The organism is Vibrio sp. 1288, assembly GCF_033344475.1.
The window spans coordinates 115,344-162,242 of the sequence record NZ_JAWPOX010000010.1; the positions used below are offsets into that span (position 1 = coordinate 115,344).

General features: G+C 44.7%; 39 protein-coding genes (1 of these 39 cut by a window edge). 29 read left to right on the plus strand and 10 right to left on the minus strand.

All coding sequences use genetic code 11. The annotated features are described in order from the left end of the window. The 13 genes from R8O11_RS09905 to R8O11_RS09965 all read left to right on the plus strand — a co-directional run. Positions 1-123, plus strand: the 3' end of a protein-coding gene (locus R8O11_RS09905) for a hypothetical protein (RefSeq protein ID WP_005382272.1). 276 nt of this gene lie to the left of the window's left edge; the window shows 123 of its 399 coding nt (coding positions 277-399); the start codon falls outside the window, past its left edge; the stop codon is at positions 121-123. A 27-nt stretch (positions 124-150) separates the two neighbouring features. After that, complete coding sequence (locus R8O11_RS09910) at positions 151-1,218, plus strand: class I SAM-dependent methyltransferase (protein WP_005388297.1); 1,068 nt, start codon at positions 151-153, stop codon at positions 1,216-1,218. 7 nt (positions 1,219-1,225) lie between these two features. Beyond that, positions 1,226-2,470 carry an NAD(P)/FAD-dependent oxidoreductase gene (locus R8O11_RS09915; protein WP_064376288.1) on the plus strand — a complete coding sequence of 415 codons (1,245 nt, stop codon included), beginning with the start codon at positions 1,226-1,228 and terminating at the stop codon, positions 2,468-2,470. 211 nt (positions 2,471-2,681) lie between these two features. After that, complete coding sequence (locus tag R8O11_RS09920; RefSeq protein ID WP_080960101.1) at positions 2,682-3,422, plus strand: transglycosylase SLT domain-containing protein; 741 nt, start codon at positions 2,682-2,684, stop codon at positions 3,420-3,422. Between the two features lie 99 nt (positions 3,423-3,521). Then, on the plus strand, positions 3,522-4,730 hold the full coding sequence (locus R8O11_RS09925; RefSeq protein ID WP_005382264.1) for a DEAD/DEAH box helicase: 1,209 nt from the start codon (positions 3,522-3,524) through the stop codon (positions 4,728-4,730). Positions 4,731-4,980: 250 nt separating this feature from the next. Beyond that, positions 4,981-5,643, plus strand: a complete 663-nt coding sequence (locus R8O11_RS09930) for a potassium channel family protein (protein ID WP_005388291.1) — start codon at positions 4,981-4,983, stop codon at positions 5,641-5,643. After that, positions 5,640-7,007, plus strand: a complete 1,368-nt coding sequence (locus R8O11_RS09935) for a TrkH family potassium uptake protein (RefSeq protein WP_171343114.1) — start codon at positions 5,640-5,642, stop codon at positions 7,005-7,007. Before R8O11_RS09930 ends, R8O11_RS09935 begins: the two co-directional genes overlap by 4 nt. Positions 7,008-7,367: 360 nt before the next feature. Beyond that, a complete protein-coding gene (locus R8O11_RS09940; protein ID WP_182016607.1) occupies positions 7,368-10,352 on the plus strand; it encodes a M6 family metalloprotease domain-containing protein in 2,985 nt (994 codons plus the stop codon). A 172-nt stretch (positions 10,353-10,524) separates the two neighbouring features. Beyond that, the gene (locus R8O11_RS09945) at positions 10,525-11,337 is read left to right on the plus strand and encodes a sugar transporter (protein ID WP_171343112.1); all 813 of its coding nucleotides are present in this window, start codon (positions 10,525-10,527) and stop codon (positions 11,335-11,337) included. 176 nt (positions 11,338-11,513) lie between these two features. Then, positions 11,514-12,983: a protein adenylyltransferase SelO gene (locus R8O11_RS09950; RefSeq protein ID WP_262630303.1), complete on the plus strand. Its 1,470-nt coding sequence runs from the start codon at positions 11,514-11,516 to the stop codon at positions 12,981-12,983. A 212-nt stretch (positions 12,984-13,195) separates the two neighbouring features. Beyond that, positions 13,196-14,194: a TRAP transporter substrate-binding protein gene (locus tag R8O11_RS09955; RefSeq protein WP_318194105.1), complete on the plus strand. Its 999-nt coding sequence runs from the start codon at positions 13,196-13,198 to the stop codon at positions 14,192-14,194. A gap of 70 nt (positions 14,195-14,264) precedes the next feature. After that, positions 14,265-14,939 carry a TRAP transporter small permease gene (locus tag R8O11_RS09960; protein ID WP_213915666.1) on the plus strand — a complete coding sequence of 225 codons (675 nt, stop codon included), beginning with the start codon at positions 14,265-14,267 and terminating at the stop codon, positions 14,937-14,939. A gap of 3 nt (positions 14,940-14,942) precedes the next feature. Next, positions 14,943-16,304, plus strand: coding sequence for a TRAP transporter large permease (locus R8O11_RS09965; RefSeq protein WP_005382255.1), 1,362 nt, complete (start codon positions 14,943-14,945; stop codon positions 16,302-16,304). 33 nt (positions 16,305-16,337) lie between these two features. Here the strand turns inward: R8O11_RS09965 and R8O11_RS09970 are convergent, their stop codons facing one another. From R8O11_RS09970 to R8O11_RS09980, 3 genes are all read right to left on the minus strand, one after another. Next, positions 16,338-16,520, minus strand: a complete 183-nt coding sequence (locus R8O11_RS09970; RefSeq protein ID WP_021034161.1) for a hypothetical protein — start codon at positions 16,518-16,520, stop codon at positions 16,338-16,340. 78 nt (positions 16,521-16,598) lie between these two features. Further along, positions 16,599-17,936 (minus strand): sigma-54-dependent transcriptional regulator, encoded by a 1,338-nt coding sequence (locus R8O11_RS09975; protein ID WP_017819922.1) that lies wholly within the window; start codon positions 17,934-17,936, stop codon positions 16,599-16,601. Between the two features lie 4 nt (positions 17,937-17,940). Continuing rightward, positions 17,941-19,746 (minus strand): sensor histidine kinase, encoded by a 1,806-nt coding sequence (locus R8O11_RS09980; protein WP_269334366.1) that lies wholly within the window; start codon positions 19,744-19,746, stop codon positions 17,941-17,943. A 525-nt stretch (positions 19,747-20,271) separates the two neighbouring features. Here R8O11_RS09980 and tig point away from each other — a divergent pair. The 7 genes from tig (at position 20,272) to R8O11_RS10015 (ending at position 29,209) form a co-directional block, all read left to right on the plus strand. Beyond that, a complete protein-coding gene (gene tig, locus R8O11_RS09985) occupies positions 20,272-21,579 on the plus strand; it encodes a trigger factor (RefSeq protein WP_005382251.1) in 1,308 nt (435 codons plus the stop codon). Between the two features lie 105 nt (positions 21,580-21,684). Then, positions 21,685-22,311 carry an ATP-dependent Clp endopeptidase proteolytic subunit ClpP gene (gene clpP, locus R8O11_RS09990; RefSeq protein ID WP_005382347.1) on the plus strand — a complete coding sequence of 209 codons (627 nt, stop codon included), beginning with the start codon at positions 21,685-21,687 and terminating at the stop codon, positions 22,309-22,311. A 70-nt stretch (positions 22,312-22,381) separates the two neighbouring features. After that, positions 22,382-23,662 (plus strand): ATP-dependent protease ATP-binding subunit ClpX, encoded by a 1,281-nt coding sequence (clpX, locus tag R8O11_RS09995; RefSeq protein WP_318194106.1) that lies wholly within the window; start codon positions 22,382-22,384, stop codon positions 23,660-23,662. Between the two features lie 130 nt (positions 23,663-23,792). Next, positions 23,793-26,144 carry an endopeptidase La gene (gene lon, locus R8O11_RS10000; RefSeq protein WP_005382343.1) on the plus strand — a complete coding sequence of 784 codons (2,352 nt, stop codon included), beginning with the start codon at positions 23,793-23,795 and terminating at the stop codon, positions 26,142-26,144. Positions 26,145-26,335: 191 nt separating this feature from the next. Continuing rightward, positions 26,336-26,608 carry an HU family DNA-binding protein gene (locus tag R8O11_RS10005; protein ID WP_005382341.1) on the plus strand — a complete coding sequence of 91 codons (273 nt, stop codon included), beginning with the start codon at positions 26,336-26,338 and terminating at the stop codon, positions 26,606-26,608. A 201-nt stretch (positions 26,609-26,809) separates the two neighbouring features. Beyond that, on the plus strand, positions 26,810-28,669 hold the full coding sequence (ppiD, locus tag R8O11_RS10010; RefSeq protein ID WP_318194107.1) for a peptidylprolyl isomerase: 1,860 nt from the start codon (positions 26,810-26,812) through the stop codon (positions 28,667-28,669). A gap of 255 nt (positions 28,670-28,924) precedes the next feature. Continuing rightward, positions 28,925-29,209 carry a ComEA family DNA-binding protein gene (locus R8O11_RS10015; protein WP_031777211.1) on the plus strand — a complete coding sequence of 95 codons (285 nt, stop codon included), beginning with the start codon at positions 28,925-28,927 and terminating at the stop codon, positions 29,207-29,209. Between the two features lie 98 nt (positions 29,210-29,307). On the opposite strand, the gene rrtA is transcribed toward R8O11_RS10015, so the two are convergent. Continuing rightward, positions 29,308-29,859: a rhombosortase gene (gene rrtA, locus R8O11_RS10020; RefSeq protein ID WP_005382331.1), complete on the minus strand. Its 552-nt coding sequence runs from the start codon at positions 29,857-29,859 to the stop codon at positions 29,308-29,310. Positions 29,860-29,862: 3 nt separating this feature from the next. Between rrtA and R8O11_RS10025 the strand changes: the two genes are divergently transcribed. Further along, positions 29,863-30,477: a tRNA-uridine aminocarboxypropyltransferase gene (locus tag R8O11_RS10025; RefSeq protein WP_017819919.1), complete on the plus strand. Its 615-nt coding sequence runs from the start codon at positions 29,863-29,865 to the stop codon at positions 30,475-30,477. Positions 30,478-30,483: 6 nt separating this feature from the next. Here the strand turns inward: R8O11_RS10025 and R8O11_RS10030 are convergent, their stop codons facing one another. From R8O11_RS10030 to R8O11_RS10040, 3 genes are all read right to left on the minus strand, one after another. Beyond that, positions 30,484-31,806: an anti-phage deoxyguanosine triphosphatase gene (locus tag R8O11_RS10030; RefSeq protein WP_017819918.1), complete on the minus strand. Its 1,323-nt coding sequence runs from the start codon at positions 31,804-31,806 to the stop codon at positions 30,484-30,486. Between the two features lie 15 nt (positions 31,807-31,821). Beyond that, the gene (gene yfbR, locus R8O11_RS10035; protein ID WP_021707675.1) at positions 31,822-32,406 is read right to left on the minus strand and encodes a 5'-deoxynucleotidase; all 585 of its coding nucleotides are present in this window, start codon (positions 32,404-32,406) and stop codon (positions 31,822-31,824) included. Positions 32,407-32,496: 90 nt separating this feature from the next. Further along, positions 32,497-33,711 (minus strand): pyridoxal phosphate-dependent aminotransferase, encoded by a 1,215-nt coding sequence (locus tag R8O11_RS10040; RefSeq protein ID WP_005384283.1) that lies wholly within the window; start codon positions 33,709-33,711, stop codon positions 32,497-32,499. A 217-nt stretch (positions 33,712-33,928) separates the two neighbouring features. Between R8O11_RS10040 and R8O11_RS10045 the strand changes: the two genes are divergently transcribed. The 7 genes from R8O11_RS10045 to R8O11_RS10075 all read left to right on the plus strand — a co-directional run bounded on the left by R8O11_RS10045 (position 33,929) and on the right by R8O11_RS10075 (position 41,440). Then, positions 33,929-35,236, plus strand: a complete 1,308-nt coding sequence (locus R8O11_RS10045; protein WP_149191945.1) for an isochorismate synthase MenF — start codon at positions 33,929-33,931, stop codon at positions 35,234-35,236. Then, positions 35,233-36,951, plus strand: a complete 1,719-nt coding sequence (gene menD, locus R8O11_RS10050) for a 2-succinyl-5-enolpyruvyl-6-hydroxy-3-cyclohexene-1-carboxylic-acid synthase (protein ID WP_017819992.1) — start codon at positions 35,233-35,235, stop codon at positions 36,949-36,951. The genes R8O11_RS10045 and menD overlap by 4 nt, the downstream gene beginning before the upstream one ends. Then, positions 36,938-37,765, plus strand: a complete 828-nt coding sequence (gene menH, locus R8O11_RS10055; RefSeq protein ID WP_017819993.1) for a 2-succinyl-6-hydroxy-2,4-cyclohexadiene-1-carboxylate synthase — start codon at positions 36,938-36,940, stop codon at positions 37,763-37,765. The genes menD and menH overlap by 14 nt, the downstream gene beginning before the upstream one ends. Next, positions 37,758-38,624: a 1,4-dihydroxy-2-naphthoyl-CoA synthase gene (gene menB, locus R8O11_RS10060; protein WP_038887944.1), complete on the plus strand. Its 867-nt coding sequence runs from the start codon at positions 37,758-37,760 to the stop codon at positions 38,622-38,624. Before menH ends, menB begins: the two co-directional genes overlap by 8 nt. A 125-nt stretch (positions 38,625-38,749) precedes the next feature. Further along, entirely contained in the window at positions 38,750-39,739 is a 990-nt protein-coding gene (gene menC / locus R8O11_RS10065) for an o-succinylbenzoate synthase (RefSeq protein WP_318194108.1), read from the plus strand. Then, positions 39,724-41,151, plus strand: coding sequence for an o-succinylbenzoate--CoA ligase (gene menE, locus R8O11_RS10070; protein WP_138939405.1), 1,428 nt, complete (start codon positions 39,724-39,726; stop codon positions 41,149-41,151). The genes menC and menE overlap by 16 nt, the downstream gene beginning before the upstream one ends. Before the next feature lie 100 nt (positions 41,152-41,251). After that, on the plus strand, positions 41,252-41,440 hold the full coding sequence (locus R8O11_RS10075; RefSeq protein WP_158173745.1) for a hypothetical protein: 189 nt from the start codon (positions 41,252-41,254) through the stop codon (positions 41,438-41,440). Here R8O11_RS10075 and R8O11_RS10080 read toward each other — a convergent pair. The 3 genes from R8O11_RS10080 to R8O11_RS10090 all read right to left on the minus strand — a co-directional run bounded on the left by R8O11_RS10080 (position 41,437) and on the right by R8O11_RS10090 (position 44,960). After that, positions 41,437-42,366 carry a YeiH family protein gene (locus R8O11_RS10080; RefSeq protein ID WP_005384270.1) on the minus strand — a complete coding sequence of 310 codons (930 nt, stop codon included), beginning with the start codon at positions 42,364-42,366 and terminating at the stop codon, positions 41,437-41,439. The two genes, R8O11_RS10075 and R8O11_RS10080, sit on opposite strands and share 4 nt — an antisense overlap. Before the next feature lie 115 nt (positions 42,367-42,481). Beyond that, complete coding sequence (locus R8O11_RS10085) at positions 42,482-44,356, minus strand: MFS transporter (RefSeq protein WP_318194109.1); 1,875 nt, start codon at positions 44,354-44,356, stop codon at positions 42,482-42,484. Positions 44,357-44,369: 13 nt separating this feature from the next. After that, complete coding sequence (locus tag R8O11_RS10090) at positions 44,370-44,960, minus strand: TetR/AcrR family transcriptional regulator (protein ID WP_005382308.1); 591 nt, start codon at positions 44,958-44,960, stop codon at positions 44,370-44,372. A 392-nt stretch (positions 44,961-45,352) separates the two neighbouring features. Between R8O11_RS10090 and R8O11_RS10095 the strand changes: the two genes are divergently transcribed. Further along, positions 45,353-46,225, plus strand: coding sequence for a Tim44 domain-containing protein (locus R8O11_RS10095; RefSeq protein WP_054577992.1), 873 nt, complete (start codon positions 45,353-45,355; stop codon positions 46,223-46,225). Positions 46,226-46,899: the final 674 nt, after the last annotated feature.

Sequence of the window (46,899 nt, forward strand, 5' to 3'; positions counted from 1 at the left end):
AACTCAGTAAATCTCAAAGCAAGTGATGGCAAAATCCACCGCAATTACAATCGTTGGGTAAACAACTTGAATGTTGATATTCAGCGAGCTATTGCATTGTTGGGCAATCAATCTCAACAATAAAACTATTAATTGCAGTTAGGTTTTTCCGTGTTAAATCAAAATAATGACCCTTTTAATGCTTTTGAAGCGAAGACAGAAGCTCAGAAGTTATCTTTTGCACCAATCGTGTTCCAGACCGCCAAAACGCTTCGAGATTTAGGTATTTTAGCCGCTTTAGACAGCGCTGGCGCTCAAGGCATGAGTGCCACAGATATTGCCGAGAAAACGGGAGTATCAGAATATGGTGTTAAAGTACTGTTGGATATGGCGATTAGTGCGCATATTGTTTTATGGGAACGACCTAACTATTCGCTTGCAAACCTTGGTTTTTACCTTCTTCATGATGGTATGACGAATGCAAACATGGATTTTACGGCAGATGTTTGTTACGCCGCGATGATGCATTTGACGGAAGCAATTCAAGAAGGTAAACCGTCTGGTTTGAAAGAGTTGGGCAATTGGGAGACCATCTATCAAGGTCTATCGACGTTACCAGAACAAGCCAAACAGAGCTGGTTTAAGTTCGATCATTTCTATTCGGATCGCTCGTTCCCACTTCTGCTTAAAGAGGTATTTGCAAGCAAGCCAAAGCATCTTGTGGATATTGGCGGAAATACGGGAAAATGGGCGATTCAGTGTTGTAAACATGACCCTGACGTTCAAGTGACGATTGTTGATTTACCACAGCAATTAGAAGTAGCGATGAAGAATGTTTCAGAAAACCAGTTCGTCGAGCGTGTACGTCCATACCCTGCAAACATGCTGGATAAAGCACAAACATTGCCTGGACACGCTGACGTATGGTGGATGAGCCAGTTCTTGGATTGCTTTTCCCCAATTGAGATCCTCAATATCCTTAAAAAAGTTAAAGCCCAGTTAACGAAGGGAGATACTATTTACGTATTGGAGCTGTTTTGGGATGCTCAAAAATACGCGGGAGCTTCCTATAGCCTTAATGCCACTTCTCTTTATTTTACCTGTTTAGCTAACGGTAATAGTCGCTTTTATCGCAGTGATGATTTCTTAGAAATTGTCGAAGCGGCAGGTTTATCTGTCGTTGAAAGAACCGACAATATTGGCCTTGGTCATACCTTATTAAAACTACAAGCAAACTAAATTCAGAATGAAAACAGAGCTCAAGCAAGTTGTTGTCGTAGGAGCGGGGCCATCAGGTTCAACCGTTTCTGCGTTATTAAAATCGCGTGGCATAGATGTTGTTGTCTTAGAAAAAGCGACTTTTCCACGTTTTTCCATAGGAGAAAGCCTACTCCCTGCATGTATGGAAGTTGTTGAACAAGCAGGAATGACTCATGCAGTAAAGCAGTTTGGTTTCCAGTATAAAGATGGTGCTGCATTTCGTCGTAATGGCGTATACACCCAGTTCGACTTTACAAACAAATACACACCAGGACCGGGCACGACGTTTCAGGTTCAACGTGCCAACTTTGATAAAGTATTGGCAGATAGCGCTGAAGAGCAAGGCGTAGAGATTCGTTATCAGCATGAGCTGCTCAACCTAGTGTTTGAAGGGAAAAAGTCTCGATTAGAAGTGCTCGACTCAAATAAGAAGGCTTATCAAATCGAAGCAGATTTTGTGCTGGATGCAAGTGGCTTTGGGCGTGTTTTACCACGCTTGTTGGAGCTAGAAGAACCTTCTTGTCTTCCGCCTAGAAAAGCGATCTTTACCCATATCGAAGATCATATCTCTCCCCAAGAGCCGGAATACGATCGCAACAAAATTTTAATTTCAGTTCATCCTGAAAATCACGACGTATGGTACTGGCTAATCCCATTCTCTAATGGTACCTGTTCGTTTGGTGTGGTGGGTGAGCCAGAATTTTTCGAAAAATACCCAGAAGATAAGATTGCAGCGTTGCAGCAGTTAGCCAATGAAGAGCCGGGTTTGGCTGCTTTATTGCGAAACGCGAATTACCCGAATCCAGCAGGCGAGTTGGGTGGCTATTCTGCTAACGTCAAACGTTTAGCGACAGAGCACTACGCGTTGCTTGGTAATGCTGGTGAGTTTCTTGATCCTGTATTTTCATCGGGTGTCACTATCGCCATGAAATCGGCAGAGTTTGCAGCGGACTGCTTGGTTCGTCAGCTGAATGGTGAAAAGGTTGATTGGCAAGAAGAGTACTCGCAACGCTTAATGGTGGGAGTGAACACATTCCGCACTTATGTGGAAGGCTGGTACAACGGCACGTTGCAAGATGTGATTTTCTATCAAAACCCGAACCCACGTATTAAACAGATGATTAGTGCGATTTTGGCTGGATATGCTTGGGATACGAATAATCCTTACGTAAAACAAAGTGAGCAGCGTTTGTCGACGCTTGCAGAACTGGTTCGGGAAGCTGAACTGTAAGAATATACATTCGCTTATCCGAGAATCAGTAAGCCTAGGTCTTACCAAAAAAATTGGTAAGACCTTTTTAATGCCTCTTTACTTTTACTTCTAGCGTGTTGGAGACACATTGACCACTTACATCGGCGTGTATCGAATTTGAGAATTTTTATGGTGACACTGATCACATCTAGAATTCCTGTTGCTGATATTTATATTAAATTTGTAGGAAATGGATTACATTCTGGGAGTGTTCCCTACATCCGGCTTCGTTGTGAAAACGGTTTATAAGCAACTGTATAAGTTAGTAAAGTTCCAAAAACTACACCAAAAAAAAGACAAGTTTCTTACCAAATCAATTCGCTTGGTGAGTTCGAGCCATCGACTACGCCAAACGCTTCCTCTACTTTCTAAAATTGTCGAAGAACATGACGCATCAACGGTCTCTTCGATTGCAGATCCCGAGAACGCGGTAGCGTGGGGAGGTAAAGTTTCTCCAGAGTTCAAATCTAAAGTCATCCGTATTAGTAAAGAGCTAAAGATCAATCCTAATCATCTTATGGCGTGCATGGCATTTGAAACTGCTGAAACTTTCAGTCCAAGCATCAAAAATGGTTCCGGAAGCGGGGCTACAGGGTTAATTCAATTTATGCCCTCTACCGCAGAGTCATTAGGAGTGAACACAAAGACTCTTGCGAGAATGAGCGCGCTTGAACAACTTGACTATGTGAAAGCGTACTATTGGCCCTATCGAAATAAAATTAATAGCTTAGAAGATGCTTACATGGCCATTCTCTACCCTGCTGCGATTGGTAAACCGCCGTCTTTCGTTTTGTTCAGACAAGGCTCAATTGCCTATCGACAGAATGCAGGTATCGACCGCCACAAAACGGGGAAAATCACGCTTAATGATGTTTCCTACAAAGTGAGGAAAAAATTAGAAAAAGGTTTGCAGCCCAATTTCATGGGCTAAGATTGTGTCATGTTCCTAGTTTTTCGCGCATGAATCCTTCTGTTACTTCACGGGGATTCTGATACACTACGCGCCCATTTCCTCTGTTGAGACCTTTCTATGCCATTTTCTAAGCTTGGTTTAAGCGCATCGATTGCTGATGCAGTAAAAGCGCTAGGTTATGAAAAACCCACTTCTATCCAACAAAAAGCCATTCCAATCGTATTGCGTGGCCGCAATTTAATTGCAGCAGCGCAAACGGGCACAGGTAAAACGGCCAGTTTTGTTCTGCCAATCTTAGAAAAGCTTAGTCGAGGCGAAACGCAACGTAAAAAACGCGCTCGTGCGATTATCCTAACGCCAACACGCGAACTTGCGCTTCAGGTTCATCAAAGTATTGAAGCTTATGGTAAAAACTTACCATTACGCTCAATGGCGATGTTTGGTGGTGTGGATTATGCACCACAAAAACAAGCCTTGATCGAGGGTGTCGATATTGTGGTAAGCACGCCTGGGCGTTTGATTGATCTGTACGGTCAACGCGCGATTCACTTTGATGAAGTGGAAATGCTAGTGCTTGATGAAGCCGACAAAATGTTGGATATGGGATTCATCGATGCGATCGACAAAATCGTCGACTGTATGCCAGAACATGTGCAAAGTTTGCTGTTCTCAGCGACGTTATCTAACCCTGTTCGTGACTTGGCGAAAAATGCGATTATTGATCCTGAAGAGATCACGATTGCAAAGCACAGTGCCTCAAAATCAAATATTAAACAGTGGATCACGACCGTCGATAAAGACATGAAGTCGTCGCTGTTAAGTCACTTGCTTAAAGAAAATGACTGGTCGCAAGTACTGGTATTTATTGAAACTAAACACGGCGCAGCCAAACTGGTAAGCCAACTTGAGAAACGTGGCATTGTGGCAGAAGCATTCCACAGTGGCCGTAATCAGCGTGTTCGCCAGGAATTAATAGAAAAGTTTAAAGCGGGTGAAATCCAGTACTTAGTCGCAACCGGCGTTGCTGCGCGCGGTATTGATATTGATAATCTGCCAGTTGTCATCAACTACGATTTACCTTACCCAGCGGATGAGTATGTACATCGTATTGGTCGTACAGGTCGTGCTGGCGCGAAAGGTGAGGCGATATCACTGGTTTCAAAAGACGACTTTAAGAACCTCTGCATGATTGAAAGTCGTTTAGGGCACTTGCTAGAGCGAGTGGAAATTGAAGGTTTTGCGCCAAGAAAGCCAGTACCAATTTCAATTTTAAATTACGTGCCTAAGAATAAACGTAAACCGCACGATAAGCGCGAATCAAAATAGCCAGTTTATCCCATGATCTAAAAGCCGCATTCTTGCGGCTTTTTGCGTTTTAAGGCATCCAATTATGTAGCCATCGCGACGGTTTCTATTCGGTAATGAGGAAAAAAGTTAATCAGTGTCATACGCTTAACACGTAAAGTGAATCAAGGTGCGTTAAGCTTTTGTCAATTATCTGTCCGCAGGTTTGCACAAGGTAAGGAATGGGCGCAAACTTTTTTGCTTGCTAATGAATGCATAAGATGGGGCACAAATGAAAACAGGTGATAAGCAATTCGCCGTTATTGGTCTTGGCCGATTTGGTTTGGCAGTGTGTAAAGAGTTACAAGATTCAGGCGCTCAAGTTTTAGCCGTTGACATCAACGAAGACAGAGTTAAAGAAGCCGCCAGTTTTGTTAGTCAGGCGGTTGTGGCTAACTGTACTCACGAAGAGACGGTTGCTGAGCTCAAACTTGATGATTACGACATGGTGATGATTGCCATCGGAGCGGATGTCAATGCCAGTATTCTTGCGACATTGATTGCTAAAGAGGCGGGAGTAAAGTCAGTATGGGTTAAAGCCAACGACCGCTTCCAAGCTCGTGTTCTGCAAAAAATTGGCGCAGACCACATTATCATGCCTGAGCGTGACATGGGAATACGTGTCGCGCGTAAAATGCTCGATAAACGGGTTCTTGAGTTCCACCCATTAGGCAGTGGCTTAGCTATGACGGAGTTTGTGATTGGCTCTCGTTGGATGGGTAAGACACTAAGTGATTTGGCTCTGTGCAAAGTCGATGGCGTGCAAGTGCTAGGGTTTAAACGGGGCCCAGAAATTACCAAGGCACCTGACCTTAATACCACACTAGAAATTGGTGACCTAATTATTGTGGTCGGCCCTCAAGATGCGCTCGCAAATAAATTAAAATCGCTATGACGTATTTTCATCAGAAAGGTGTTTTTTACGCACCAGATGGTAAACAAGAGAAAGCGAAAGGCAACGAACCGCGAATTATATTGCTCAGTTTTCTCGGTGTTTTACTGCCTTCTGCGGTATTGCTAACCTTGCCAGTTTTTTCTGTTACGGGCCTGTCGATAACGGATGCTTTGTTTACCGCAACGTCCGCTATTAGTGTGACAGGGCTTGGTGTTGTCGATACTGGGCAACACTTTACGCTTGCGGGTAAAATCTTGCTGATGTTTTTAATGCAAATCGGTGGGTTGGGGCAGATGACTTTGTCGGCGGTCTTACTCTATATGTTCGGCGTGCGTTTGAGTTTGCGTCAACAAGCGCTGGCGAAAGAAGCATTAGGGCAAGATCGGCAAGTCAATCTACACCGACTAGTAAAGCGGATTGTTGTTTTCGCGCTTGTTGCAGAAACGATCGGGTTTATTTTTCTCTCTATCCGCTGGGTCCCTGAAATGGGCTGGCAGACTGGTATGTTTTACGCCTTGTTTCATGCAATTTCTGCATTTAACAACGCTGGGTTCGCGCTGTTTTCTGACAGTATGATGAGCTTTGTGAATGATCCGTTGGTTATCTTTACACTGGCGGGGCTATTCATTTTTGGCGGGCTTGGTTTTACTGTTGTGGGTGACATCTGGCTAAACTGGCGCAAAGGTTTCCACTTTTGGCATCTTCACACCAAAATCATGCTGATTGCGACACCGATATTGCTCTTAGTCGGAACGATGCTGTTTTGGTTACTTGAACGAAGCAACCCAAACACAATGGCGTCTTTACCTGCAGCAGGGCAATGGTTGGCGGCATTCTTTCAATCTGCGAGTGCTCGAACGGCAGGGTTTAATAGTGTTGACTTGGCGCTGTTTACCCAGCCAGCCTTACTGGTCATGATTGTTCTGATGTTAATTGGAGCGGGTTCCACCTCAACGGGGGGCGGTATTAAAGTTTCCACATTTGCTGTTGCGTTTATGGCTACGTGGACCTTTTTACGCCAAAAGAAACATGTGGTTATGTTTAAGCGAACCATAAATTGGCAAACTGTGACTAAGTCACTGGCAATTATCGTTGTGAGCGGAGCCATCCTGACAAGCGCAATGTTTTTATTGATGCTTACCGAGAAGGCCAGCTTTGATAAAGTTATGTTTGAAACCATTTCCGCATTTGCCACAGTGGGGCTCACCGCCGGTTTGACTGCGGAACTTTCTGAACCTGGTAAATACATTATGATCGTGGTGATGATCATTGGTCGTATTGGGCCGCTCACGCTTGCCTACATGTTGGCACGTCCTGAACCTACCTTGGTCAAATACCCAGAAGACGCCGTTCTTACAGGTTAATATAGCGTTAAACAATGGCCGCGCGACCACTACGAGCATTGATTAATAGCAGTGCTCGTACATTTATAGAATATGTGGAATGTTGCCCAGTTTTACCTATAAATTCGTAGAAGTTCATTTCTTCTTCCTTTCGTTTCGATACTATTCATTCACTCAATTTATATTCTCAGAAGCTACGCTCATAACAGCGTTTTGGAATCCGACGCTTTTGTAGTGTGACACCAAACTACGTCGTGTTATCTGAGCGAATTGATACCAGCCTTCGTCAATAGTCACTCAGTCTTACTCTATGCCCATAGGGTTACTTTGTGTTTGTTGTGCTTGGTATGAATGAACGAATCGAAAAGATGGAGTCGTACTTTGAAATTCAACACACTCGCCATGGCTATGCTAACTGCGCTTCTTGCAGGGAAGAGCATGGCAACTACTCCGCCATCGCCGGTTTGGCATACTATTGCGTTGAGCGATGGTAGCTCCAGTGAGGCAATTCTACGTGGAACGGCAGATTTCCACTGGTTTGAAGATAAGCAGGGCAATGCCTTACTTCAGGAAGACGGCGTTTGGTTTTTCGCGCAGATTCAGCGCGAGTCAGACACGCCAATATTGATCTCGACAGGTGTGGTGAAAACGCAGTCGAGTGAGCCACCTGAGTCGGCGAAGTTTCGCCCGGATTTACAAGTTAAACCGCAATTATCTTCTCTAAAAACCATTGAGCCGATGGCACGAAAAAACCTACTGCGTTCGGCGCAAGGTTACCAGGCGATGAGCAGTTCAACGGTGAAGCAGCAGCCCCTATTGGTTGTGCAAGTTTCGTTTGATGACCAAGCAATGGTGCATGATTTTGAGCAACGCGTATTTAATACCAATGGTCAAAGCGTTGTGGATTACTTTGATAAAAACTCTCAAGGTAAATTCAAAGTTGTTCCTGCACTTGAGAGTTACGGCACCGCCAATGACGGTGTGATAGATGTGACTGTGGCACAAAGCCACCCTAACTGTCACTCTAGTTCGACTGATAAGACATGCACCGCCAAGTTGAATGCGGTTTTCACCGAGGCTTATCAAAAACTGGATCCATACTTTAATCTTTCGGCCTACGACAGCAATCAAAATGGTACCGTAGAACCGTCAGAACTCTCTGTCATGTTTATTTTTGCGGGGGGCGATCGTTCAACAGGGGTTCTCAACCGTCCTGCGATTTGGCCGCACAAATTCTCTCACGATGATGTCACACTAGATGGTAAAAAGATCACAGACTATTGTGTGTTCGCTGACTATCAAGTTGATCATCAAGCGACGTTGGGCGTGATCGTACACGAGCTTGGTCACTTAATGCTTGGCTTACCGGATTTGTACGCAAGGAACAGTGATGCCTCGATTGGCTCTTGGGGCGTGATGGGTGGCGGTTCATGGGCGCAGAAACCGGGAGATTCATACGCTGGCGACACTCCGGTGAACATGAGTGCATGGAGCAAACACGCTGCTGGTTTTGTTGTACCAACGGTAACTCATGAAAGTCCAGCGCCTATTTCTGTGAACAACGACGATGTCAAGCTGGTGTATCTCGACCCGTACTTGAAAGAGTTTGGTCCACGTATTTACTTGGAAAATCGCACCTTTAGCGGTTACGACCGAGCATTGGCGGCTGAAGGTATCCTGGCGACGTCGGTTAATGTCCAGAACCGCTTTAATGATGTTGGCGCGATGCAGGTTCAAATCATGCAGGCTGATGGTCTGAATGAGTTAGAAAATGATGGTAGGAGTGACGCTGACGATTTATATCCTAATGGTGGCGATGTCATTTCAGATACATCGACCCCGGGTCTGAGAGCGATCACAGGGTTTGATACTGGGGTTCGTATTTCCAACATTGCCAGCAACACCAACGGTGGTAGTTTTTCTCTTGAACATACAAACGAACCAAATAAATCAGCATGGCTGAACTCTCTTCACCAAGGTTATGTGTACGCGAGTGGGAGTAACACTCTGGCGGTGTCACTGGACTTGAATAGTGATACAGAGCTTGATGGCCTTCAACTTTACGCGCAAAGAGATAGCGCTCAAAGTGACATGACTTATCGAGTTTGGCGATTCCCATTTTCTGGAAACATTGGCTATCGATTAATATTGAATCAAAACAACGCTGAGCTTTTACAGCAAGGTAACTTCCAAAAGTCATCTCGAATTTTATTCCCCCAATCAAGCCAATTGAGTGCGGGTCAGCACTTATTGGTCGTTGAATTGGAAGGCGGTCAATTTGATGCAAACTTTGACTTCGGCCGCTTGCTAAAAACTGAAAAAGCCTCCCTACCTGTAATGTGGACTGGTGATTACAGTGAGATTGGCACGTTTGGTCTAGAAAAAGCCGGGTTCTCTTATATTCCGTTTGCAGCATTATTAAATGTGGATGCGAGCAACTTGGTTGAAGCGAAATCTGATTCGTTACAAACCAATAAAAATACGCCAATCAAACTGAACCTGATGGACAATGATTTCATGGCGGTAGGGTATCAGTTCAATGTGGACATTGTGCAGAAGCCTGAGCACGGCACCATCTCTGGCAACCAGTACCAACCTGAAGCTAACTTCGTTGGTCTGGACACTTTCCAATATCGTTTGTTGTCGGTTGATGGTGCGTACTCATCTTCAATCGTGAATGTGCAGGTGGAAGTGCTTGGCAGCAACGAAGCGCCAGTGGCCGTGATTGATGTTGATAATAAAGACATGACGGTTGGGCAGCGAGTCACGTTGTCTGCGTTAAATAGTACGGATGCTGATGGCGATGTGTTGAGTTATAAATGGGAGCAGTTGGCTGGCACTTCAGTTTCTCTTGGCAATGCAACCAGTGTTAGCACAAGCTTTACGGTGCCTCAAGGTGCAAAAGCGGGTGAGGTTCTGACATTCCGTTTAACCGTGACTGACCCTAGTAATGAAACGTCCAGTGCTACCGTCGATTTAACCATGAAAAACGCAGCGCCACTTACGCTTGCAGATACGGCGACCGTTGCCGTTGGTGAAAGTATTCTGATTGATGCAGCGAGCAATGATTCGGATGTGAACGGCGATAAACTGGTTGTAGAAAGCGTACAGAACGTAACGGGTGTGGGAAGTGCGAGTGTAGAGAATGGCAAAATCCGTTTTCAAGCACCGGATAGCCCTACTGACGGCATCAAGCTGCAATATACGGTTTCAGATGGTCATGGTGCCACTGCTACGGGGGAAGTTATCGTGACGGTTGTTGCTTCTTTGAAGACAACGACATTCAAGAACTCAGAAGGTAGCGGCAGTGTTTCTTATTGGGCTTTGATGTTACTTGCAACATTAGGCTGGCGACGTCGCGTCTAAAACGGTATTGAATTGCGGTATAAGCCACTCACATTGAGTGGCTTATTTTTTATCTGATCTATTTTGGTTTCGTTCTCATTGTCTTATGAGATGTGTTTCTCATTATTTTTAAAGCGATTTTTCTACTCTGCGGTTACCCTAGGGGCCGATTTTTATGAACTAAGGATGTTATATGTCTACCGAGGCCTTTTCTGTTTCGGAAATATGCCGAGAAGCGGCAGTGATGGTCAGAAGGAATCTACTCGCAATTGTTATTGCTTGTATTCCGTTGATTATCGTGCACTCAATTTTTGCTTTTATGTATCCTGAAATGACGGGGAAAGATCAAGCGAACGTTCAAGAAGGCAATGTCTCAGGATTTTATTTCGTCACAATTATTTTGTACCCACTTGTTGCCGCTATGGCGGCTGTGCGTGTGCATCGAATTTATTTAGCCGGCGATTACATGCACTCTGCGTTGGATGTATTTCGTTTGTCAGCTCGAGAATTCCGTTTCATAGGCTGGTGGATACTGTTTGGACTGATGATGATGCTCGTTATTGGTATCCCGATCTTTGTGTTGTCGTTTATCTACATTGCAGAAAGTGGTGAAGCCGACTTTGTTGCTATGGCTATTATCACAACGATTGCAAGCATTCCCGGCTATTGGGTAATGGCGCGATGGTCATTTGTGTTGCCAGCGACTGCAATGGATCATCAGCCTCGCAGTTTGCGTCGTTCGTGGAACCAGAGCAGAGCATACAACAAACAAGTATTCATTTTGATGGGACTAATTCCATTGGGTGCGGGCTTGCTCAGTCAGCTGATCTTTAGCCACTTTACGAATCTCTTTATGTTGAGCCTCGTCGGTGTGGCCTATGGTATTTTTGGCGCGTACCAGCTGGCATTGTTATCATTGAGCTATAAAACGGTAGTGGATATCGAACGCGCTCGTTTTGATACGCCATCACAGTCACCAAAAACGGGTGAAGAATTTTCCGCTTAACCCTTTGATCGTTTTTACATGCTACCTCCGTTTAGGAGACGGTCTGCGGCAGGTTGATACCTTCCTGCCGCCTTCGCGTTATTCACGCAAAATACCCATGCCCATTTCATGGCTGAATGACAGGGACATTCACACGTATACTCACAACAGTACTTCTTTTTATTAAGGAACCCTACATGTCCATTTGGCAACGGGTCAATTTCACCCATCGCTTTAGTCAATTACCGTCAGCGTTCTATACGTTGGTCGAGCCACAACCCTTGGACAACACTCGCTGGGTCGCTTGGAATGGTGAGTTTGCACAGCAGTTTGGTTTACCAGAAGAGCAAAACGATGAGTTATTGGCGGTTTTTTCTGGGCTAAGTGAATTCGAACAATTTCGTCCTCTTGCGATGAAATATGCAGGCCATCAGTTTGGCGTTTACAACCCAGATTTGGGCGATGGACGTGGATTACTGTTGGCAGAAATTGAGCATCAGGATGGTACTTGGTTTGATCTTCACCTCAAAGGTGCAGGGCTAACGCCTTACTCGCGAATGGGAGATGGGCGAGCGGTATTACGCTCAACTATCCGTGAGTACTTGTGCAGTGAAGCCATGGCGGGCCTTGGGGTTCCCACGACACGTGCTCTCGGTATGATGGTCAGTGATACACCTGTTTATCGAGAAAAAACGGAATCGGGCGCTTTGTTACTTCGAATGGCTGAAACCCATGTTCGATTCGGTCACTTTGAGCATTTCTTTTACACCAACCAGTTAGCAGAGCAGAAGCTGTTGGCGGATAAGGTGATTGAGTGGCACTTTGCTGACTGTGCATCGGCGGAGAAACCATATGCCGCGATGTTTGACGCCATCGTGACTAAAACAGCCGAGATGATCGCATATTGGCAAGCTTTTGGTTTTGCGCATGGTGTGATGAATACCGATAACATGTCAATTCTTGGGCAAACTTTTGATTATGGTCCGTTTGGCTTTCTTGATGATTATGAGCCGGGATACATTTGTAATCATTCAGACTACCAGGGTCGTTACGCATTTGATCAACAGCCTAGAATTGCGCTTTGGAACCTGTCAGCACTGGCGCATGCGCTATCGCCACTCGTTGAACGAGAAGATTTAGAATCGTCGTTGAGTCAATTTGAAGTTCATTTAAGCCAGCTGTTCAGCCGCCTCATGCGTGAGAAGTTGGGCTTAAAAACTAAGATAGCGGAAGACGGGCGTTTGTTTGAAGCTATGTTTGAGCTTCTTCACCAGAACAAAACGGACTACACTCGCTTCTTCAGAACACTTTCAAACCTTGATAATGCGCCTTCCCAAGCCGTAATCGATTTATTTCTCGACCGAGAAGCAGCGCGAGCTTGGCTTGATCTGTATTTAGCTCGGTGTGAGCTAGAGGTTGATGAACTAGGGGGCCTGATTTCAACCGAACAGCGTTGCAAACAGATGCGTCAAGCCAATCCCAAATACATCTTGCGTAACTACTTGGCTCAGTTGGCGATTGATAAAGCGGAAGAAGGGGACTTTAGCGAATTACACCGATTGGCCGAACTGTTAAAACGCCCATTTGATGAGCAACCCGAGTTTGATGATTACGCGAAATTGCCACCGGAATGGGGGAAGAAAATGGAGATAAGCTGTTCTTCATAAATGGGTCATTTCCCACCCATTTGTATCTTTTTCTTGGGTGGAATTCACTCGTTACACTTCTGATTCATGTTAATGGGCTTTGTTAATTTATTGAAATGCATATAAATTTTAACATGGTCCATTAATTGCTCTTTGTTGAACATCCGTACCCATCGCCTAACACCTAGTTACTCATGGACGGGATGGGATGTGATTCAACAAGGAGAATAATAATGTTTAAGCCTCTAACTCTACTATCTGTCTCTGCACTTGCTGTTACCAGTCTTAATGCTGCCGCAAATTGTGACCCGGGTGAAACGGTCATCAAGTTTAGCCATGTAACGAACGCGGACAAACACCCTAAAGGCATCGCGGCTTCGTTACTTGAAAAGCGCGTCAACGAAGAGATGAACGGTAAAGTCTGTATGCAGGTGTTTCCTAACTCAACACTTTATGATGATGACAAAGTGTTGGAAGCGCTACTGAATGGTGATGTTCAACTCGCTGCTCCTTCTCTTTCTAAGTTTGAGAAATTCACCAAGAAGTACCGCCTTTTCGATCTTCCTTTCTTGTTCGATGATGTCGACGCGGTTGACCGTTTCCAAAACTCGGAAGCGGGTGAAAAGCTGAAAAATTCAATGAAACGTCGTGGCCTACAAGGCATTGCGTTTTGGCATAACGGCATGAAGCAAATGTCAGCCAACAAGCCGCTCATTTCTCCAACTGATGCTGAAGGACTTAAGTTCCGTGTTCAAGCCTCTGATGTACTCGTTGCTCAGTTTGAGCAGCTAGGTGCTAACCCACAAAAAATGTCGTTCAAAGAAGTTTACGGCGGCTTGCAAACTAAGGTTATTGATGGTCAAGAAAATACTTGGTCAAACATTTACGGCAAAAAATTCTTCGAAGTTCAAGATGGCATTACGGAAACGAACCACGGAATTCTGGATTACTTAGTTGTGACGTCAAACGACTTCTGGAAAAACCTACCAGATGATCAGCGCGAGCAGTTAAATACCATTATTCAAGAGGTAACTGCGCAGCGTAATGCTGAGTCAACCAAAGTAAACCTTGCGAATAAGAACAATATCATCGAAGCCGGTGGTGTGGTTCGTACTCTAACGCCAGAACAGCGCCAAGAGTGGGTCACTGCACTTCAACCAGTATGGAAGAAGTTCGAAAAAGACATTGGTTCTGACCTAATCGAAGCCGCTTTGGCGTCTAACCAAAAATAATAACAGCTAGCACATTTAGCCCTCTCAAACTGAGGGGGCTCTTTCCCCCTACAGACGACGTGATGTAATTATGGAACAGACTTTTTTTGTCAAGGCTGGACGAATCACCGATGCCATTGAAGAGACTTTGATTGCTTTCTTCTTGGGTGCCATGACCTTGCTGACCTTTGCCAATGTCATCTTTCGTTATGTCTTTAACGACAATATTCTTTGGGCGCTTGAGCTCACCGTTTTCATGTTCGCATGGATGGTGTTGGTTGGCGCATCTTATGGTGTGAAAAAACACTTTCATATTGGTGTCGATGTCATTATTAACATCGTTCCGGAAGGTAAACGAAAAGCCCTGGCGCTTTTTGCAGCAATGTGTTGCTTAGCCTTCTCTATTTTGCTGTTAATTGGCGCTTGGAACTACTGGTATCCGTTCGCTACCGACCGAGCGTGGTATGAAACGGACGATATTCCGATGCCTGAAATACTCCAGTTCATGGCCGACTGGTTAAATGAGGGAGAGCGTTATGAAAAGCTGCCACGTTTTATTCCTTACTTCGCTTTGCCACTTGGAATGGCGCTACTAACGTTTAGATTTGTTCAAGTCACGTGGCAAATCGCTACTGGTAAGCTCGATCGCTTGATTGCAGGACATGAAGCGGAGGAAGAGCTCGAATCTCTTAAAGCTGAGATGAGTGACGCTGAAGACGTAATGGCTCCAAAGGCCTCGCAAGACGCTAAAAACAAGGAGCAATAAGCCATGGATATCTTATTTCTATTTTTGATGGTAATTGGCTTTATGCTGGTTGGCGTGCCAATTGCTATTTCGCTGGGCCTTTCCAGTGTTCTTTTCCTTTTAATGCATTCGGATGCCTCTTTAGCGTCAGTTGCTCAAACGCTGTTTAATGCATTCGCGGGCCACTACACGCTATTGGCTATTCCATTCTTTATATTGGCTTCAAGCTTTATGTCGACGGGTGGCGTAGCAAAGCGGATCATTCGTTTCGCCATTGCCATTGTAGGCTGGTTCCGCGGCGGTTTGGCGATGGCTTCGGTTGTAGCGTGTATGATGTTTGCCGCGTTGTCAGGTTCCTCACCTGCAACGGTTGTTGCCATAGGTAGTATTGTTATCGCAGGTATGATCAAAAACGGTTACTCAAAAGAGTTTGCCTCTGGGGTAATTTGTAACGCAGGTACGCTAGGGATTTTGATCCCACCTTCGATTGTGATGGTGGTGTATGCAGCCGCAACGGATGTGTCAGTTGGACGTATGTTCCTTGGTGGTGTGATTCCCGGTTTGCTGGCGGGTGTCATGTTGATGATCGCGATTTACATTGCCGCGAGAATCAAGAACCTTCCAAAGCAACCTTTTGTCGGTTGGAAAGAAACTTTTGATGCCGCCAAGGATGCAAGCTGGGGCTTGTTGTTGGTCGTCATCATTCTTGGTGGTATCTATGGCGGTATCTTTACGCCGACAGAAGCCGCTGCGGTTGCTGCTGTGTACTCATTCTTTATTGCTAACTTTGTATACAAAGACATGGGGCCATTTGCAGACAAGAAAAACACTAAACCTGCGCTCGTTAAAATCTTCCAAACCTTTGTTCATAAAGACACGAAACACACCCTGTATGAAGCGGGCAAACTCACCATCATGCTGCTGTTCATCATTGCTAATGCCTTAATTTTGAAGCATGTTTTAACGGAAGAACGCATCCCGCAAATGATCACCGAGTCGATGCTCTCGGCTGGTCTCGGACCAATCACTTTTTTGATTGTGGTGAACGTCTTGTTGCTGATTGGTGGTCAGTTCATGGAGCCATCAGGCTTGTTGATCATTGTTGCGCCGCTCGTGTTCCCAATTGCGATTGCATTAGGTATAGACCCAATTCATTTGGGCATAATGATGGTGGTGAATATGGAGATAGGAATGATAACGCCGCCCGTGGGTCTTAACTTATTTGTGACCGCTGGTGTTGCCAAAATGTCGATGATGAACGTAGTGAAGGCAGCATTACCCTGGGTTGGAGTGATGTTCTTGTTCCTAATTATCGTCACATATGTACCATGGGTTTCGACTTGGTTGCCTACTACCTTGATGGGGCCGGAGATCATTACCAAGTAATGGAAGCCAGAAAGTAGAAAGAGGTGTGAGAATTCACACCTCTTCGTCTATTGACTTGTAACAAGTTTTGCGCGGGTCTGAATTAATTCGACGTTCATAGTGTCGCCACCTCTTTTTATTTTTACGACGCTCTTCACCGAATCTTCTCTCTTCTTGATAGCAACCGTCTACGAGCACGGTATCTGTAACAATCGGTATTCTCACTTTTTCGTTCATATCTATAACAACCATGATAAACCCGTTGTTAAAAATTATGATTCAAGTTGAATATAATGCCAGCTATTTGAACGTGTTTTATTTGTAAAGGTCTTTATTTATTTGGTAGCGCTGCATCTTGTCGTAAAGGGTTTTTCTTGGCACATTCAATTGGCACATTGTCTGTTTAATACTACCGTTGTTTTCTAATAAAGCGCCTTCAATGGCTGCTCTCTCAAACTCCGCCACTTGCTCTGCAAGGCTTGAGGAAGACTTAGCGACTGGGTTTGATTCTCCCAACTGAATTAACTTACCCAATAGCACAAAACGCTCTGCAGCATTTCTGAGTTCTCGAACATTGCCAGGCCAGTCATGGCTCATCAGTTGCGCTAGATCTTGGGGTGACAAGCTAGGTGAGCTTTTGCCATAACGTGAAGCTGCTACCAACAGAAAGTGGTGAAAGAGGGCTGGAATGTCTTCTTTTCGTTCGCGTAGTGGCGGGAGATCCAAGGTCACGACATTGAGCCGATAATAGAGATCCTGACGGAAAGTACCTTCTTCAGCTGCGTGTTTTAAATCGACCTTTGTTGCGGCAATCACTCGAATATCTAAAGGCAATAATTCATTTGAACCGACACGCTCAATCACGCGCTCTTGTAATACCCTCAATAAACGAATTTGGGCTTGGATAGGCATCGACTCGATCTCATCCAAGAAAAGTGTGCCGCCTTGTGCAAACTCAAATTTACCGATACGACGGCTTTCGGCGCCAGTGAATGCGCCTTTTTCATGGCCGTAGAGTTCACTCTCAATTAAGTTCTCTGGAACCGCTCCACAATTTACGGCGACAAAGTTTTGGTTCCGGCGAGAGCTTTGCTCATGTAAAGAACGAGCGATTAACTCTTTCCCTGTACCGGTTTCACCAAACAATAAAATATCGGCGTCGGTATCGGCAATTTGGGTGATGGTCTCTCGTAATATTTGGATGCTAGAGGTTTCACCAATAACTCGTGGGCCAAGGGTTTTACTGGCTTTAAGTGACAGGCGCAGTTTTTCATTTTCATTGGTTAGTTTGCGCTTCTCAATCGCCCGCTTAACCGTTTCAACCAAATGCTCTGGCGCAAAAGGTTTCTCAATAAAGTCGTAAGCGCCTTGATGAAGGGCTTGCACTGCCATGGAAATATCACCGTGTCCAGTGATCATGATGACGGGTAAGTTTGCATCGCGTTGAGTCAAAGTTGTTAGCATATCCATACCAGAAATGCCCGGTAAACAGATATCAGTGACCACGACGCCAGCTTCTTCTCCTTGCTGCATCGCTATTAAAGCCGATTCTGCATCCACAAAAAACTTGGCGTCGATATCCGCAAGTTCAAAGGTCTGTTCTATAGCGAGTCTGAGATCGGCCTCATCATCAATAAAAAACACCTGACACATGATCTTATCCTTTTGATGGTTCAGTGTTGTAAGAAGTGATAGGTAAACACAATGAGAATCGAGCGCCGCCTTGTTCTCGATTATGGGCACATAATTTTCCATTCATACTGGCTAAGATTTGTTGCGAGATAGAGAGACCCAAACCTAAACCGTTCAGTTTAGTGGTTAGAAACGGCTCACATAAATCAGAAAGTGAGAAAGAGCCAAGTCCTGGGCCATTATCATCAACATGAATCCAAACTAAATCAGTGTGCTCATCGTGTTCTACAGATAATTCTACCTGTTTGTCTTGTTGTTCTTTGAGTGCTTCTATCGCATTAGTCAGTAAATTGACCAACACTTGCTCCAGTTGAATAATATTGATCTGCACTTCAACATCATGCTCTGGCAAATTTGTTTCTAACGTGACGCGCCCTGATTTAAATGCGGGCTTCATCAGTTCTTTTACAGAGGCTATCACAGGGAACAATCGAGATTGAGCCAACTCGTCACCACTGGTTTTTTTGGCGAAAGAGCGAAGTTGCTGACTGATATTTGCCATACGGTCAGTGAGAGCAGAAATGCGAGTGAGATTATCTTCCACTCGCTCATATTTTTCTTTTTTTAGAAACAGCTTGCCGTTCTCCGCAAAGCTACGAATTGCTGCAAGTGGATTATTCAGTTCATGGCTGATACTGGCCGACATTTGTCCTAACACCGCGAGTTTCGCCGCTTGCACCAATTCATCTTGAGTAACGCGTAAAGTTTGCTCGGTATCGATACGCTGTGCGATCTCCGCTTGCAACTCGGCAGTCCGTGCCATGACTTGATATTCCAACTTTTGATTTGCTTCTTGTTGAATTCGTTCAAGTTGCAAGTGACGCTGTTGACGGTGATAGATAAGCTGACCAATTAAAAACAAAACCATGAATGCTAGAGTGAGTACAAAGATGTAACCCATGGTGAACCAAACGATCGACTGTTTAGGAGACAGCACACGAATTGTCAGTTTGAGTTCGGGAAGGGGCAGCGAAGAGACCACCAAGGTTCCTTTATTGTATGGGTAACCCTGTTTAAGCTCAGAATGCACCTCGTCCAAACTACCCACTAATCCAAGCGTTTCAATTGGCGCATCAAGATATTGTTGGCTTGCCCAAACTTGCTTTTTCTCTTTTTTTGTCAGTGGTTGTAAGCTTTTGAGTAGCCATTCACTTCGGCTACTCATGAAAACAATTCCGTATGGGTCGCTGGCGACAAAAACACTGTTTGGTTGCTGCCAGTTGTCCTCTATCTTACTTAGGTCCATCTTCACCACGACGACACCAAGTACACCGCCAGCGTATATGATGGGATAAGAATAGTAGTAGCCACGTTTACCAGATGTTGAGCCCAGTGCGTAGTATTGGCTTCTTTTGCCTACAATGGCTTGTTTGAAATAAGGGCGAAATGCAAAATTTCGCCCGATAAAGGAGCGCTGTTTACGCCAGTTGCTGGCCGCGATCGTTGTACCCCATTGATCGATTAAGTACGTATCCGCTGCTTCAATCACGCCATTAACGGATTCTAAATACCGATTAGTGATTTCCAGTTGCGCACTGTTGTTGGGGTGCAGAAGCGCTTGATAAAGTGGATCATCTTTAGCGAGAAGATTTGGGATATGGGCGTACTTATCGAGTTTATTTTTTATATGGCCAGAAAATTGCTCAAGCTGTGATTGGTGTTTATCAAGTAGAGATTGATAACTGGTCTGCCAAACCCAATGGCCAGCGATAATTGCGCACAGGAAATAGAAAGCAAAAAATGTCAGCAGAATCCGTTTTTTTTGCGACATCCTTACACTCCTTACAACTTCCTTTGGTCACGTAAGAAAATGTTAATAGTTTGTAGGAAGGATTAGGGATTTAGTTTTCAACTCTGTGGAGTAAAACAAGAGCAAGATCTCTTTTTAGGCTTTTCGATAAAAAAACCGGTCGATTCTCTTGAAAAAGTCGCTATTGTCCCCATTCTAGATATGCTGGCGATGCTTAGACGGTGTCTGAATCGCATTTTTGAAGAAAAAATGGGTCAGCATTCGAGAATTTAGCGCAGACAATGTCCACATAGTGGCTATTGGCTCGACAGGGTTGCGACAGATCGCTAGAATGTCGCGTCTAAAAATTCTGTCCTGAGGCTAATAGGAGATACCTTTGGTTATTTTATCGAAGATATCACTGATTAGTCCGGTACTGACAACCAGTATCGATACTCGATTTAAATTAGGTGTTCGGACAGAACACTACACAAGGATGAAGCGTAAGCTCCTCTGAGTTTCGCTCATACGCTCGGAAAACCGAGCCACTTTAGAGGTTTATATATAATGCAAGTTACTGTTGAAACGCTAGAGGGCCTAGAGCGCCGTCTAAACATTACTGTTCCAGCTGCAAACATCGAAGACGCTGTAACAGCTGAACTACGCAACATCGCTAAAAACCGTCGTTTCGATGGTTTCCGTAAGGGTAAAGTGCCTCTAAAAATGGTTGCTAAGATGTACGGCAAAGCAGTACGTCAAGACGTTCTTGGTGAAGTAATGCAACGCCACTTCATCGAAGCTATCGTTAAAGAGAAAATCAACCCAGCTGGCGCTCCAACTTTCGCTCCTGTAGAGAACAAAGAAGGTTCAGACCTAGTTTTCACTGCAACTTTTGAAGTTTACCCAGAAGTTGAGCTTAAAGGCCTAGAGAGCATCACTGTTGAGAAACCACTAACAGAAGTTAAAGATGCAGACGTAGAAGAGATGATCGATACTCTACGTAAGCAACAAGCAACTTGGGTTGAAGTTGAAGAAGCAGCAGAAGATGGCAAACGCGTAAGCATTGACTTCGTTGGTTCTATCGACGGTGAAGAGTTCGAAGGCGGTAAAGCTGAGAACTTCCCTCTAGAAATGGGTGCTGGTCGCATGATCCCTGGTTTCGAAGACGGTATCGCAGGTAAAACTGCTGGTATGGAATTCGACATCGACGTGACTTTCCCAGAAGATTACCACGCTGAAAACCTAAAAGGTAAAGCAGCTAAGTTCGCAATCAAAGTGAACAAAGTTGAAGCTCGTGAACTTCCAGAACTAAACGACGAGTTCGTTGCTAAGTTCGGTGTTGTTGAAGGTGGTGTTGAAGCACTTAAAGCTGAAGTTCGCAAGAACATGGAACGCGAACTTAAGCAAGCTGTTAAGAACCGCATCAAAGAGCAAGCGATTGACGGTCTAGTTGAGCAAAACGACATCAACGTACCATCAGCGCTTATCGAGCAAGAAATCCAAGTTCTACGTCAACAAGCTGCACAACGCTTCGGTGGTAACCCAGAAGCTGCTGCTCAGCTTCCACGTGAACTGTTCGAAGAACAAGCTAAACGTCGCGTAGTTGTTGGTCTTCTACTAGGTGAAGTAATCAAATCTGAAGAGCTAAAAGCGGACGACGAGAAAGTTAAAGCTCTAATCGAAGAAATGGCTACTGCATACGAAGATCCATCAGAAGTTATTGCTTACTACGAGCAAAACGAAGAAATGATGAACAACATGCGCAACGTAGCTCTAGAAGAGCAAGCAATCGACGCGATCATCGCTAAAGCACAGGTTTCTGAGAAAGAAGTAGGCTTCAACGAGCTACTTAACCAACAACAACCTGCTGCTTAATAAGCAATATCTTGCGTAGAAGGTTGACTTAACGTTAACTATTCTGCTAACAATGGTCCGTATGATAGTCATCATCCGGGCCATTTATTTTAGGGACATAAGAATATGAGCTACCAAGAAAAAAATGCAATGTCGCCAATTATGGACGCGCTAGTACCAATGGTGGTTGAACAAACTTCCCGAGGCGAACGCTCTTACGACATCTACTCACGTCTGCTTAAAGAGCGCGTGATTTTTTTAACGGGTCAAGTGGAAGACCACATGGCAAACCTTGTCGTGGCTCAGCTACTTTTCCTAGAATCTGAAAATCCAGATAAAGATATTTTCTTATACATCAACTCTCCAGGCGGCAGCGTAACAGCAGGTATGTCTATTTACGATACCATGCAGTTCATTAAGCCAAATGTGAGCACAGTATGTATGGGTCAAGCATGTTCAATGGGTGCCTTCCTGCTTGCAGGTGGTGCGCCAGGTAAGCGTTATGTACTGCCTAACTCACGTGTAATGATCCACCAACCATTGGGTGGTTTCCAGGGTCAAGCTTCTGATATCCAAATCCATGCTCAGGAAATCCTGACGATTAAACAGAAGCTAAACAAGTTGTTAGCAGAACATACAGGCCAACCTCTTGAAGTCATTGAGCGCGATACTGATCGTGATAACTTCATGTCATCAGAGCAGGCTGTGGAATACGGTATCGTGGATGCAGTGTTAAGCCACCGTGGCGAGTAATTTGCCAGCGCATTTTGGCAAAAATTGATATACACTCATTCATGAAGAGTAAAGGCTAAGAGGTTAGCGAATGACAGATAAAAGCAAAGAAAGTGGCAGCGGTAAATTGCTGTACTGTTCTTTCTGCGGCAAAAGTCAGCACGAAGTTCGCAAGCTAATCGCAGGTCCGTCAGTGTACATTTGCGACGAGTGTGTCGACTTATGTAACGATATTATTCGCGAAGAAATCAAGGATGTTCTCCCTAAGAAAGAATCTGAAGCGTTACCAACGCCAAAACAGATCCGTGAACACCTTGATGACTATGTGATCGGGCAAGATTACGCGAAAAAAGTGCTCGCAGTTGCGGTATATAACCACTACAAGCGTTTATGCAATGGTGATACAACGAGCGAAGGTGTGGAGCTTGGTAAGAGTAACATCCTTCTAATTGGTCCTACAGGTAGCGGTAAAACACTACTTGCGGAGACATTAGCTCGATTCTTGGATGTGCCATTTACAATGGCAGACGCGACGACACTAACCGAAGCCGGTTACGTAGGTGAAGACGTTGAAAACATCATCCAAAAGCTTCTGCAAAAATGTGATTACGATGTAGCTAAAGCGGAACGCGGCATCGTTTACATTGATGAAATTGATAAGATTTCACGCAAAGCTGAAAACCCATCTATTACGCGTGACGTATCTGGTGAAGGTGTTCAGCAGGCGCTACTAAAACTTATCGAAGGTACGGTTGCATCGGTTCCACCTCAAGGTGGTCGTAAGCATCCTCAGCAAGAATTCCTACAAGTGGACACATCTAAGATCCTGTTCATTTGTGGTGGTGCTTTTGCTGGCTTAGACAAGGTGATTGAGCAGCGTGTTGCAACAGGTACAGGTATTGGCTTTGGTGCTGAAGTTCGTTCGAAGAATGAATCGAAGACGGTAGGTGAGCTATTTACTCAAGTTGAACCTGAAGACTTAGTGAAGTACGGCCTCATTCCAGAATTCATTGGTCGTCTACCTGTAACAACAACACTGACTGAGCTTGATGAAGAAGCGTTGATTCAGATCCTATGTGAACCGAAGAACGCACTGACCAAGCAATATGCAGCATTGTTTGAGCTAGAAAACGCCGAACTTGAATTCCGTGAAGATGCGCTGCGCGCTATCGCGAAAAAAGCAATGGAGCGTAAAACAGGTGCTCGTGGCTTACGCTCGATTCTTGAAGGCGTGCTACTTGAAACCATGTACGAATTACCATCTGCAACAGACGTTAGTAAAGTCGTGATTGATGAGTCCGTCATTAATGGCGAGTCAGAGCCACTGCTTATTTACAGTAACGCAGACAATCAGGCAGCTGGAGCAGAGTAAATTCAGCCATAATGAAAAAGGAGGTAAGTAATTACCTCCTTTTTTTATTTCTCTTATTGAATCCAAACAATTAGCCCCCATATACTGCCTTAAGTAATACGTTAAACGTGAAAGCGGAAGAGAGAATTATATGAACTTGGAACGTTCCGAGCGTATCGAGATCCCGGTACTACCTCTACGTGACGTAGTGGTCTACCCACACATGGTTATTCCATTGTTTGTTGGTCGTGAGAAATCGATTAGCTGTCTAGAAACGGCGATGGAAACCAACAAACAAGTTCTTCTTGTGGCACAAAAGCAAGCGGATACTGACGAGCCTACGGTTGACGACCTATTTGACGTAGGTACGGTAGCCACCATTCTCCAGCTCTTGAAGCTTCCGGATGGCACAGTAAAAGTATTGGTCGAAGGCCAGCAGCGAGCAAAAATCAATCACTTTAAAGAGAGTGACTTCTTCTTAGCGGAAGCTGAATTTGTTGTTACGCCAGAATTGGATGAGCGTGAGCAAGAAGTGATTGTGCGCAGCGCGATTAATCAGTTTGAAGGGTTCATTAAGCTAAACAAAAAGATTCCACCAGAAGTGCTAACGTCACTTAATGGTATCGACGAAGCTGCACGCTTAGCGGATACCATCGCGGCTCATATGCCGTTGAAGTTGGTGGATAAGCAGCAAGTGCTTGAAATTGTTGACGTTACTGAGCGTCTGGAATTCCTGATGGGTCAGATGGAATCAGAGATCGACTTGCTGCAAGTTGAAAAACGAATTCGTGGTCGCGTTAAAAAGCAAATGGAAAAATCTCAGCGTGAGTACTATCTGAATGAGCAAATGAAAGCGATTCAGAAAGAACTTGGTGAGATGGAAGACGCACCAGACGAGTTCGAAACGCTACAGAAGAAGATTGACGAATCAAAAATGCCTCAAGAGGCACGTGAAAAGACAGAGCAAGAGCTGCAAAAGCTTAAGATGATGTCTCCAATGTCTGCTGAAGCAACAGTGGTTCGTAGCTACATCGATTGGATGGTCAGCGTTCCTTGGGCTAAGCGCTCAAAAGTTAAGAAAAACTTAGCGAAAGCAGAAGAGGTTCTTAATGAAGATCACTACGGTCTAGAACGCGTCAAAGAACGTATCCTTGAATACCTGGCGGTTCAAAACCGTATCAACAAGCTAAAAGGTCCTATCCTTTGTCTTGTTGGTCCTCCTGGTGTAGGTAAAACGTCTCTTGGTCGTTCAATTGCTTCAGCTACTGGCCGTAAGTATGTTCGTATGGCGTTGGGTGGTGTGCGTGATGAAGCGGAAATTCGTGGTCATCGTCGTACTTATATCGGCTCATTACCAGGCAAATTGATCCAGAAAATGTCGAAAGTTGGTGTGAAAAACCCGCTGTTCTTATTGGACGAAATCGACAAAATGTCTTCAGATATGCGTGGTGATCCGGCATCGGCTCTACTAGAAGTCCTTGATCCTGAACAGAATAACTCGTTCAACGATCACTACTTAGAAGTGGATTACGATCTCTCTGACGTTATGTTTGTTGCGACATCGAACTCGATGAACATCCCGGGTCCATTGTTAGACCGTATGGAAGTTATTCGTTTATCTGGTTACACCGAAGACGAGAAGCTGAACATTGCAAAACGTCACCTTGTTGATAAACAAGTGAAGCGTAATGGCTTGAAAGCGGATGAGATCGTCATTGAAGATTCTGCGATTATTGGCATCATTCGTTACTACACGCGTGAAGCGGGTGTCCGTAACTTAGAGCGTGAGATTTCTAAGATCTGCCGTAAAGCAGTGAAGAACATCTTGCTGGATAAGGACATCAAGTCAGTAACGGTAACGATGGACAACCTAAAAGAGTACTTAGGTGTTCAACGTTTCGATTACGGTAAAGCGGATGAAAGTAACCGAATTGGTCAAGTAACTGGTCTAGCTTGGACCGAAGTGGGTGGCGATCTATTAACGATTGAAACTCAATCAATGCCAGGTAAAGGTAAGCTAACACAAACGGGTTCTCTTGGTGATGTGATGCAAGAGTCTATCCAAGCAGCAATGACAGTGGTTCGCTCTCGTGCAGAAAAGCTAGGTATCAATACTGACTTCTACGAGAAGAAAGATATTCACGTACACGTCCCGGAAGGCGCGACACCAAAAGATGGCCCAAGTGCGGGTACAGCAATGTGTACAGCATTGGTTTCTTCTCTGACAGGCAACCCTGTGAAAGCAGAAGTAGCGATGACGGGTGAAATCACACTGCGTGGTGAGGTTTTACCTATCGGCGGCCTAAAAGAGAAGTTACTTGCGGCACACCGTGGTGGCATTAAGACAGTGCTAATTCCAAAAGATAACGAGCGTGATTTGGAAGAGATTCCTGATAATGTTATCGCGGATCTGGAAGTTATCCCTGTACAGTGGATTGATGAAGTACTGAAAGTCGCACTAGAGCGAGACCCGACGGGCGTTGAGTTTGAGTCTCAAAAATAGTGATGTGTAGCAAAAATAAGTAAAAGTTTACGCTGATAAGCCCAAAAAGGCTTGTCAGCGTTTTTTTTGGGCGCTAAGTTAGTTTCGATAGCTGCCAGCCCTTGATGAATAAGGGGTGGAGCATATTTTCTTAACAATGGAACGAAAGTCATCACAAAAATAATCACAGATGACACAAAGGGGAAATTACAGTGAATAAAACTCAGTTAGTAGAACAAATCGCAGAAAATGCAGATATTTCTAAAGCGTCAGCGGGTCGTGCTCTAGATGCATTCATCGAAGCAGTAAGCGGAACTCTTCAATCTGGTGATCAAGTCGCTCTAGTTGGCTTTGGTACATTCAGCGTTCGTACTCGTGCTGCACGTACTGGTCGTAACCCAAAAACTGGTGAAGAAATCCAAATCGCAGAAGCAAAAGTACCAGCTTTCAAAGCTGGTAAAGCACTGAAAGACGCTTGTAACTAATCACGGCGTTATTTCTGTAACCGGCCATTTGCTTAACTTTTGCTCAAACAATAAGTTTCGAACAAAAATTTACAAACTTCGAGCCGAACTTTCTTAAATTATGCGCATCATACTGATGCGCATTTCTTTTTCTGATATTATTGCGCCATTATTTCTATTAGATAGAAGCAGTAGGCTTCAATTGTGGAGAGCAGTTAAATTATGATGGATCGACTACGCGAAGGCGTGAATAGCATCGCGGTCAAAATTATCCTTGGACTTATCATCCTGTCTTTCGTATTTGCAGGTGTAGGTAGCTACATCGTTGGTGGTAGCAACAACTCTGCAGCGAAAGTCGGTAACACTGAGATTCCTCGTGGTGAGTTCGAGATGGCATACCAAAATGAGCGTAACCGTATGCAAGCTCAGTTGGGTGACTACTTCTCTCAAATGCTGGCTGACCCTGCATATGTTGAATCTTTCCGCAAATCCGTTTTAGATCGAATGATCAATGACGTGTTGCTTGACCAACAAGCTGAAGCTTTGGGTCTTCGAATCAGCGACACTCAAGTGCGTAGCATGATTCTAGACATGCCTCAGTTCCAATCTAATGGTCAGTTTGATCAAGAGATCTATCAAGCTTCTTTGCGTCGTGCAGGCTTTTCGCCAGACTCTTTTGCTGAGTACATGCGTCGTGAATTGGTTCGTGAGCAACTGCTGAGTGCGCTAAAAAACAGTGAATTTATTCTGCCGGGTGAAGTACAAGCAGAAGGCAAGCTGTTCACTCAAACTCGTGATATTCGCACGATTCAGATCGACTTAGCGGAGTTCGCGAAAAATATTGAATTGACCGACGAAGAAATTCAAGAGTACTACAAAGCAAACCCAGACAACTTTACACGCCCAGAGCAGGTTAAAGTCTCTTACATCGAACTGTCAGCTGAAGCGCTAAAGGAACAAGTTAATGTTTCTGATGCTGAGGTGAAAAAGTACTACGACGAGCACTTAAACAAATACTCTTCAGAAGAGCAACGCCGTGTCGCTCACATTCTTGTAGAAGGGGACGATGAAGCAAAAGCGCAAGCTATCCTAGATGAGCTAAACGCGGGTGCAGATTTTGCGACGCTTGCTCAAGAGAAATCTGACGATTTTGGCAGCGCTGAAAACGGTGGTGACTTAGGTTGGATCGAGCGTGATGTGATGGACCCTGCTTTTGAAGAAGCGGCATTCGCACTGAAGAATCCTGGCGATACGTCAGGTCTAGTAAAGTCGGACTTTGGCTATCACATTATCAAGCTTGAAGAGCTAAAAGATTCTGTGGCGAAGCCATTTGAAGAAGTCGCTGCTGAAATCAAACAAGAGATGGTGGACCAACAAGCGATCGATCAATTCTACGAGTTGCAAAATGAGCTTGAGCGTGTAGCGTTTGAATACCCAGACTCATTGTATGATGCTTCTCAAGCGGTTAACCAAGAAGTGAAGACAACAGACTTTATTTCTCAGGTTGATGCACCTGAAGTGCTTCGTAGCCCTGCGGTAATGCAAGCTATCCTTAGTCCTGAAGTTAAAGAAGATGGCCTAAACTCTGAAGCTATCGAAGTTGCGCCTGAGCATATTATCGTTGTTCGTGTTGAAGATGCGCGTGACGAGACAGTTCTTCCACTAGAAGAAGTGAAAGATCAGGTTGTTGCAGAGCTATCTCGTGTTAAAGGTGAGCAAGAAGCGATGAAACTTGGAACACAAGTCGTTGCGGCATTGAAAGAAGGTAAGACGAACGTGCTTGCTGAAAACAATCTTGCCTTTGGTGAACAAGAGACAGTAGACCGTCGTTCTCCGTTAGCAACAACGGTATTCGCGATGGCAAAACCAGTCGATGGTAAACCAGTATACGGTCAGTCTAAAGATCTTGAAGGTAACATCATTATCATCGAGCTTGATGCTGTAAATGCAGAGCTAGATAGTGAGTTAGAAGATCAAGTTGCGATGCAAATGCAGCGTGCATCTTCTCAGCAAGATTTATCATCTGTACTAGCCGTACTGCGTGCAAATACTGACATTGAGTACTTTATTGTGAGCAACTAAGCACAATTAGTGTAATTTGTATGTTGAATAAAACGGACCGCATAAGCGGTCCGTTTTATTTTTGTCTTTATGAACTTCAATCATCAATAGGCATTACTTAAATTAGTGCGCGTTTAAGTGATAGCGGCCGTTGTGAATTCCGGGTCATCTCAGTTTGTTAAATGCATAACCATATTGCTTTTCATTGCAAACTTGATAGTGACTCGCTCTCGATGACTGTTTTTAGCCTACTATTTTGGAGATTGTATGTTCAATATGAAATGGATTTTGACATTGTGCTTATTTGTTTTTGCACCTTTTAGCATGGCTGCGGATTCAGCCACTGACAAATATGAAGGAATTGAAATTACTGTAAATATCAACACGGCCACTGCTGAAGAAATTGCGACCATGTTGAAAGGTATAGGTGAGAAGAAAGCGCAGAGTATAGTGGACTACCGCGAGGAACATGGCCCTTTTAAAACGGCAGCAGATTTGAAGAGCGTAAAAGGCATAGGTGAAGCGACAGTTAAGAAAAACGAAGACCGCATTTTACTGTAGCTTGATGTATTGCAGATATTGAGTCTGAATTCAGAACAATATCTGTTTCCCTATTACTGCTTTCCCGAACCAGCTCCTCTTTCGTGGTTCGGGATTTTTTATCCGAATAAACGACGGCGAAGGCCTTTTTCCAGTAAAGCCATTACTAACCCACCGAGTGCGCCAAACATATGAGCATCAATAGCAACGTTTGCACCGATAAGCTCAGCAGTACTGCTGGATGGGCCATAGACCTGCTCCCATGCTACTTTGGCGATTAGCCCTCCGACTAACAACACACTGCTTCTTCTGCTTTCAAAGACTTCTCTGAGCGCCCAAAATCCAAACAATCCGTGTAATACGCCGGATAAACCCACGTATACCGACATGTTGGTAAACAAATTCAGCGCACCAACACATGCACATAAGATTGAAAAAACGATAAGGAAGTTACGAGTGCTTGGGCGAAAAATAAAAGTAATGATCCACAATCCGGCGAGGTTCATTCCTAAGTGCGCAAAGTTGGTATGTGTGAGATTTCCTGTTACGATTCGCCACCATTCACCATGGCGTATATTGTAGCTGTGCCACTCGGTTAGGCTTGCCATTGGTTCAAATTGAAGTATCAAACAGATCACGCTGATAATACTCAGCAAGGTATAAAGGTTCACTCTATGTCTCGTTATTGTTCTCGTTGTGGAAAATCGCAAAAAGCGTGTATTTGCCAATGGATTGTACCGCTGGCAAGCGAGGTAGAACTTATCATTCTTCAGCACACGAGTGAAGAACATCGTCCGCTTGGTACGGCACGGATTCTCAATTTGAGTTTAGATAACTGTATTTGTTTGATAGGAGAGGACTTTTCTTGTGATGATGTCTTAAATCACTTATTAGCGGATAAGTCATATCAACATTTTGTTCTTTACCCATCTGAAGAGTCACGATGCATTTCTGAAATCACTCAAGCGAGTCATAGTGTATCTAAGAAAATACGTTTGATTTTGCTCGATGGTACGTGGAAAAAAGCGTACAAAATGTGGCAACTCTCAAGCAACTTACATTCATTCCCAACCGTGCAGTTGCCTAAGCAACTACAAGGGCACTACACCATTCGTAAGGCGCCCTCTGAGAATAGCTTATCGACAGTCGAGGCTGGTTATCATTCGCTTCGCTTGCTTGAACCCGAGCGAGACTTTACACCGCTGATGCGTGCCTTTGAAAAGATGATCGAATTCCAAATCGCCCAGATGCCTCCGGGCGTTTTTGAAAAGAATTACTTGAAAGGTTGAGTGTTACTAAAGAACGATGGAAGAGAAAAGTTGGCGGTGTAGCTTTTGCGCGTGACCATCGGTCATTGCAGAAATATAATCGGCGATGACCCTCATCTTATTGCTCTCGCTCTTCGCCTGACACCACAGATCTTTTGTATGAACGGGTAGTAATCGCTCTGGGTCTGCTGTTAACGCTTCAAAAATATCCATAATAATTTGCTGACCCTTATACTCAACGATCTGGACCTGCGGGACTTGGATAACGAAGGTGCTGACAAAGTGCTTGAGTACGTCAAGTGCACGTGCCATCTGTGGTTCTAAACACGCATTCCAAGACAGTAACGGGTTATTAAACGGCTCATCCACCGCTTTGATTGAAATGCTGGTCAGTAGCGCGTTAACCATACCACCGATGGCATCTTTCCGCTCATGGTGCTTACCGCTAAATAGCATCTGTCCGATGGAATCGATATGAGCTTCAAACCACGGGTCGCCACAGTCCACTAATTGACTTGCTGCGCCTTCTTGCCATTGCTGACGTGTCACCATACCAAGTACGATTGCATCTTCTAAATCATGAACACCGTAGGCGATATCATCTGCTAACTCCATGATTGAGCAATCGAGTGATTTAAAACGCGTTTTACTGTGCTCAAACTCCGATTCTGGCGTTGAACGCATCAGACTAAGCAATGCCTTGTCGTTGTCAGAAAGCGGTGCAATTACCCAATCAAATAAGTCTTTATCACAATCATAAATGCCTTTAGCTGGGCTCCAATCTTTTGCTTTTAGTTTACGTTGATGCTCGGCTGGTTGAGGCAACTTGACGGAGCGTGTTTGACTAATGAGGGCAGGGTACTTAATCAAACCAAGCAGTGTGCGGCGTGATAAATTCATTCCGAAATGCTCGGTATAAGGCTCTAACTTAGTGACGATACGAAAGGTTTGGGCGTTCCCCTCGAAGCCGCCATGTTCGCGCATTACGTAGTTTAGAGCGACTTCTCCCCCATGACCGTATGGAGGATGCCCGATGTCGTGAGCCAAACATAATGAATCAATTAAGCTGTCTGATGGTAATAGTTCACGGAACTCTGGTTGTTTTTTCTTTAACTGGGCGACGATACCGGTCCCGAGTTGCGACGCTTCTAAGGAGTGCGTTAACCGACTGCGGTGAAAGTCTTCCAAGCTATTGCCGTGTACTTGGGTTTTTGCTTGTAGGCGTCGAAATGCAGCCGAGTGAAGAATGCGCGCTCGGTCTCGTTGGTACGGGCTCCGATGGTCGTCTCGACGGATTTTATGCTCATCATCATGGCGCTCTTGCCATTGCGGGTGTAATTCAAACGACACGATTATCTCCGTAAGCTAACTGATTTCATCTAACGATAATTCGAAACTTGGGGCAAAGGTATTGAGAAAGTAATCCATTTCAGGCGTTCTGCGTTCTTGCAAAGTGACGTCTAAGCGTTTTTTTGCCAGAGCGAACTCATGGTTGCCGGCGCTTAGTTCTTCGAGACATTTTAAATAGGCACAGATGGAATCGGCTTGCTTAACGATTTTTGCGTCCTCTTCATGTGCAGAGTGAGAAAGAAGATAGGGGGCAAAATCATCTCGGAACTCTTCCGGTAACATTGAGAGTAATTTTTGCTCCGCTGCCGATTCTATCTTCTTATATTCTTTGGCAATTTCAGGGTTGTAATACTTCACTGGAGTCGGAAGATCACCCGTTAATACTTCACTGGAGTCATGGTACATGGCAAGAATCGCGATGCGTTCTGGATTAAGGTTGCCGCCGAACTTTTTGTTTTTAATGAGGGCAAGGGCATGAGCGACAAAAGCAACTTGTAAGCTATGCTCTGAAACGTTTTCTGGTGAGACGGACCGCATTAAAGGCCAGCGTTGGATCAGCTTCATTCGAGCCAGGTGGGCGAAAAAATGGCTTTCTTTCATGGCTTTCTCCGTTTCTGGTGTAAAAAAGGAACTCACTAGGAGTTCCTCTAAGCATATGAGAGATCAGCACTAATTACTACCAGTGATTCATTACTGGCTGTAGGTTGATAGGAATCTTTCAAAACGTCCAATGGCGATTTCTAGATCTTCAACGTGCGGTAGTGTCACGATGCGGAAGTGGTCTGGTTTTGGCCAGTTAAAGCCGGAACCTTGCACCAGTAAGACTTTCTCTTGTTTTAAGAAATCTAAAACCATCTGTTGATCGTTCTTGATGTTGTACATTTTAGTGTCGATTTTCGGGAAGAGGTACATCGCACCCTTAGGTTTGACACAAGAAACGCCAGGAATCTGATTGATCAGTTCATACGCTCGGTTGCGCTGCTCTAACAAGCGTCCGCCAGGTAAAATCAGTTCATTGATACTCTGGTATCCACCTAACGCGGTTTGAATGGCATGTTGCATTGGTACGTTTGCACATAAACGCATCGATGAAAGCAGCTCCAAGCCATTCACGTACCCTTGAGCCAGATGTTTAGGCCCCGTTAAGAACATCCAGCCACCACGGAAACCACAAACACGGTAGGCTTTTGAAAGGCCATTGAATGTCATGACTAGCACGTCTTCAGTGAGTGTGGCGACTGAGGTATGTGTTGCACCGTCGTACAACACTTTGTCGTAGATCTCATCTGCGAAAATGATCAGTTTGTGCTGGCGTGCTATCTCAATCACTTCAAGTAGGAAGTCACGGCTGTATACCGCACCTGTCGGGTTGTTCGGGTTGATCAGAACAATGCCACGTGTCTTTGGTGTGATTTTCTTTTTGATGTCTTCAAGGTCTGGGTACCAGTCAGCCTCTTCATCACATAGATAATGAACCGGCTTACCACCAGATAGTGCAACTGAAGCTGTCCATAACGGATAGTCTGGTGCTGGGATCAGCATTTCGTCGCCATTGTTTAATAGCGCTTGCATGGCCATTACGATCAACTCAGACACGCCGTTACCTACATACACATCTTCTACATCTAGCGAGCGTATACCTTTACGCTGATAGTGTTGGACCACAGCTTTACGAGCAGAGTAAATACCTTTGGAATCACAATAGCCTTGAGAAGTCGGCAGATTACGAATCACGTCGACTAAAATCTCATCAGGGGCGTCAAAACCAAATGGGGCAGGGTTACCAATGTTTAGCTTTAGGATTTTATGCCCTTCTTCCTCCATGCGCTTAGCATGTTTGAGTACAGGACCCCTAATGTCGTAGCAGACATTGTCGAGTTTTGACGACATCCCGATATTTTGCATTGTTTAATTCCTAAAAATTCGTTAATTTCTTTATTAAAATACAATAATTTGTTTTTTATTAGAATATATATCTGTAAATAATCTGTCTGCTGGTTAAGTTTTGCTCGCTTGCTATCACAGGATTTTGCAAAAGATCGCATACGACCTTGATTTGCTTTGGGTCTAAACTTAGAGTAGCCGTCAGTTACCATTTATCCTCACATACAACGAGGTTGATTTGTCACAGTTCCATCAAGCCGTAAAGAGAATTATCGAGCGAGTTCAGCAATCGGAAGGCAATCAAACACGTCTGGTCGAGCCCCTTAGCGAGAAACCCAATTTCTCATTTATTGATTGGCTTGATGCACAACCACTTTTCCCTAAGTTTTATTGGCAGTCCCGCGATACACGTGAAGAGGTCGTTGCACTAGGGCAATTGCACGCTTTTGTTGAGCCAGGTCCTGCTTATACCATTCTAGGTGAAGGGCAAAGAGTCTGGGGCGGGCGCTCTTTTGATGGACAGCATGAGAAGAATCGTCGCTGTATGCCTTCTTTTTTCTTTTTGCCTCAAATTGAGTTAATTCGTTTTGACCATCAGTGGTCTCTCGCAGTTAATATTTCAGAAGACAAATCGCGAACTCTAGCTGGGTTGAATAAACTGGTTTGTGAGGTCGCGGCCTTAGCTCCAATTTCGTCTCACATCCGCTCTATTGTTCATACGCCAAGTCAGCCTCAATGGAATGAGTTAGTTCATAAGGTTCTGACTGGTATAGAGAATGATGATTTTAAGAAAGTGGTTTTAGCGCGTCGCTCTACCGTGCAGCTTGATAACACATTAAGTGCTGCACAGCTACTTAAAGCAAGTTACTTAAATAACCATCATAGCTTCCATTTCATGCTGAGCTTAGACAGTAAGCACAGTTTTATGGGGTCTACACCAGAACGTTTGTATTCTCGCGTAGGGCATGAGCTACATACCGAAGCGTTAGCAGGTACGATTGGTCGGGGAGACAATGCCACTCAAGATATGGAGTTGGCGAATTGGTTATCCCAAGACCAAAAGAACCTCAACGAAAACCAGTATGTGGTGGACGACATCATTGATCGTCTATCACCGCATTCTGAAATGGTTGAAGTGGAAGCTGAACCGAGTTTGGTCAGACTACGAAAAGTGCAGCACCTTAAGCGAAATATTCACGCTAGTCTAAGAGCGGGGATAAATGGTGTTCAGTTGTTATCGGCGCTTCAGCCAACAGCGGCGGTTGCTGGCTTACCCCGACAAGAGTCCATGCAGTTTATTCTTGATAATGAGCCCTTTGCACGCGGCTGGTACGCGGGGTCAATGGGTTATATAAGCCATGAACGAGCAGAGTTTTGTGTTGCAATCAGAAGCGCGCTTGTGCTCGGTGATCAAGTACAACTGTTTGCGGGCGCAGGGATTGTGCCTGGTTCTGTGGCAGAACATGAGTGGGCAGAACTTGATAAGAAAATGTCGACGTTACTTACGCTGATTTCTGATCATCCGCCATTGGGAGTCGCATCATGAGTCATGACCAAGCGGTGCTCAATCGAGTTTGGTCAGAAACCATATTGATTGAGCTTCAGCGATTTGGCGTTAAGCATGTTTGTATCGCTCCCGGATCTCGTTCTACTCCTTTAACTTTAGAAGCGGCAGAACAGTCCGACTTTTCCATTCATACTCATTTTGATGAGCGTGGACTGGGCTTTATGGCTCTTGGTTTAGCGAAAGCTACTCAGGAGCCAGTGGCAATTATCGTTACCTCTGGTACGGCAGTGGCGAACCTATTACCGTCGGTTGCCGAAGCCAAACTTACTGGTGAAAAACTGGTGCTGCTGACAGCAGATCGTCCAGTAGAACTTGTCGGCTGTGGTGCAAACCAAGCGATAAATCAATTGGGTATCTTTTCACATCATGTTTCGGCCAGTTTGAATTTACCAAGCCCAAATTTAGCAACGTCGCTTAACTGGTTGCTGACCTCTGTTGACGAAGTGATGTTTACTCAGCAATTGCAGGGTAGTGCTGTTCATATTAATTGTGCATTTCCAGAGCCTTTGTACTCCAATACAGAAAAGAGTACCTATCAGGATTACCTTGATACCGTTGCTGGCTGGCGAGATAGCAAGGTGACGTATTGCCAGCGCTTTAACCCGAAAACCAGCAGTGCAATTCCAAGCTGTGGGGATAACAAAGGTGTGGTGGTCATTGGTAGTTTGCCACTGGTTCAGGCTCAAGCTGCACGAGCGTTTGCAGAGCAAATGGGCTGGCCAGTCCTTGCTGATCCACAAAGTGGTGTCAGTTCGGATTGGGCGCATTTTGATTTATGGTTGCAGAATTCGAAATTGGCTAGCCTACTGGATGGCTGTGACTTAATCGTGCAGTTCGGTAGTCGAATCATTTCTAAACGTTTTAATCACTGGTTAGAAAAACACGTAGCACGTAATCAGCAAGGTGGTGACATTCAATATTGGTACGTATCGCCTCGATTAGAGCGAGATAACCAAAGTCACTTACCACAATGGCACTGGGCGGAGCAGCCAAGCTCATGGGTTGAACGTACGACGGAGTTTTCATCAGAACATGCTGGTTGGGCAAATGAACTTGCCGCGGACATCAAACAGGTCACGCAACACGCGAAAGGCTTGTTTGCTTCTGACCCTAAGAGTGAGCTGAGTGAGATTGCGTTAGCGATTGATGTGGCTGAGCGTGCTCAGGGTGTGGATCTGTTTGTTGGCAACAGTCTGTTTGTCCGATTGATCGACATGTTCGGCAAGCTTGATAACACAGAGGTTTTCACTAACCGTGGTGCGTCTGGCATTGATGGGCTGTTTGCTACAGCAAGCGGGGTACAACGCGCGCGCCAGAACCCGATGTTAATGTTTATTGGCGATACTTCTGCCTTATATGGGCTGAACTCATTGGCACTGTTTACGCACAACAAGTTGCCTTCGGTGTTGGTGATTACTAACAACGATGGTGGGGCGATTTTTGACTTACTGCCTGTACCGCAAGAGCATCGCGAGTCGTTCTATCAAATGCCTCATGGTTATGAATTTGAACATGCAGCGAAACAGTTTGGTTTACAGTATTGCAAACCGAACACGCTGGCTGAGTATCAATCTATAGTCTCTGAGCATTTTGCTAGCGGCGAAGGGGCGTTAGTGGTTGAAGTTCAAACGCCATCGAACCAAGCGGTAGAGCAACTAAAATCCTTCAACAAGAATTTGCATGCTCTATTCTAAACGCTTCCCAGCAACGGAAAAGCACCAAAGTAGTATTTTGCCTACTCTGGTGTTTTTGCATGGTTTGTTTGGTAGCGGTGAAGACTGGCAATCGTGTATCAACGCGTTACCCGAATATGAACGTGTTACGGTTGACCTTCCTGGTCACGGACGCAGCCAATCTATTTTTTGCTGCGATTTAAATGATTGCTGCAAACTTCTTGGTTCCACACTATCTTTATTATTTCCCTCACAACAACCACTTATTTTGATTGGATACTCTATGGGCGGCCGCATTGCGATGCATGGTATTGCCCATCAATGCTTTCCAGAGCTCAATATTGCAGGCGCGATTATTGAAGGGGGAAACTTCGGGCTTCAAACTGAGTCAGAGAAACAGGTGAGATTAGAGAATGATGCTCGCTGGGCAATGCGTTTCAAAACTGAACCACTTGAACGTGTTTTGAACGATTGGTACCAACAAGCGGTGTTTTCTTCACTAAACCATGAGCAAAGACAAACATTCATTGCGAAGCGAAGTGATAATCTTGGCTCAGCGGTGGCGAATATGTTGATGGCGACATCGTTAGCCAAACAGGCATATTTGTTGCCCTCACTGCAAAAGCAGAACATACCAGTGTATTACTTGTGTGGTGAGAAAGACCAAAAATTTAGCCAACTGGCACAACGTAGCGGGTTGGCGTATCGACAAGTTGAAGGCGCTGGTCATAACGTCCATCAAGAGCAGCCCAAACAGTTTGCGATACATACCAAGCAAATAATTCAGTCTCACTTTGGTGAGAGTAACGAGAACAATGGGAATCACCATGGCTAAAACAGTAGGCATTTCTGAAGAAGAACTTTACGCTCCGGTTCAATGGAAAGATTGCGGCGATAAATACGAGGACATTCATTACCATAAGTCTGAAGATGGTATCGCGAAAATCACCATTGCGCGTCCTCAAGTGCGTAACGCGTTTCGTCCTCAAACGGTAAAAGAGATGATTGATGCGTTGGCAGATGCGCGTTACGACTCTGGTGTTGGCGTGATCATTCTGACAGGTCTAGGTGAAGACGCATTCTGTTCTGGCGGCGACCAGAAGATCCGTGGCGACTACGGCGGCTATAAAGACGACCAAGGCACACATCACCTCAACGTATTGGACTTCCAACGCGATATTCGTACTTGTCCAAAACCAGTGATCGCATCGGTAGCTGGTTGGGCTGTTGGCGGTGGTCATGTACTGCATATGATGTGTGATCTAACAATTGCAGCTGACAACGCTCAATTTGGTCAAACAGGCCCTAAAGTGGGTTCATTTGACGGCGGTTGGGGCGCATCTTATATGGCTCGTATCGTAGGCCAAAAGAAAGCTCGCGAAATTTGGTTCCTATGTCGTTTCTACAATGCTCAAGAAGCGGTAGACATGGGCCTAGTAAACACAGTTGTACCACTAGCGGATCTAGAGAAAGAAACCGTTCGTTGGTGTCGTGAAGTACTACAGCACAGCCCAATGGCATTGCGCTGCCTGAAAGCTGCATTAAACGCAGATTGTGATGGTCAAGCGGGTCTGCAAGAGCTAGCGGGTAACGCAACGATGATGTTCTACATGACTGATGAAGGCCAAGAAGGTCGTAATGCCTTTAACGAGAAGCGTCGCCCAGACTTCGATAAATTCCCTCGCAACCCATAATCCGTCTAAATGAGGAGCGTGTTAGCTCCTCTGTTACTTTTTTCCTGAGCGCATCGCCCTCTGGGAGGCTGGTGGGATTGCTCGTCAGAACGCTCAAATATACGGCATTACATAGGACTTGAATTATGCGTGAAGCGAAAATTTATCGTTATAGCTTGCCCATGGATAGTGGTGTCATCCTACGTGACAACAAGCTAACCGAACGTGTTGGTTATGTTGTTGCGCTTTCCGAAGATGGTAAAACAGAGCTTGGAGAAGTCGCTCCTCTTCCTTGTTTTAGCTTAGAGAGCACCGAAGATGCGGGTGTTCAGCTACAAGAACAGGCGGAGCGTTGGGTAGCAGAGTTGGATGTGGATTATGCCAAGATGTACCCGTCGGTTGCGTTTGGTTTATCGATGGCACAGCTTGAATTAGCTGGTGGCTTACCACAACAAGGTAAATACCAAACAGCGCCACTATGCACTGGCGACCCAGATGAGCTCATTCCAAAGCTGAACGAGATGGAAGGTGAGAAAGTCGCTAAGGTGAAAGTTGGACTTTATGAGCCAATTCGCGATGGCATGCTTGTGAACCTTTTTCTTGAATCAATCCCTCAATTAACGCTTCGACTCGATGCCAATCGCGCTTGGACACCAGAAAAAGCGCAGCAGTTCGCTAAGTACATTGCTCCGTCTCTGCGTCAACGAATCACGTTTCTAGAAGAGCCGTGCCGCTCTCCTGGCGATAGTCTCTCTTTTGCGATTAATACTGGTATTGCTATCGCTTGGGATGAAACATTGCAAGATGCGGTTCGTCGTGAAGATTTCCGTCTTGAAGATCTAACTGGTGTGAAAACGATCATCATCAAACCCACACTCATTGGTTCAGTGGATTTTTGTATTACACTGATAGAGAAAGCGAAGTCACTGGGGATGAAAGCAGTGATTAGCTCGAGCATTGAATCCAGTCTCGGTTTAACTCAATTAGCGCGCTTTGCCCAATGGCAGCTGCCTGATGAAGTTCCAGGTTTGGATACGATTGGCTTATTCAAAGCTCAGCTAGAGCAGGGCTGGCCTAAGTGTGAACTTCCCGTTCTTCCTCTAAAAGACCAGGAGATTGTGTGGCATTCTGCGTAGACAATATTGCGAAGGCACCATGGAAATATTGGGCTCAAACGAGCCCTTTTTCTATTGCACTCAAGACATCAACAGAAGTATTAAACTGGCAACAACTCTCGAAGCGTATTGACCAATACACTCACTATTTGAATGACTTGGGTGTAACTCGGGGGGATGTGCTGACTTTGGTTGGCAAGAACCAAGTAGAAACACTGTTGTTTTATCTTGCCTCCAAACAGTTAGGCGCGCTCGCTGCGCTGACCATGGAACAACCACTAGATAAGTTGCAGAGTAAGCTTGCTACACTTTACAGGCCTGATCAAACTCGGTTTATCTGGTTTTCTCAGGAGTGCGCTTCGATCTTTTCTGAACATGATATACAAAAACTCAAGGCAACATTGCTTTCACCGCCTGTAGTATCACAGCAAGAGAGTGATTCGTTGACTGAAGATAGCTATCATCATGACCGGCTCGCTTCAGTAGTATTTACTTCTGGCTCTACAGGGGAGCCTAAAGCTGTGGTTCATACACATCGACAGCATCTTGCGTCTGCAGAGGGCTTGTTGCAGGAGTTCATTTTCACTCAGCAAGATGCTTGGCTGTTATCGCTTCCACTGTATCACGTCTCTGGATTAGCGATTGTCTATCGTTGGCTATATGTCGGAGCAACACTAAAAGTCGGTTCAGGGAAACTTGTTGATGATGTTCAGGGCGTATCACACGCTTCTTTGGTTGCGACTCAGCTCAAACGGTTATTGGATGATGATGCACATTTGTCATTGACACATGTGCTACTGGGCGGCAGCCACGTTGATCACGAGTTGGCACTACGAGCAACAGGGCAAGGCATTGAGACATGGTTAGGTTATGGGATGACGGAGGCGGCCTCTACCGTTACCGCAAAGAGAATTGACAGCACCAGTAATGCTGGACATGTATTGAAGCACCGTAAGATAAAATTAGTTGACCAACGCATTTTTGTTGGCGGTAAGACATTAGCGGCAGGGTATTTCCATCAAGGACATGTTACCCCATTTCTGGATGAGAAAGGCTGGTTTGACAGCAAAGATCTTGGCGAGTGGCAAGGTGATGAATTAAAGATAATCGGCCGTGCCGACAATCAGTTTATCTCTGGTGGTGAGAATATCCATTGTGAAGAGATTGAAGCCGCTTTGAACCAAATTGATGGTGTAGTGCAGAGTATAGTGGTTCCAGTCGAAGACGCGGAGTTTGGTCATAGACCAGTAGCTGTGATTCAGACCAATGGATTGCGCAGCAAATCGGAGTATGACCAGCATTTGCAATCAAAATTAGAGAAGTTTAAATGGCCAGTGGAATACCACGTAATGCCACAAACTCTACTAGAAGGTGGGATCAAAATTTCGCGTAAGGCAGTGAAAGAGTGGCTGCTGTCATCACTTCAGCATTAGTCAATTTTGCTATGTATTAGTCATAAAGAGAATTTCGTATCCTAATAACTCTGAATCATAATTATGCTTCTTCGTGGAGAGAAAATGCATAAGGTTCAGGATGGCAAAGCTAGTTTTAATTGCGGCAGTAGCACTACAAATTGGTATCGCGATAAGTAGTGAAGGGCTAGCCCGCTCTGTTGCAGAGCTAACGGCATTTTTGATCGCTATTGCGTTGGTCGTTATATACAAAAATAGCAAACGGGAAATGCCGTCCCCTCAACGCGATAAGCAGACCACCAATATCTAAAACAGTAACCAACTTAGAGAAGTGGTCGAAATTAACACCCACAGAGTCACACCAAACAACAGCGGCTTAGCTCCAGCTGACTTGAGTTTTGAAATTGAAATGCTGCAACCTATCAAGAACAGACATACAACCAACGCTTGCTTTGCTCCAATGAAAATGCCGTGATAGACCATTTCAAATTGAGGAAAGAAGTCGCTAAACGCGATAGCTGCACAGTACCAAAAAATGAAATAAGGGATAGCTAGTTTTTTCTTTCCATTCTCTTTTTGGCCTCTTGAAAAGATGACGGCACTGATCAAAGCAACAGGAATGATCCATAAAGCGCGCGCGAGTTTCAATGTTGTTGCCGTCGTTAGTGCTTCTTCCCCATAGGCCGAGGCAGCCCCGACAACAGAAGATGTGTCATGAATGGCAATCGCAGCCCATGTGCCAAACGTGTGTTGATCTAGCCCTAAAGCATGTCCAATCACAGGAAACACAAAGAGTGCAATGGAGTTCAGGACAAACACTGTTGCCAGTGCTAATCCAATCTGCTCGTCTTTCGCTTTAATCGCCGGTGCCACAGCAGCAATTGCGCTACCACCACAAATTGCAGTACCTGATGAGATTAAGTAAGCGGTTACTCGCTCCAATTTAATTACCCTGGCAATGAGAGTGCCCATGATCAGTGTGCCTGTAATAGTGGCGATGATCAGGCCGATACCATCCGATGTGACTGCAAGTGCTTGCTCAAAGTTGATGCCAAAGCCTAAGCCAATAATCGAGTAAGACAGCAGCTTTTTAGTAAAAGAAGCGATGGGCAGCTCGGAAGGCACAAAACCAAAACTTGCGAGTAGAAAACCGATAACTAGAGCAATGGGAGAGGAGGCAAGAGGGGTTAGACAAAAAAGTAACGCCAATCCAAACAGGAGGTAGTTTCTATTCAAGGTTTTTATTCGCTGTTGTGAATGAAAGGGAGAGTATATCGCACTGGGTGTGGTGAGTTTGTCTTAATGATTTGAACACATGTTCAGTTATTCTAAACATGTGTTCAAGCGTATTTTATCGCCAGTCGCCTCTGAGTTGATGCACTTTATCGAACATTGTTTTTGCCGTTGCCTCATTTGGTGGCACTGGTTGTCCTGCTTCAATTTCTAGCTTTGACCAAAATCGAGTCGGTAAGCCACAGCATGCGCGACCTTTTGCGCGGCTGAAATAGCTTCCCCATAAGCCTTTAAGTGCAACAGGTATGACAGGTACTGGACTACGACGTAGGATTATATCAATACCGCGCATGAATTCATTCATTTCACCATCTGACGTTAATCTTCCTTCAGGGAATATACAGACGATATGACCTTCGCTTAGCGCGGCTTCCACATCGTTAAATGCACGTCTGATAGAGCTTCTGTTACTCGCTGAAATTGGAATTACCCCAGTTCGACGTAAAAAGCGCCTTAATGGAGGTAGGTTGGCGTAATCTTCCTCCATCACAAAACGAATCAACCTTGGGCATACGGCACTAAGTAGCAATGCATCCATGTAGCTTACATGATTACATACAATCAATGCCCCACCATGCTCGGGTAGGTTGTGTAGATTCTTATGCTTAACTCGATAGATGGTGTGCGTAAGCATCCACATGACAAAGCGAACTACAAAAATAGGAATTTGCAAAAAGATGTAAGCGGCGACTAAGAAATTTAAAATGGCTAACAATGCAAACAGCTGAGGAATTGTCATCTTGATTACACTTAGGCACACAATACCTAAGACAGCGCTGCCGACCATAAACAGAGAGTTAAAAATGTTGAGCCCTGCGATGACTTGAGCACGTTCGGTTTCCTTTGCTCGATGCTGCATTAATGCGTAAAGAGGCACGATAAATAAACCGCCCGAAGCGCCAATCATCAATAGGTAGAAAAATAATGGCCAAAAAGGCTCATATCTAAAGAAGTCTACAAAGTTATGGAAAGTAGGTAGATCATTGGGAATGGAAGTGGCCATTAGGTACCCAAATGCCGTAATGCCAAAGGCACCAATTGGCACAATACCGACTTCGATACGATGGTTTGAGATCCAATTGCAAAGTAGCGACCCTAGCGCGATACCAATGGAAAATAGAGCGAGCAAGAAAGACACCGCACTCTCGGTGCCATTTAGGTAAATCTTAGTGAAATTCGGAAATTGTGTTAGATATGCGGCGCCTAAAAACCAAAACCAGCTTATTGCCATTATGCATTGAAAAACAACTCGATCGGATTTGGCGATAGAGAGCGTGTGTTTGGTTTGCTTGTATGGTTGCCAACGAAAAGAGAGATTGGGCGCGCTGGCTGCAGCAAAGGGGATTGAGCGGCTCGACAAGTAGCCTAACAATGCGAAGATCACGACACAAAATGCGGCAAGGTATTTTGCGTTGTCTGCAGAGGCAATAATCCCAGCGCCTAAGGTGCCAATAAGGATGGCGATAAAGGTACCAGCTTCAACAAGAGCGTTGCCGGGCACTAACTCTTTAGCATTTAACTTTTGAGGCAAAAGGGCATATTTAACTGGGCCAAAAAATGCTGACTGTGTGCCCATTAAAAACAGTAGCAATAAAAGCACACCATAACTTTCGGTTATGAATCCGATGGCACCCAAGAGCATGATGGCTATTTCAAATAGTTTAACCTTACGAATAAACCATGACTTTTCATATTTGTCGGCTAATACGCCAGCGGAAGCAGAGAACAAAAAGAACGGTAGAATGAACAAGCCTGCCGCAAGGTTGATGAACAAATTGCTCGAAATAGGCAGTGCACTGGAGCCCGCGAATGCGACAAACAACAGCAAAACGTTTTTAAAAATATTGTCGTTGAAAGCGCCAAAAAACTGAGTAATGAAATAGGGCAGGAACTTTCTCTGCGTAAGTAACGACGGCTGTCTGTCGGATGACATGGATAATCCTTTGTTACCAGTTCGTGAGATAGTTAGAAAGAAGATTACTGATCAACTCTTTGCCATCAATAGGTTCACTAGAGAAAAACTTATCATCAACACTGAGTAAAGTAATGCCATGTACGCCAGACCAAAGGACTCGACTCGCTTGAATCACTTCGGATTCAGTACGATGTGGTGCGATTTGAGCCAATAGTGACTCTAGCATTCCCGTCATACCATCGATACGTTTGGCATGCCATTCCGGAAGTTCTGCTCCATTCATGTTGTGTTCGAACACTAACTGCCAACGGTATGGGTGTTTTTGAGCAAAATCGTGGTAGCAATAAGCGAGTTCAAAAAGCGCTTGATGGGAGTCTTTGCTGTCATTAGTCGCTTTGCGTGCTTCTTGAGATAACTCATCTAAAGTTTGAGCGACAACATGAAGCAACAACAAATTATAATTACCAAAAACATTTACCAATGTGCTTGGCACGTAACCAATCATGTTAGCGATTTTACGAAGACTGAGTTCGTGGTAAGAATTCTCATCTAAAAAGTTTTTGACCGTTGTTAACGTCAAATTCACTAACTCTTCTCGGGTGTGATCGTTTCTGCGCGCCATACTCTCAAACTACTTTATTGAACATCGTTCAATATGATAGTCAGCTACCTATTAACCGTCAACAAGGCAATGTGTCCAAGTGCCCTCAAGGTGTAGGATTCTGAGCTGTGTCACTGATTCTAATTCAAGTAAAACAATCTGGAGTATTAGTGAACTTATTCCATACTTTTTTTACATTGATCAAGCGCCTTCAGCTGAATTGTAAGCAGTGTGAGCAGTCTGCATTTTTGGCAATATTCTGATACATGTCAGCTTCTATAAGCTATTTTCATCAATCGGTATACAGAGTATGATGACTTAAAAATCATCTTTGGCGTGCTACTGTTTGAAACAACGATTGTTTCGTCTTGAAAATGGGGCACTATCTTAGATAGCTAACTTTAAGGATAACGATGAAACGTTTATTTTCTATTGTTGCTTTATTGATGTTTACTGTTGCTGTAACGCCTATAGCGGAAGCGAAGAAGTTTGGTGGCAGTAAGTCTTTCGGTAAGAGCTACAAAACTGCACCAGCACCGAAACAACAGCAACAAAACACCAATACGGTCGGCAAAGATCAGACGACAAAGTCTTCAAGTAAGAAAGGCCTTATGGGTGGTCTGCTAGGCGGACTTCTTGCTGGTGGTCTACTTGCTGCATTCTTTGGCGGTGCTTTTGAAGGTATCCAGTTTATGGATATCCTAATTATTGGTTTGATTGCCTTTGTCATCTTTAAACTAATGCGCGGTATGCTAGGTGCGAAGCAGGGCAGTATGAACCAGCATCGTCAACAGCCTGCATTTGGTGGCAACGCATCTAAGTTTGAGCAACCAAACATGCAAAACTTTGAGCAACAACCAAACACAAATAATGGTGGCTTTGGTGGTTTTGGCGCTCAAACAGACGTACCACATAACTACCCACCGGGTTTTGACCAAGCAGCGTTCATTAATGGTTCTCGTGAACACTATCGAATCCTGCAAGGTGCGTGGAATCACAACCAGTTAGAAACTATTGAAGAATATGTTTCTCCAAGCTTGTTTGAAGACCTAAAAGCAGAGCGCGCGAAGCTCGACGGTGAGCAGCATACTGACGTAATGTACGTTGATGCGGAGATCGTCCGTGCTGATTACGATGCAAATAAAGCACAGCTTAGTCTGCAGTTTAGCGGTCGTTACCGTGACACAGTAGAAGGTGTTGAAGAAGAAATCGAAGATATCTGGCACCTAGAGCGTGACTTGACTACGCCTAATGCGCCATGGTTAATCGTTGGCATTCAAGGCTAGTCACCTTTAAACCAATTTAGTCACTAGTAAAAATCCCGCATCCCCTGCGGGATTTTTTGTACCTATCATTTGTATTTCTTGTACGTGTTTTTATACAAACATCACTAATTGAGTCCGCTTGATAACTTTTGCTCTAATTTTGCGAGCCCACTTTTTCTAGTAAGTCCTAAAGTGTTTTCCTATTTATATTGAACATTCATATTAAGGCCATACGAACTAACAAAATCAAAATAGCTAGTACATTGTTTGTAGGGTAAAGATCTGCTCCTCAGCCTTTTGTTTGTGGAGTTTCACATGGGGTTGGTTGCTTTAGTGAGATTGAGTATAGGTTATACCAATCGTAGTAAATAACTGGTCATTCTAGCTTGTTAAAATACTCGATAACTGCGTTGCAATTTTTGATTGTAGAATAACTACTTATCAAAAAATTGCGCCTTGTTCTCAAGCATTTTCCCTACGCTATTTCTGTTCACTTATTTACCGTGATAGGTATTCAATCGAGCAGAGTTTCGGTTAGGAGTGAAAGGTTCGTTGTAGTAGGACTATGCTATCAAGATCCTGAAACGAAAAAAGCCAGCTCAATGAGCTGGCTTCTTCAATATGGTGGAGGGGGACGGATTCGAACCATCGAAGGCAGTGCCGGCAGATTTACAGTCTGCTCCCTTTGGCCACTC

Excerpts from the sequence above, each read along its gene's own strand:
- R8O11_RS09915 (WP_064376288.1), top strand. The coding sequence starts at position 1,226 with ATGAAAACAGAGCTCAAGCAAGTTGTTGTCGTAGGAGCGGGGCCATCA.
- R8O11_RS09920 (WP_080960101.1), top strand. The coding sequence starts at position 2,682 with ATGGATTACATTCTGGGAGTGTTCCCTACATCCGGCTTCGTTGTGAAA.
- R8O11_RS09925 (WP_005382264.1), top strand. The coding sequence starts at position 3,522 with ATGCCATTTTCTAAGCTTGGTTTAAGCGCATCGATTGCTGATGCAGTA.
- R8O11_RS09930 (WP_005388291.1), top strand. The coding sequence starts at position 4,981 with ATGAAAACAGGTGATAAGCAATTCGCCGTTATTGGTCTTGGCCGATTT.
- R8O11_RS09935 (WP_171343114.1), top strand. The coding sequence starts at position 5,640 with ATGACGTATTTTCATCAGAAAGGTGTTTTTTACGCACCAGATGGTAAA.
- R8O11_RS09945 (WP_171343112.1), top strand. The coding sequence starts at position 10,525 with ATGTCTACCGAGGCCTTTTCTGTTTCGGAAATATGCCGAGAAGCGGCA.
- R8O11_RS09950 (WP_262630303.1), top strand. The coding sequence starts at position 11,514 with ATGTCCATTTGGCAACGGGTCAATTTCACCCATCGCTTTAGTCAATTA.
- R8O11_RS09955 (WP_318194105.1), top strand. The coding sequence starts at position 13,196 with ATGTTTAAGCCTCTAACTCTACTATCTGTCTCTGCACTTGCTGTTACC.
- R8O11_RS09960 (WP_213915666.1), top strand. The coding sequence starts at position 14,265 with ATGGAACAGACTTTTTTTGTCAAGGCTGGACGAATCACCGATGCCATT.
- R8O11_RS09965 (WP_005382255.1), top strand. The coding sequence starts at position 14,943 with ATGGATATCTTATTTCTATTTTTGATGGTAATTGGCTTTATGCTGGTT.
- R8O11_RS09970 (WP_021034161.1), bottom strand. The coding sequence starts at position 16,520 with ATGAACGAAAAAGTGAGAATACCGATTGTTACAGATACCGTGCTCGTA.
- R8O11_RS09975 (WP_017819922.1), bottom strand. The coding sequence starts at position 17,936 with ATGTGTCAGGTGTTTTTTATTGATGATGAGGCCGATCTCAGACTCGCT.
- R8O11_RS09980 (WP_269334366.1), bottom strand. The coding sequence starts at position 19,746 with ATGTCGCAAAAAAAACGGATTCTGCTGACATTTTTTGCTTTCTATTTC.
- tig (WP_005382251.1), top strand. The coding sequence starts at position 20,272 with ATGCAAGTTACTGTTGAAACGCTAGAGGGCCTAGAGCGCCGTCTAAAC.
- clpP (WP_005382347.1), top strand. The coding sequence starts at position 21,685 with ATGAGCTACCAAGAAAAAAATGCAATGTCGCCAATTATGGACGCGCTA.
- clpX (WP_318194106.1), top strand. The coding sequence starts at position 22,382 with ATGACAGATAAAAGCAAAGAAAGTGGCAGCGGTAAATTGCTGTACTGT.
- lon (WP_005382343.1), top strand. The coding sequence starts at position 23,793 with ATGAACTTGGAACGTTCCGAGCGTATCGAGATCCCGGTACTACCTCTA.
- ppiD (WP_318194107.1), top strand. The coding sequence starts at position 26,810 with ATGATGGATCGACTACGCGAAGGCGTGAATAGCATCGCGGTCAAAATT.
- R8O11_RS10015 (WP_031777211.1), top strand. The coding sequence starts at position 28,925 with ATGAAATGGATTTTGACATTGTGCTTATTTGTTTTTGCACCTTTTAGC.
- R8O11_RS10025 (WP_017819919.1), top strand. The coding sequence starts at position 29,863 with ATGTCTCGTTATTGTTCTCGTTGTGGAAAATCGCAAAAAGCGTGTATT.
- yfbR (WP_021707675.1), bottom strand. The coding sequence starts at position 32,406 with ATGAAAGAAAGCCATTTTTTCGCCCACCTGGCTCGAATGAAGCTGATC.
- R8O11_RS10040 (WP_005384283.1), bottom strand. The coding sequence starts at position 33,711 with ATGCAAAATATCGGGATGTCGTCAAAACTCGACAATGTCTGCTACGAC.
- menD (WP_017819992.1), top strand. The coding sequence starts at position 35,233 with ATGAGTCATGACCAAGCGGTGCTCAATCGAGTTTGGTCAGAAACCATA.
- menH (WP_017819993.1), top strand. The coding sequence starts at position 36,938 with ATGCTCTATTCTAAACGCTTCCCAGCAACGGAAAAGCACCAAAGTAGT.
- menB (WP_038887944.1), top strand. The coding sequence starts at position 37,758 with ATGGCTAAAACAGTAGGCATTTCTGAAGAAGAACTTTACGCTCCGGTT.
- menC (WP_318194108.1), top strand. The coding sequence starts at position 38,750 with ATGCGTGAAGCGAAAATTTATCGTTATAGCTTGCCCATGGATAGTGGT.
- R8O11_RS10075 (WP_158173745.1), top strand. The coding sequence starts at position 41,252 with ATGGCAAAGCTAGTTTTAATTGCGGCAGTAGCACTACAAATTGGTATC.
- R8O11_RS10085 (WP_318194109.1), bottom strand. The coding sequence starts at position 44,356 with ATGTCATCCGACAGACAGCCGTCGTTACTTACGCAGAGAAAGTTCCTG.
- R8O11_RS10090 (WP_005382308.1), bottom strand. The coding sequence starts at position 44,960 with ATGGCGCGCAGAAACGATCACACCCGAGAAGAGTTAGTGAATTTGACG.
- R8O11_RS10095 (WP_054577992.1), top strand. The coding sequence starts at position 45,353 with ATGAAACGTTTATTTTCTATTGTTGCTTTATTGATGTTTACTGTTGCT.